This is a genomic window from Mycobacterium sp. pW045 (assembly GCF_041287085.1).
Lineage (GTDB): Bacteria > Actinomycetota > Actinomycetes > Mycobacteriales > Mycobacteriaceae > Mycobacterium > Mycobacterium algericum_A.
The window spans coordinates 115,344-173,014 of record NZ_JBGGKU010000009.1 but is presented as its reverse complement, the minus strand read 5'-3'; the positions used below and the strand labels follow the sequence as shown (position 1 = coordinate 173,014).

Below are 57,671 nucleotides of genomic sequence, written 5' to 3'. Positions count from 1 at the left end.
TGGGCGACGTCGTCACGGGAGATCTGGGGCACGACTGGCAAGACTAGTCGGCGTCACTTTCGGTGCGGCCACTGTGGGACAGTTTTGCGGTGTCTTCCTATCTGCTGCGCGTCGAACTCGACGACCGCCCCGGCAGCCTCGGCTCGCTGGCGGTCGCGCTGGGCTCGGTGGGAGCCGACATCTTGTCGCTGGATGTCATCGAGCGGGGTTCCGGATCGGCGATCGATGACTTGGTGGTCGAGCTGCCCCCCGGAGCGATGCCCGATGTACTGATCACCGCCGCGGAGCGGCTGGAGGGCATCCGGGTGCACAGTGTTCGCCCGTATACCGGGCTGCTGGAGGCGCACCGCGAGCTCGAGCTCATCGACCGCGTCGCGGCGGCCGGTGACCGTCAGGCCAAGCTGCAGAAATTGGCCGACGCAGCACCCCGGGTGCTGCGGGTCAGCTGGTGCGCGGTGTGGCGCGGCGACGGGTCCGCCGCTGGGTTCCGCCGGCTTGTGGGCAGTCCGGGCACTCCCGAGACCGAAGCCGGCGCCGTGCCGTGGTTGCCGCTCGCGCGCGCCGCCGTCTTGGACAACACCGCCGACTGGGTGCCCGCGGTGTGGCGGGAAATGGACACCGCGCTACTGGCCGCCCCGCTGGGGGACCCGCAGACTGCGATCGTGCTGGGCCGCACCGGCGGCCCGCCGTTCCTGCCGGCCGAGGTGGCGCGGTTGGGCTATCTCGCCGGGATCGTCGCCACGCTGTTGCGCTGATGGCGCCGGCCCACTTCGCCCGGCTCCGCCGCGCTCGCGACCGCCGCTGCTGATGGCGCCGGCCCACGTCGCCCGGCTCCGCCGCGCTCGCGACCGCCGCTGCTAATCCGTCGGCTCGTCGTCCGCCGGTCCTTCGGCCAGCAGCTTGACGAAGCCCTCCTCGTCGAGGATCGGCACGCCGAGCTCGACGGCCTTGTCGTACTTCGACCCCGGCGCGTCACCGGCGACGACGTAGGCGGTCTTCTTCGACACCGATCCGGCCGCCCGGCCGCCGCGCGCAATGATGGCCTCCTTGGCCTCGTCGCGGGAGAAGCCGGTCAGCGACCCGGTCACGACGATGCTCAGGCCCTCCAGCGTGCGCTGGATGCTCGCGTCGCGCTCGTCGGCCATCCGCACCCCGGCCGCCCGCCATTTGTCGACGATCGCGCGGTGCCAGTCGACGTCGAACCATTCGGTGACCGCGGTGGCAATGGTGGGCCCGACGCCCTCGACGGCGGCCAGCTGCTCGGTGGACGCCGCGGTGATCGCCTCCAGGCTGCCGAACTCGGTGGCCAGCGCCCGGGCTGCGGTCGGGCCGACGTGGCGGATCGACAATGCCACCAGCACCCGCCACAGCGGTTGGGATTTGGCCTTGTCGAGGTTGGCCAGCAGTTGCCGGCCGTTCTTGGACAGCGCACCGCCCTTGGTGGTGAACAACTCGGTGCGCAGCAAGTCGTCTTCGGTGAGGGTGAACAAGTCGCCTTCGTCGGTGATGACCCCGGCGCCCAGCAGCGCGGTGGCCGCCTCGTAGCCCAGCGCCTCGATGTCGAAGGCGCCGCGGCCGGCGACGTGGAAGACCCGCTCGCGCAGCTGCGCCGGGCAGGACCGGGCGTTGGGGCAGCGGATGTCGACGTCGGCCTCTTTGGCGGGCGCCAGCAGGGTGCCGCACTCCGGGCAGTGGGTCGGCATGACGAACTCACGCTCGGTGCCGTCGCGCAGATCGACGACGGGACCGAGCACCTCGGGGATCACGTCACCGGCCTTGCGGATGATCACGGTGTCGCCGATCAGCACCCCTTTGCGTTTGACCTCCGAGGCGTTGTGCAGCGTGGCCAGCCCCACCGTGGAGCCGGCCACCTTGACCGGGGTCATGTAGGCGAACGGAGTGACCCGGCCGGTGCGCCCGACGCTGACCCGGATGTCGACCAGCGTGGTCTGCGCCTCCTCGGGCGGGTATTTGTAGGCCACTGCCCAGCGCGGCACCCGGGAGGTGGCGCCGAGCCGGCGCTGCAGTGCCCGGTCGTCGACTTTGACGACCACACCGTCGATTTCGTGTTCGACGTCGTGGCGGTGCTCGCCCCAGTAGGTGATGCGTTCGGCCACCGCGGCAATGCCTTCAACGCGGGCGGTGTGCGGTGAGACCGGCAGGCCCCAGGCCTTCATCGCAGTGTAGGCCTCGTGCAGGGTGGCCGGGTTGAATCCCTCGGTGTAGCCCAGGCCGTGGCAGACCATCCGCAGGTTGCGCCGGGCGGTGATCGCCGGGTTCTTCTGCCGCAGCGAGCCGGCCGCACTGTTGCGTGGGTTGGCGAACGGCGCCTTGCCCTCGGCGACCAGCCCGGCGTTGAGGGTTTCGAAGTCCTCCAGCCGGAAGTACACCTCACCGCGCACCTCCAGCACCGCCGGGATCGGGAATTCACTGTCGGCGGTGAGGAATTCGGGGATGTCGGCGATGGTCCGCGCATTCAGCGTCACATCCTCGCCGACCCGGCCGTCACCGCGGGTGGCGCCACTGACCAACCGGCCGTCGCGATACACCAACCCGAGCGCCACCCCGTCGACCTTGAGCTCGCACAGATAGGTGGTGTCGCCGCCGATCTCGCCGGCGACCCGGCCCGCCCACGCGGTCAGCTCATCGGGCGAGAACACGTCTTCCAGCGACAGCATCCGCTCCAGGTGCTCGGCCGGTGTGAAGTCCGTGGTGAACCCCGCCCCGCCCACCAGCTGGGTCGGCGAGTCGGCGACGCGCAGTTCGGGGTAGGCGTCCTCGAGGGCGAGCAGCCGGTTGAACAGCTCGTCGAACTCGCTGTCGGGGATGACCGGCGCGTCCTTGACGTAGTAGCGGAACTGGTGTTCGCGCACCTCTTCAGCCAGGTCGTGCCACTGCCGCCGGATGTCGGGGCTCACGCTGTCGGCCTCTGGACTCACCCTGGCAGGCTATCGGCTGACTACCCTGGCGGCATGCCGCACCCGATTATGTTCCGCGACGACGACCCCGGCCTGGAGGAGCTGCGCGGTATCGCGCTGGGCTTTCCCGAGACCTTCGAGAAGATCTCCCACGGCCGGCCGGTGTTCTGCGCCCCCAAGATGTTCGCGGTCTACGGCGGCAGCACCAAGGCCACCGGGACGATGGTGCGCCACCCGCACGCCGTGTTGGTCAAGGTCGACGAGTCCGAGCGGCGGGCCCTGGAACAGGACTCGCGATTCTTCTATCCGATGTACCTGGGACCGTCCGGCTGGCTGGGACTGGATTTCGATGCCGCCCCGGTCGATTGGGGCGAGGTCGGTGAGCTGGTCGACGCCTCGTTTCGGCTGACCGCGGCACCGCGGTTGATCCGGCTGCTGGACGGCGTCTGACCCCCCGACATCCGCCGCCGTCGCAGGGACGTCATATCGCTTCGGGGTCACCCGCCAGTGCCTCGCCCACCTGCCGGACCAGCCCGACCGCGGTGCGCGCCCACTGCGCGGTGGCGCCCGCCAGCCCGCAGACCGGGCTGATGCCGACCCGTTCGGCCAGCACCGAGCGGCCGAAGCCGATCCGGTCAGTGATCGCGGCGGTCGCGGCGGCGAGTTCTTCGACGGCGGGGCGTCGTGCCGGCTCCACCGCGGGAATCAGCCCCAGCACCACGGTGCGACCGGATTCGATGAACGCGCCGATCCCGTCATAGTCGACCGACGTGGTGGTGCAGTCCAGCGATACCGCAGTAATCTTGCTGGGCTGCAGCACATTCCACGGTAGCTCCGCGGCACAGCTGTGCACGATCAGCTCGCCGTCCACCGCCGCGGCGCAGCCGTCGAGCAGTGCGCTGGCCACCGCTTCATCGATGGCCGGTACCGGGCTCAGCGAGGTGACCCCCGCCAGAGCTCCGGTCACCGCGGCGCTCAGCGCCGGCTCGTCGAGCTGCACGACCACCGGGGTGTCGAGCCGGCGGGACAGCTCGGCCCGATGCACCCGCAGCCCCTCGGCCAGCGATCCGGCCAGATCCCGCAGTGCGCCCGGGTCGGTGATGGCCCGGTGCCCGTTGGCCAGCTCCAGCTGCGCGGCCAGGGTCAGCGGCCCGGACGCCTGCACCTTGACCGGGTGCCCGCTGCCGCGCAGGCCGGCGATCTCCCAGGCCTCTTCGAGGGCGTCGGTGTCCTCGCCGAGCAGGCTGATCGCCCGCCGGGTCACCGCCCCGGGGCGCGCCGCCAGCCGGTAGCCGCGGGGGGCGGTGTCGATGGCGATGTCGACCAGCAGCGCGCCGGAGCGGCCGATCAGGTCGGCGCCCACCCCGCGGGCCGGCAACTCCACCAGATGGGCCAGGCTTGCGCCCAGCTCGCCGACCACCACCTCGGCGGCTTGGCGCGCGGAGGTGCCCGGCCAGGAGCCGATACCGGTGCCGGTGGCGAATGCGCTCATCGAGCAACCGTATTGAAGCGGGTTTGCACCTCGGCGCGGCGGGTTACCTTCGACGGGTGAGGACGTCGGGGCTGCTGCCACTGTGCGTGATAACTGCGGCGGTGGCCGGTTGCACCCGATTCGTCGGCGGGGCGGCGTTGGGACCGGTCCTGCCGCCGGAGTCCGACGGCGCCGTGCACGTCGGGACGATCCTGCTCGACACCGGCCGGATGCGCGGCATCACCGGGACCGACGAGGACCTCACCATCATCCCCACCATGGATTCCACCGCACCGGTGGACATCGACGAGCTCGCCGCGACTGTGTCGCCGCCCTGCCGATTCGTCTTCGACGAGACGGCGGTGTTCGGCAGCGCTTTCACACAGTTCCGCAAGACCACCTATCAGTACCCGCCCAAGGGCGCGTTGATATCCGAGGCCGCGGCTGCCTACCCCGATCCGGAGTCGGCCCGGCAAGCCTTCGACGCGTTGGTGGAGACCGTGGCCGGTTGCGCCGACAGCCCCGCCGGGCCGCACCTGGTCGGCAACCAGTCCGTCGACGAGTGGTCACTGCGCACCGGTGCCGGCAGCTGCGGACGCACCTACCTGCTCAAGTCGACGGTGCTGCTGGAGGTCACCCACTGCGGGTTCTCGGAGTCGGTCGCCGAACTGGTGGTGACGAACATGGCGGCCGGAGTGCCCGGTTAGGGCGGTGGCTCAGTCTCCGGTGCCGGCGATGGTGGCGCTGGCGATCACCTCGTCGCCGGCGGGGTCCGGGCGGTAGCAGGCCAGGGTCTGGCCGCGGGCCACACCGCGCAACGGTTCTCGCAGCCGCACCCGCAGTTCCTCGCCGACCAGTTCGGCGACCGCGCCGACGGTCTCGCCGTGGGCCCGCACCTGCACCTCGCACTCGACGGGCCCGTCCCACGCGCGCCCCGAGGTGAACACCGGTGCCCGGCCGGTCAGCTCCAGCACGTTCAGGTCGGCGAGGGTGCCGACGGTGACGGTGGCGGTGGCGGCGTCGATGCCGGTCACGTAACGGGGCCGGCCGTCGGGGCCGGGACCGGCGATGCCCAGGCCCTTGCGCTGACCGATGGTGAACCCGTGCACGCCGTCGTGTTCGGCCAGCACCTCTCCACCGGCGTCGATGACGGCGCCGGGCCGGACGCCGATATGGCTGCCCAGGAAGGTGCGGGTGTCGCCGGTCGGGATGAAGCAGATGTCGTGGCTGTCCGGTTTGCTCGCCACCGCCAGGCCGCGTTCGGCGGCTTCGGCGCGGATCGCCGGCTTGGGGGTGTCACCGATCGGGAACGCCGCGTGGCTCAGTTGGTCGGCGGTCAGCACCGCCAGCACATAGGACTGGTCCTTGTCGGCGTCGACCGCCCGCCGTAGCCGGCCGTCGGCCAGCCGGGCGTAGTGGCCGGTGGCCACCATGTCGAAGCCGAGCGCCAGGGCGCGGGCGGCCACCGCGGAGAACTTGATCTTCTCGTTGCAGCGCACGCACGGGTTCGGGGTCTCGCCGCGCGCGTAGGACTCGACGAAGTCGTCGATGACCTCCTCTTGGAACTGCTCGGAGAAGTCCCACACATAAAACGGGATGCCCAGCACGTCGGCGACCCGTCGGGCGTCGTCGGAGTCCTCCCGCGAACAGCACCCGCGCGAACCGGTGCGCAGCGTGCCCGGGTTGCGCGACAACGCCAGATGCACGCCGACCACGTCGTGTCCGGCGTCGACCATGCGGGCCGCCGCGACCGACGAGTCCACCCCGCCGCTCATGGCCGCTACGACCTTCACCGGGCCACCTTCATCGCCCCGGTGGCGGCCAGCATGGCGTGGCGTGCCCGCTCCACCGCGCCGGGAAGCACCGCCAGCACCGCATCGACGTCGTCGTCGACGCTGGTGTGCCCCAACGACAGTCGCAACGAACCACGAGCGGTGACCGGGTCGGCGCCCATCGCGGTCAGCACATGCGAGGGGCGTGCCACCCCGGCGGTGCAGGCCGAACCGGTGGAGCATTCGATGCCGTTGGCGTCCAACAACATCAGCAGGGAATCGCCTTCGCAGTCGGCGAATGTGAAGTGCGCATTGCCCGGCAGCCGGTCGGTGCGTGAGCCGTTGACGCAGCTGTCCTCGATCGCGGCGAGCACGCCGTCGATGAGCCGGTCGCGCAGCGCCGCGACCCGGCCCGAGGTGGCCTGCAGTGACCCGACGGCGATCTGCAGCGCGGTGGCCATGCCGACCGCCCCCGCGACGTCGAGGGTGCCGGAGCGGATATCGCGCTCTTGTCCCCCGCCGTGCGTCAGCGGAACACATGTCACATCGCGGCGCACCAGCAGCGCCCCGACGCCGCACGGCCCACCGAACTTGTGGGCGGTCAGGCTCAGCGCCGACAGTCCGCTGGCGGCGAAATCGACCGGCAACTGCCCGACGGCCTGCACCGCGTCGGAGTGCATCGGCACCCCGAACTCCGCGGCGACCGCGGCCAGTTCGGCGATCGGCAAGACGGTGCCCACTTCGTTGTTGGCCCACATCACCGATACCAGCGCCACATCATCGCCACGGCCGGCATCCAATTCCTCGCGCAGCGCCGCCGGCGACACCGAACCGTCGGGCCCGGTGGGCAGCCAGCTGATCTCGGCGCCTTCGTGGTCGGCGAGCCAGCTGACCGAATCGAGCACGGCGTGGTGCTCGATCTCGGTGGTGATGATCCGGCGCCGGCGCGGGTCGGCGTCGCGGCGGGCCCAGTAGATGCCCTTGACCGCCAGGTTGTCGCCGTCAGTGCCACCGGCGGTGAATACCACCTCGGACGGTCGTGCGCCCAGCCGTGCGGCGATCGACTCCCGGGACTCCTCCATCCGGCGTCTGGCGGCGCGACCGGCGGCATGCAGCGACGAGGCGTTTCCGACGGTGCCCATCACGGCCGTCATCGCCTCGATGGCCTCGGGGTGCATCGGGGTGGTGGCAGCGTGATCCAGATAGACCATGACCCGCCAAGGATACCGGGCAGCTCGGGTCGGCCCGGCGGTGCGGCGAGCAGCCGGGTTCAACAGAAGATGCAGGCTGGTCGGCTCGACAGCGCCCGGCACCCCACCGCGGCCTGACAACGCGCGGCCAGTTCGCGCCGATCACTTCCCGGCAGCTGCAGCGACGCGACGTGTACCTGCGCGACGGTGCGTCGTGCGGTGATCAGGCGCCCCATCGAGGCCACCAGGGTGTCGTCGCCGACGAAGGCCGGCAACGTCGAGCGCGACCCATCGGGATGGCGATAGCCGACCCGCAGCGGCTGCACCGGCCGCGACGCGTCGACCGCGGCCTGGAACATCGCCGGGTAGAACCGGCCGTGGGCCCGCCCGCACCAGGTGGTGCCCTCCGGGAAGGCCACCACGGTGCGCCCGGCCCGCAACCGGGCCGCAACCGCCTCGACCACCAACGGCAGCCCGAGCAGGCTGTCCCGATCGATCGGAATGATCCGCATCAGCCGGGCCAGCGCCCCGATCCCGGGCCAGCTGATCAGGTCGGCGCGCGCCACGAACGTTCCCGGCGACACCGCCCCGACGACGAACACGTCCAGCCAGGATGTATGCGTGCTGACCACCAGCATGCCGCGCAGATTGCGCACCGGCCCGCCCGTGGTCACCACCCGCACCCCGAAGCAGCGCAACACCATCCGGCAGCAGCCGCGCTGGAACCGCGCCCGGCCCGGCAGCGGCACCGCCAACAGCGGCAACAGCGGTACCAGCAGCCCCGCCAGGGCCAGTCGCAGCGCCACCACCACGGGAGACACCCGCGCCACGCCGCCGCGCACACACGCCGGCGTACAGCATCCCCGGGGCGCCCAGGGATGCACGACGGCCGGGGTCACGCGTGCGCGGTGCCGTCGGCCACCGACGACACCGCCGACACCGCAGACACCGACCGCAGCCGGTGCAGATAGCGGACATCGGCCTCGTTTCGGCCCAGCAGCGCCGGGAAATCCCCGACACCGAAGTCGGGGTCGTGGGCCGGTTCGCCGCAGATTCGCGCGCCCAGCCGAAGATAGCCGCGCAACAACGGGGGCATGGCCGGCCGGGCCGGCGGCGCGATCTCATCCAGGCTCTTGCCGTCGATCACCACCGGCCGGTACGGCCTCACCCGGTGCGGTGAGGCGTGGCGGCGCCGCACGAAGTCGCGGACACCGCGGATCTGGCTGCCGGGCGCCCCCTCGCCGTGGACTGGCACCGATACGCACCCGGTGACGTAGTCGTACTGGTAGCGGTCGAGGTAGGCCAGGATTCCGGCCCACATCAACAGCACGACGGCGCCGTTGCGATGCCCGGGTCGTACCACGGCCCGGCCCATCTCGACCAGCGACGGCCGCAGCGGGTCCAGCGCGGAGACATCGAATTCGGTTGCGCTGTAAAGCCCTCCGGCGGCGATGGCACCGGTCGGCGGCAGCATCCGATAGCAGCCGACCAGCGCACCGGAGTTGTCGTCGCGCACCAGCAGGTGATCGCAGTAGTCGTCGAACCGGTCGGCATCGAGGCCGGGGCGGCCGTCGGCGGCAGCGGGCAGGGTGAATCCCGGCTCGCCGCTGAACACCTCGTAGCGCAGCCGCTGCGCGGCTTCGATCAGGGCGGGGTCAGTGGAGACCAGCAGCGAGTATCGCGGGGTGTCGGTCGTGGTGGTGGGTTCGGGGGCGATGAGTACAGCACCAGTGCTCACACCGGTCACGGTCGCCTAGTCATGCGGCGCCCAGGCAATCGCCGCATGACATGTCGGTGCACGCTCGGTGACGAATTGTTCCCGGTTGACAGCGGGCAACGTGTCGAGATTGCGCCCATGGTCGTGAAACCGCGCGCTGCCCGACCACCAGTGCAATCTCGACGCCCCTCGGGGAATGCCGGTGAGCTCAGGCGGCGGCACCGCCGCCGTCGGCGTGCAAGGTCGATCCGGTGATGAAGCTGGACCTCGGTGAGGCCAGGAACAGTACGGCTTCGGCGATCTCGGCTGCCTGTGCGGTGCGGCCCAGCGGAAGCGCCTTGCCCAGTTCGTCGTTCACCTCGCCCCATTCGGCGGCCACCCCGGCGGTGGCGGTGGGGCCGGGCGCGACGCTGTTCACCCGGACGCCGCGGGGTCCGAATTCGGCTGCCCAGGTGCGGGTCAGCGATTCCAGCGCAGCCTTGGAGGCGCTGTAACTCGACGCGCCGGGAACGCCCTTGAAGGCGACCATGCTGGTGACGTTCACGATGCTGCCGTGACCACGCCGCAGCATGCCGGGCGCCAGCGCCGCGACCAGAAAGTAGGCGCCGCGCACGTTGGTGTCGAATGTCGACTCGAACGACGACACGTCCTGGTCGACGGTGAGCGAGCCGGGAAAGCTGGCGGCGTTGTTGACCACGATATCGACTTCGCCGCATTGCCGGACAAGGGCTTTCACCGATTCGAGGTCGGACAGGTCCGCGGCTACGAACCGGACACCGGCCCCGATCTCGGCGACGGCCGCGGCGCCGCGGTCGGCGGACCGTCCGGTGATGATCACCGTGGCGCCGTGGCGGGCCAGCAGCCGCGCGGACTCCAGGCCGATGCCGGCGGTCCCGCCGGTCACCAGCGCGGTCTGGCCGGACAGCTCGTTCACTGGCTCGCCAGCCAATCCGTGAGGCGGGTCTGGGCCAGCGTCGCCTCCGCCCCGGTGACCAGGCCGGTGTCGCCGACCTTGGTGCCGAAGTAGACGGCCGCCGGGTCGACGACGATCGGCAGGGATTCGCCACGGTGCGCCAGCACCGCGGCGGCCAGCTCCGCGAAGGTCATCTGCTGTGGGCCGCCCACGTCGATGATCCCGTCGACCGGCGCCGCCTGCGCGGCTTTGGCCACCGCGGCGGCCACCTCGGCCCCGGCGATCGGCTGGATGCGGCCCTCGGGGGCCCGCACCACACCGTCGACGGTCAGTGATGTGGTGATCGCGTCGGCGAACTCGTGGAACTGGGTGGCCCGCACGATGGTGTAGGGCAGCCCGGATTCGGTGATGATCCGTTCCTGGGCGACCTTGGCCCGCATGTAGCCGCTGTCGGGCAACCCGTCGCAGCCCACGATGGACAGCGCCACGTAGTGGCTGACATCGGCCTTTTTGGCCGCGGCCACCTGATTGGTCGTCGAGCGGGTGAAGAAGTCCATGACCGGGTCGTCGTCGAAGTCCGGTGAGTTGACCACGTCGACGAGCACGTCGGCGCCGGAGAGCGCTTCGGCCAGGCCCTGGCCGGTGAGCACGTCGGCGCCGGTGTCGCGGGAGGCGGCCACCGGCTCGTGCCCGGCGGCGGCCAGCAGCGCGACCAGCTTCGAGCCGATCTGTCCGCTGGCGCCCGTCACAGTGATTTTCATGTCGCTAGACCTCCTTGGCCACTTGTGGTCTTTCCACACTGGCACCGCGCCGACCGGGGCCGCACCCTGGAAAGTCCGTAGTCTCACCCTGGCGCGGATCGCCGCCACGGGGCGTCGCGCAGTTCCCGGCGCGACCGGATGCCCAGCTTCGCAAAGACCTTGCGCAAGTGCCATTCCACGGTGTGCGCGCTGATGAACAGCTGCACACCGATCTCGGCGTTCGTCAGGCCCGCCCCGGCCAGCTCCGCGATCTGCTCTTCCTGCGCGGTCAACGCATCACCGGTGGCGACCGGCTGCTTGCGGACCTTCTCCCCGGTCGCCTGCAGCTCGCGATGGCTGCGCGCGGCGAACGCCCGGGCTCCGAAGCCGCTGAACATGCCGTGGGCGAGCCGCAGTTGGGTCCGGGCGTCACCGCGCCGGTTCTCTCGGCGCAGCCACTCCCCGTAGAGCAGATGGGTGCGTGCCAGCTGCACGGCGATCCGGGTTCTCGCCAATCGTTCGATCGCCTCGGTGTAAAGGCTTTCCGCGGCGTCGCCGTCACGCAGCAGCGCCGCCGACCGGGCCCGCACCCCTAACGCCCAGTCGGTTCCGGCGGCCCGGGTGCGGTCGTCGAGTTGCTGCAGCGCGTCGGCGGCCACGGTGTGCCGGTCGGTTCGCATGGCGGCCTCCACCAGTTCGGCCAGGTTCCAGCCGTAGAGCCCCAGATCCTCGTATTCGCCGGCCCGGGCCAGCATCTCGTACGCCGCCTGGTAGCGCCCCAGCGCGTTGTTGAGCACCGCGCCGGCATAGCCGGCCAGCGCGGTCACCCGTCCCTCGCCGCGCGCCGTCCCGTAGCGCACCGCCGCGTCGAGCAGCCCGGTCGCCTCGGCTTCGTCGCCGACCCAGGCGGCCAGCGCCAGTTCGTGATAGCGCACCGGCGTCTGGCCGGCGGCGGCCGACAGCGTGCCGGCGTCGGCGATCAATGCCCGGGCCGAGGCGAATTCACCGGCCTGCACGTGCACACCGGCCAACGTCGTCAACGCCATCGGCAGCACCGCCAGCGCGCCGGTATCGGTGGCGACTCGCACCGCCTCGGTGGCGATCCGGTGCCAGGACTCGTCGTCCCACAATTCATGCAGCACCGCCTCGTGGGCGATCGGAAAGGCTTGCCACGTCCAGTCTTCCGGGGAGATCGCCGCGATCGCGGCACGCAGCGGGGGCGCGGCGGCGGCGCAGCCGTCGCGCACCCGGATGACCAGGCCGTGCAGCAGCAGACCGGCCGCCCGGCCCGGATCCGCCCGCACCCGATCCGCGAGCGACACCGCGGTGGCAAGGCGCGCATCCTGACCGAACAGCCGTCCGGTGTACATCGCCGCGCTGACCGCCTCCAGCAACGCGTCCTGTCCCATATCGGTGTCGTGGCGCTCCAAAGTCGCTGCGGCGTCGAACAATTGCCGTACCGACAGATTCAGGGTGGGGGCATCTCCGCTGCCCCGTCCCCGGGTGAACACCAACATCGCGCGGGTCCGCGCCGCCCTGGCACGCTGCAAGGCGTCCAGCGGCGCCAGCTCGGCGGTGTCGAGCAGGGCGTCGGCCGCGTCGAACTCGGCGGCGGCCCGCATCGCCTCGGCCGCGTCCAGGGCGCGGCCGCCGCGGCGGGCAGCGTCGGGAGTCAGCTCGGTGGCCCGCGCCAGAAACGCTGCCGCCGCAGCGGTCCCGCCGCGAAGCTGGGCCCGCCCGGCGGAATGCTCCAGTTCGGCCGCGACCGATTCGTCCGGGGCCGCCGCGGCGTGGGCGCAGTGCCAGGCACGCCGGTCGGGATCATGCGCCGCGTCGGTGGCGTCGGCCAGCGCGCGATGGGCCTGCCGGCGCTGCGCCGGGTCCGCGGCGCGGTAGACCGCCGAACGCACCAGCGGATGCCGGAACCGAACCCGCTGACCGGTCTCGGCAAGACCGGCCGCCTCGGCCGGCGCCAACGCCTCGGCCGGCAGACCGAGCCGCCGTGCCGCGGCCAACAGCAAGGCCGGGTCCCCCACCGGTTCGGCCGCGGCCAGCAGCAACAACCGCTGGGTGTCCTCGGGCAGCGACCGGACCCGGGCCAGAAAGTGCCGTTCGAGCTGGCCGGCGACCGGCTGGACATCGGGCCGGTGGTAGCCGCCGGCCAACTCGGCGGCGGAGAGTCCCCGGGGCAACTCCAGCAGCGCCAGCGGGTTACCGTGCGTCTCCGCGACAATGCGGTCCCGCACCTGCGTATCGATGCGCCCGGTGACCGCGGATGCCAGCAGTTCGCGGGCGTCGGCGTCGCCGAGCCCCCGCAGCACCAGTTTCGGCAGCCCGGTCAGCCCGTCGACCGGCTCACGCAGCGCGAACACCAGCGCGACCGGTTCGGCGACCAGGCGTCGGGCCACGAAGCCCAGTGTCTGCGCCGTCACCCGGTCCAGCCATTGGGCGTCGTCGACCAGGCACAGTATCGGGCGCTCGCCGGTGGCGGCCGCCAGCAGGCCCAGCACGGCGAGTCCGACCAGGAAGCGGTCCGGGGCGGGACCCGAACTGAGCCCGAAAGCGATCTGCAGCGCCTCGCGTTGCGGCTCGGGAAGCGCACCGGCGCACGGCATCAGCGGGGCACACAGCTGCTGCAGGCCGGCGAAGGCCAGCTCCATGTCGGACTCCACGCCGGCGGTGCCGATCACCTCGAACCCGGTCGCGGCCTCGGCGAGATAGTCCAGCATCGCGGTCTTGCCGATACCGGCCTCGCCCCGCAGCACCAGCACCTGGCTGTCACCGGCGCGGGCCCGGCCCAGTAGGTCCCGAAGCTGCGTCTGCTCGCCGTCCCGGCCGACCAGCCCACCATCCGACGCAACGGCCCCCGACACGCCAGGCGTGCGGGGGCCGTTGCCGCTACTGCTCACGCAGTAGAAATTAACCCTTGCGGGCCTTGATCGCCTCGGTCAACTGCGGGGCGACCTTGAACAGGTCCCCGACGATGCCGTAGTCGGCGATCTCGAAGATCGGCGCTTCCTCGTCCTTGTTGACCACCACGATGGTCTTGGAGGTCTGCATCCCGGCCCGGTGCTGGATCGCGCCGGAGATGCCCAGCGCGATGTATAGCTGCGGCGAGACGGTCTTACCGGTCTGGCCGATCTGGAACTGGCCCGGGTAGTAGCCCGAGTCCACCGCGGCACGCGAGGCGCCCACGGCGGCACCGAGCGAATCGGCCAGCTCTTCGACCACCGAGAAGCTCTCCGCGCTGCCGACGCCACGACCGCCGGCCACCACGATGGGGGCCTCGGTGAGCTCCGGACGGTCACCGGCCACCGCCGGCTCCCGCGAGGTGACCTTGGTGGCGTTCTCCTCGGCGGCAGGCACCTCCACGGTGACCTGCTCGCCCGCTCCGGCGGCCGGCGCCGGCTCCACGGCCCCCGCCCGCACGGTGATCACCGGGGTGTCGCCGGTGGGCTCGGCGTCGACGGTGTAGGCGCCACCGAAGATGGAGTGCACCACCTTGGCGCCTTCGGAGATCTCGACCACGTCGACCAGCAGACCGGATCCGATCCGGGCGGCCAGCCGGCCCGCTACCTCTTTGCCGTCGGCGCTGGCGGCGATCAGCACCGCAGCCGGGGTGGCCGACTCGGTCAGCGCGGCCAGCACGTCGACCGTCGGGGTGACCAGGTAGCCCTCCACCACGTCGGACTCGGCGACGTAGATCTTGGCGGCGCCGGCTTCCTTCAGTCCGTCGACCAGCGGCGCGGCGGCGCCGGGGGCACCCACCACGACCGCGGACGGTTCGCCGAGCACCCGCGCGGCGGTGATCAATTCGGAGCTGACCTTCTTCAGCGCTCCGTCGGCGTGCTCAACGAGCACCAGTACTTCAGCCATGTTTGTCTTCCCTGTCTTCGATGTCGCTAGATCAGCTTCTGGGCAACCAGGTACTCGGCGATCTTGGTGCCGCCGTCGCCCTCGTCGGTCACCTTCTCGCCGGCGGTCTTCGGCGGCTTCGGCGTCGTCGCGGTGACCTTGGAACCGGCGTTGGCGAGACCGACCTCGTCGGCCTCGACCCCGATCTCGGCCAGCGTGTAAACGGTGACTTCCTTCTTCTTGGCGGCCATGATGCCCTTGAAGGACGGGAAGCGCGGCTCGTTGATCTTCTCGTTGACGCTCACCACCGCCGGCAGCGAGGCCTCCAGGGTGAACACGCCGTCGTCGGTCTCGCGCTCGCCGGTGACCTTGCCGTCGGCGACGGTCAGCTTGCGCAGGTGGGTCAGCTGCGGCAGTCCCAGGTACTCGGCGATGATCGCCGGAACGGCGCCGGCGACGCCGTCGGTGGACTCATTGCCGGCGATGACCAGCTCGGTGCCTTCGATCTGACCCAGTGCCCGGGCCAGCGCCCAGGCGGTCTGCAAGACGTCGGAGCCCTTCATGCCGTCGTCGAGGATGTGCACGGCCTTGTCGGCCCCCATCGACAGCGCCTTGCGGATCGCCTCGGTGGCCCGCTCGGGGCCGGCGGTCAGCACGGTCACGGTGCCTTCGGCACCTTCCTTCTCGCGGAGCAGCAGCGCCTCTTCGACGGCCCGCTCGTTGATCTCGTCGAGCACGGCGTCGGCGGCGTCACGGTCCAGCGTGAAGTCACTGTCGCTGAGCTTGCGCTCCGACCAGGTGTCTGGGACCTGTTTGATCAGGACCACGATGTTCGTCATGAGTGTGGTTCGTCCTCCTCGAAGGGGTCCTGCGGCGGCGGGCCACAGGACTTGGGTCACGATTCACGCAGCCGCACGACACGTTACTCACGGGTAACTTAGTGCGGTTCGCCAGTACAGAGTAGCGGGTCGTGATAGGGCCACTGCGGGGTAGCCGGTTCGCGGACCGTGGCGTTCGCGTTAGCCTGCCTGTGCGATGAAATCCACGAAACCCGCCGGGGACCCTGCCGGCACCCCGCCCGGCGACGCCACCTTGATGCTGACCGGCGAACGCACCATCCCCGGGCTCGACATCGAGAACTACTGGTTTCGCCGCCACGAGGTGGTCTATGAACAGCTGGCGCCGCGCTGCAACGGCCGCGAGGTGCTTGAGGCCGGATGCGGCGAGGGGTACGGCGCCGACCTGATCGCCAGCGTGGCGCAGCGGGTGATCGGACTGGACTATGACGACGCCGCGGTGGCGCACGTAACCGCCCGGTACCCGCGGGTGGAAGCGGTGCAGGGCAACCTGGCCGAGTTGCCGTTGCCCGACGCCGCCGTGGACGTCGTGGTCAACTTTCAGGTCATCGAGCACCTGTGGGACCAGGCGCAGTTCATCGCCGAATGCGCGCGGGTGCTGCGGCCCGGCGGGCTGCTGATGATCTCGACCCCTAACCGCATCACCTTCTCCCCCGGCCGCGACACCCCGATCAATCCGTTCCACACCCGCGAGCTCAACGCCGCCGAGCTGACCGAACTGCTGGTCGACGGCGGGTTCGTGATGGACGAAGTTTACGGCGTCTTTCACGGGCCGGTGCTGCGCGCGATGGACGCCCGCCACGGCGGCTCGATCATCGACGCCCAGATCGAACGCGCCCTGACAGCCGCGCCGTGGCCCGAACAGCTGGCCCGCGATGTGGCGGCGGTGCGTACCGCGGACTTCGAACTGGTCCCGGCTGGTAGCGACACCACAGCTCACCACATCGATGACAGCCTGGATCTGGTCGCGATCGCGGTGAGGCCGTGACCGAAAAGCCTTCGGTGCCGGGTTTGTTCACCCTGGTACTGCACACCCACCTACCGTGGCTGGCCCACCATGGCCGCTGGCCCGTCGGCGAAGAGTGGCTCTATCAGTCCTGGTCGGCGGCCTACCTGCCGCTGATGCGGGTGCTGCGGACGCTGGCCGCCGAAGGCCGGCGCAACCTGCTCACCCTGGGGGTGACGCCGGTGGTCGCCGCCCAGCTCGACGACCCGTATTGCCTCGACGGCATGCACCACTGGCTGGCGAACTGGCAGCTGCGCGCCACCCAGGCCACGACGCTGCCGGATCTGCGTGACTTCGGCCGGTACGAGCGTGCCAATGCCGAGCAGGCGCTTGACGAGTTCGCGCTGTTGTGGCGCCACGGCGCCAGCCCCTTGCTGCGCGAGCTGGCCCAGGCCGGCACCGTCGAGATGCTGGGCGGCCCACTGGCCCACCCGTTCCAGCCGCTGCTGGCGCCGCGGTTGCGGGAGTTCGCGCTGCGGGAGGGCTTGGCCGACACCCGGACACGGCTGGCCCACCGCCCCACCGGGATCTGGGCGCCGGAGTGCGCCTATGCCCCCGGTATGGAGGCCGGTTACGCGGCGGCCGGAGTGACGCACTTCATGGTCGACGGGCCGTCGCTGCACGGCGACACCGCGCTGGGCCGGCCGGTCGGTGACTCGGGAGTGATCGCGTTCGGCCGCGACCTGCAGGTCAGCTACCGGGTCTGGTCACCCAAGTCGGGTTATCCGGGCCACGGCGCCTACCGGGATTTCCACACCTATGACCATCGCACCGGGCTGAAGCCGTCACGGGTCACCGGCCGTAACGTCGCACCGGAACACAAGGCGCCTTATGACCCGCAGCGCGCCGACGCCGCCGTCGACACCCACGTCGCCGATTTCGTCAAGGTGGTCCGCACCCGGCTGCAGGACGAGTCGGAACGAATCGGCCGGCCCGCCCATGTGATCGCCGCCTTCGACACCGAGCTGTTCGGCCACTGGTGGCACGAGGGACCGCAGTGGCTGGCCCGGGTGTTGCGTGCGCTGCCGGAGGCCGGGATTCGCGTCGGCACACTGTCGGACGCGATCGACGCCGGGTTCCTCGGGGACTCGGTCGAGCTGCCGCCGAGCTCGTGGGGGTCGGGCAAGGACTGGCAGGTCTGGTCCGGGGAGAAGGTCGCCGACCTGGTGCAGCTCAACAGCGAGGTGGTCGAGACGGCGCTGGGCGCCGTCGACAAGGCCATGGCGGCAGCTGCCACACCGTCGGGGCCGATTCCGCGCGACCGCGTCGCCGACCAGCTGCTGCGGGAGGCGTTGCTGACGGTGTCCAGCGACTGGCCGTTCATGGTGAGCAAGGACTCCGCCGCCGAGTACGCCCGCTACCGCGCGCAGTTGCACGCCCACGCCACCCGCGAGATCGCCGACGCGCTGGCATCGGGGCATCGCGACGTGGCCGAACGGCTGGCCGAGGGCTGGAATCGGGCCGACGGTCTGTTCGGCGCGCTGGATGCCCGTAGGCTGCCACGGTGACCCCCCTCCCGCGCGAGCGTGCGTGTGCCCGGCCCGACACGCCGCGAGACGACCGTTTTTGCGCACGTTCGCGCCCCACTGCTCAGAACGGACCAGCCGCGTGAAGATCCTGATGGTGTCGTGGGAGTACCCGCCGGTCGTGATCGGCGGGCTGGGCCGGCACGTCCACCACCTGTCCACCGCGCTGGCCGCCGCCGGGCACGACGTCGTCGTGCTGGCCAGGCGCCCGTCGGACACCGACCCGAGCACCCATCCCTCGTCGGACGAGATCAGCGAGGGCGTACGGGTCGTCGCGGCGGCCCAGGACCCGCACGAGTTCTCCTTCGGCGACGACATGATGGCCTGGACCCTGGCAATGGGTCACTCGATGGTGCGCGCCGGATTGTCGTTGAAGGTCGACGGCGGCCAGACGTTGTGGCGACCCGATCTGGTGCATGCCCACGACTGGCTGGTGGCCCACCCCGCGATCGCGCTGGCTGAATTCTATGACGTGCCTTTGGTTTCCACGATCCACGCCACGGAGGCCGGTCGCCACTCCGGCTGGGTGTCCGGTCCACTGAGCCGTCAGGTGCACGCGGTGGAATCGTGGCTGGTCCGTGAATCGGACTCGCTGATCACCTGTTCGGCCTCGATGCGCGACGAGATCACCGACCTGTTCGGCCCCGGGCTGGCCGAAACCACCGTGATCCGCAACGGGATCGACGCCGCGCGGTGGCCGTTCGCCCGCCGGGAGCCGCGCACCGGACCGCCGGAACTGCTGTTCGTCGGGCGGCTCGAATACGAGAAGGGGGTCCACGACGCGATCGCGGCGCTGCCGCGGATCCGCCGGGCCCACCCGGGCACCACGCTGACCGTCGCCGGTGACGGCACCCAGCAGGACTGGCTGACCGAGTGCGCCCGGAAACATCGGGTACTGAAGGCAACCCGGTTCGTGGGGCGGTTGGACCACGACGAATTGCTGGCCATGCTGCACCGGGCCGACGCAGCCGTGCTGCCCAGCCACTACGAGCCGTTCGGCCTGGCCGCGCTCGAGGCCGCGGCCGCCGGGACCCCGCTGGTCGCATCGAACGTCGGTGGGCTGGGAGAGGCCGTCATCGACGGCGACACCGGCATGTCGTGCCCGCCGCGCGACGTGCCCGCGCTGGCGGCGGCGGTGTGCGCGGTGCTCGACGACCCGGCCGCGGCCCAGCAGCGCGCCGTGGCCGCCCGCGACCGCCTCAGCGCCGACTTCGACTGGCACACCGTCGCCGACGAGACGGCACAGGTGTACCTGGCCGCCAAGCGCCGCGAGCGCGAGCCGCAGCCGCGCCGACCGATCATCGAGCACGCGCTACCCGACAGGTAACCCCCGCCGTGTGGGACCGCATCTCGGCCGGAGTCACGCACCGCGGTTCGTGGCTGCTGGCGCTGGTCATCCTCACGGCATCGGCCGCGCTGATGGCGGTGGGCGGCCACAGCGCCGACGCCACCGCGTCGCCGGAACTGCTGCCCGGCTCCTCGGAGTCCGCCGCCGTCGCCGCGGCGCAGCACGACTTCCCGCAGGGCGGGCAGGCCGCCGCGATCCTTGTCGTCACCCGCCAAGACGGTTCAGCCCTGACGCCGGACGACCTGGCGGCCGTCGGGCAGGCCCGCGACCGGATGCAGCGGGTCCCGCAGGCGCTGCCCGGCGGGCCCGCCCCGGTGCCGGTCTCCGCCGACGGCCACGCCGCGATCGCCACCGTGCAGCTCAGCAGCTCGCTGTCGGGCTTCGAGCTGCGTGACGCGGTACAGGCGCTGCGGTCGGCGGTCAGCGACGGGCTGCCCGGTCCGCTCACCGCCCACGTCACCGGTGGTCCGGCCTTCGGCGCCGATATCGCCGACGCCTTCTCCGGCGCCAACGTCACACTGCTGGCGGTGACCGCCCTGGTGGTCGCCGTGCTGTTGATCGTCACCTACCGCTCACCGGTGCTGTGGCTGTTGCCGCTGCTGGCCGTCGCGTTCGCCGATCGGGTCGCCACCGTGGCGGGCGGGGTGATCGCCGAGGCGGCCGGGGTGAGCTTCGACGGCTCGACGTCCGGGATCACCAGCGTGCTGGTGTTCGGCGCCGGTACCAACTACGCGCTGTTGCTGATCTCCCGATATCGCGAAGAGCTGCGGCGGGCGCCCGATCACCGTGTTGCGCTGCGCGCCGCGGTGCGTGCCGCCGGCCCGGCGATCGTTGCCAGCAACGCCACCGTGGTACTGGCTCTACTGACCCTGGTCGCGGCGAGTATTCCCAGCACCCGCAGCCTGGGGATCTGCGCGGCCTGCGGGCTGGTGGTGGCGGCGGTGTTCGTGCTGCTCGTGCTTCCCCCGCTGCTGGCGTTGTGCGGGCGCAACGTCTTCTGGCCGTTCATTCCCCGCATCGGCGACGGCCCGGCCGCCACCGGCTGGCGGCGGATCGCCGAGGCGGTGGGCCGCCGGCCGGTCCCGGTCTGCGCGGTAGCGGTGGTGCTGCTGGCGGTCTTGACCACCGGGCTGCTCGGTACCCGGATCGGGCTGTCGCAGACCGAGCAGTTCCGGGTCCGCGCCGACTCGGTGACCGGCTTTGAGACGCTGGCGGAGCATTTCCCCGGCGGGGCGTCGGACCCGACGGTCGTCATCGGTTCCACCGCCCGCACCGCACCGCTGCGGGCGGCCATCACCGGGGTCCCCGGGGTGACGTCGGCGGCTCCCACCGGGTTGTCGCCGGCTGGTCTGACCCGATGGTCGGTGGTGATCGACGCCGCGCCGTCCACCGCCCGGGCATTCGACACCGTTACGGCGCTGCGGGATTCGGTCCGCGCCGCCGACGCCGGGGCGCTGGTCGGCGGCGCCGACGCCCAGGCGCTCGACATCCGTGACGCCGCCGACCGCGACCGTCGGGTGCTGATCCCGGCGATCCTGGCGGTGGTGCTGGTGGTGCTCTACGTGTTGCTGCGCGCCGCGCTCGCCCCACCGGTGCTGGTCGCCGCGACCGTACTCAGCGCGATGGCCGCACTGGGCCTGGGCGGCTGGGCCAGTATTCACCTGTTCGGTTTTCCCGCGCTCGACAACGGCACGCCGCTGTTCGCGTTTTTGTTCCTGGTCGCCCTCGGTGTCGACTACACCATCTTCCTGGTGACCCGCGCCCGGGAGGAGACCGCCGGGCAGGGCACCCGCGCGGGCATGGTGGCCGCGGTCGCCGCCACCGGTGGGGTGATCACCAGCGCGGGAATCGTGCTGGCCGCGGTGTTCTGCGTGCTCGGTGTGCTGCCGCTGATCGTGCTGACCCAACTGGGCATCATCGTGGGCGTCGGCATCCTGCTGGACACCTTCGTGGTCCGCACCCTGGTCATCCCGGCGCTGTTCACCCTGATCGGCGACCGCATCTGGTGGCCGTCGATGCCCGCGGGCGGTCGGAAATGAGAAGCCGCGCCGCGATCCTGCGCGGCTACGGCGAACCGTGGGCGATCGAGGATTTCGAACTCGACGCGCCGCGCGCGGGTGAGGTGCTGGTCAAGATGGCGGCGGCGGGCTTGTGTCATTCCGACGAGCACATCCGTCGGGGCCAGCTGGCCGGGCCGGCGCAGCGCGCGCCGATCGCCCCGACGATCGGCGGCCACGAGGGCTCCGGCGTGGTCGTCGAGGTCGGCGAGGGTGTCGCCGGACTGTCACCCGGCGATCACGTGGTGACGTCGTTCATCGCGGTGTGCGGCCAATGCCGTTGGTGCGCTTCGGGTATGGAGTACATCTGTGACGCCGGCGCGGGGACGATGCTGCCCGGCATGCCCACTGACGGCACCTTCCGGCACCACGGCCGCGACGGCAGCGATCTCGCGCATGTGTCGAAGATCGGCGCGTTCGCCGAGCACACCGTGGTCTCGGCCGCCTCGCTGGTCAAGATCGATCCGCACCTGCCGCTGCTGCCGGCCGCATTGCTGGCCTGCGCGGTGCCGACCGGATACGGCTCGGCGGCGTATCGCGCCGGGGTCCGCGGCGGCGACACCGTGGTGGTCATCGGGGTGGGCGGTATCGGCATGGCCGCCGTACAGGGGGCCCGTATCAACGGCGCCATCCGGATCGTCGCGGTGGATCCGGTGGCGTTCAAGCGGGAGGCGGCGCTGGCCTTCGGCGCCACTCACGCCGCGGCCGACGCCGCCGAGGCATTCGGGGTGGTCGCCGAGCTGACCCGCGGGGTGATGGCCGATGCCGTGGTGGTGTCCCCGTCGGTGATCACCGACGCCGATGTCGAAGACGCCTTGCGCCTGACCCGCAAGTCGGGGACCTGCGTGCTGACCGGAATGTCGGTGCAGGGCAGCCGGGCCGGACTGGATCCGCAGGACCTGGTGTTGATGAACAAGAGCCTGTGCGGCACCGTCTTCGGGTCGTGCAACCCGCGCACCGACATCCCGCTGTTGGCCTCGCTTTACGAGGCGGGCCGATTGCAGCTCGATGAGATGATCACCAAGCGTTACCGGCTCGACGACATCAACGCGGCGTACGCCGACCTGACCGCCGGCACCCTGGTCCGAGGTGTCATCGACTTCGACCTCTAACCCCGCTGCAGGTCGAGCCCCTCCAACGTCCCGGCGGCCCGCCAGGCAGCCAGGATGTCGGCGTATTCGGTGGGGCTGCCGAAGAAGAAGCTGTCCTGGCGCAGCCTGGCGTCGGCTTGGCCCTCGCGGTTGTAGTAGCCGGGGGTGCATGTTTCACGCCGGCCGGCGATGACATCGGAGCGCGCCACCACGGTGTCGACCCAGCCCTGCTCGGCACCGGCGGTGGCCTCCAGCGCGGTGATCCCCTGCCGCAGCGCCCGGGCGATCACCCAGGCCACGTGGCGAGCCTGGGTGTCGATCAGGTAGGGGAAGTTCACGGTGAAGCCGGACTGGGCGATGCTCTCGATGAAGCAGTTCGGAAAGCCATGGATGTGCAGCCCATGGAAGGTGCGTACCCCGTCAGCCCACTTGTCGCTCAGCGTCACGCCGTCCCGGCCGATGACGTCGAACCCGGTACGCCGGCAGTAGTCGGTGCCCACCTCGAACCCGGTGGCGAAAACCAAGCAGTCCAACGGGTATTCGACACCGTCGACCACCGCGCCGGTGCGGGTGATCCGATCCACCCCGCGACCGCGGGTGTCGACCAGGGTGACGTTGTCGCGGTTGAAGGCCTGCAGGTACTCGTCGTGAAAACAGGGCCGTTTGCAGAAGTAGCCGTACCACGGCTTGAGGGCCTCGGCGGTAGCCGGATCGGTCACCAACGCATCGACGCGGCCGCGGATCTCTTCCATCTTGGCGAAGTCGGCGAGTTCGGCGTGCGCGGACCGCTCGACGGGGTCACCGTCCCCGCTGACGATCGGCAACTTCTTGGTGAGGCTGGTCCAGGCATCGTCGACCAGGTCCTCGTCGGCGTCGCCGCCCGCGGTGAGGATCTGGAAGTTCTCCATACGGCGCCGCTGCCACCCGGGCTGCAGCTGCGCCGCCCACCGTGGGTCGGTCGGCCGGTTGGCTCGCACGTCCACCGTCGACGGGGTGCGCTGAAAGACGTAGAGCTGCCCGGCAGCCTCGGCGAGTCGCGGCACGCACTGGATGGCCGTGGCGCCGGTTCCGATGATCCCGACCCGCTTGTCGCCCAGCCGCACCAGCTCCGTGCCGGTGTAGTCGTAGTCCCAGCGGCTGGTGTGGAATGCGCAGCCGGCGAACTCGTCGATGCCGGGAATGCCCGGCAGTTTGGGCTTCTGCAGGTAGCCGTTGGCCATCGAGACAAATCGGGCCCGGATCGCATCACCGCGGTTGGTGGCGATCACCCAGCGCGAAATCTCAGGGTCCCAGCGGATTTCGAGTACCTCGGTCTGCAGACAGGCGTCCCGGTACAAGTCGTAGTGCTCGGCGATGCGCCGGCAGTGCGCGAAGATCTCCGGACCTTTGGCGTATTTCTCGCTGGGGACGTAGCCGAGCTCCTCCAGCAGCGGCATGTAGACATAGGACTCCACGTCGCACGCGATTCCCGGATACCGGTTCCAGTACCAGGTGCCGCCGACGTCGGCGGCCTTGTCGATCAGCCGGATGCGCTGCACGCCGAGCTCGCGCAACCGGGCGCCGGTCAGCAGCCCACCGAAGCCGGCGCCGACGATCGCGACGTCGACCTCGTCGCACAGCCCCTCCCGGGTGAAGCCCGGGTCGGCCCACGGGTCGTCGGCGAACCGGGCGAATCTGCCGGTCACCTCGACGTACTGGCCGATGCCGTCATCGCGCAACCGACGGCGGCGTTCTCGGGAGTACTTGTCCCGCAAGATATCCGGATCGAAGGCCGCGCCTTGGTAATCCTGACCGTCCGTCACGATCGCGGCACCTCCGCCAGCAGGTCCAAGCAATTCGCCCAGCATATAATCAATCAATTGATCACATCAATGGGTGGCGAACAGCGTTCCCCGGATCAACCGCTTCGCGGCGGCCAGCGCCGCGTGGTAGGCCTCCGGCGAGCCGGTCGCCGCCAGCTCGGTCAGGCCGTAGACCAGCGCGTGGATCACCTCGACCGCGGGCTCGTCGGCGGTCCCGATAATGCCGGCGATGATGTCGCGCAGCGCCTCGAGGCCGGCGTGGCCGGCCTGACCCGGGTAGACCGTGACGGCGTGCTGGGCGCGTATCGCCCACTCGAAGGTAGCCAGATCGGGGTGCTCGCGCATCAGGGCGGCGGATTCGTCGAGCAGCGCCTCGATGCGGTCGACGGCCGAGCCCGGCCGGTCAACGGCGTGCCGCAACCGCGGCAGCGCGATCTCGGCGCGCGCGGCGATCGCCGCCGCCACCAACTCGGCCTTGTTCGGAAAGTAGTTGTACAGGTTGGCGCTGGTGACGCCCGCGGCGTGGGCGATCTGGCGGATCGTCGTCCGCGAATAGCCCAGCTCGGCCACGCAGCGCATGGTGGCCACCAGGATCCGTCGGCGGGTCTGCTCGCCCACGGCACCGACCGGTCGACCCAGCTGCGGTGAGGCCATGGCCGATATCCTCCCAGCGGTGACCGCGCGTCGCCCGGTAACCGCTCGGTTGACCACGCCCAGCGCTGCTGACCATAATCCGGTGATCATGACCCTCACGTCGCCGCGGGGTCGGCCGGCCGGGACCACCGGCGACGAAACCCGCCGGCGCATCATCGCCGCGGCGATCCGCTGTGTCGCCGAGGCCGGGTGTTCGGGCGCCACCATCCGCGAGATCGCCACGGCCGCCGAGATGACCAGTGGCAGTCTGTATCACCACTTCCCCAGCAAGGCGGAGCTGCTGCGGGAAACCGTGGTCGCCGCCCGGGAGATCGCACTGCCTCGGTTGCAGGCCGCCGCGCGACGCGGCGGCGACGTCGTGAATCAGCTTGCCGCAGTATTGGATGAGGCCGATCGATTGATGCGCGACCAGCCCCATCTCGCGGCATTCGAACGCGCGACGGGCCAGCTGCCGCCGTTGCGCGAGGTGATCGGCGAGGTAATCGGCGAGGCGCACAACAGCGGCGTGCTGACGGGCGATACCGGCACCGAGGCTGCCGCGGACGCCGTCTACGCGCTGGCCCGCGGATTGACCGAGCAGGCGGCTCGGCTGTCGCCGATGGCTTACCGCACGACGCTACGTTCGGCCAAGGCTCTCATCGGCGGCACGTTGTTCTGAGGGACCGCCGCTTACAGCGACGCCAGAAACCGCACCCGGTCCGCGATGACCCGTTGCGACACATCGGCGTCGGGCACCAGCAGATCGAAGGCATGTGGACACCCGGGATACACGTGCAATTCGACGGGGACGCCCGCGGTGATCAGCCGCTGCGCGAAGGCGACGTCCTCCGCGGCGAAGATGTCCAGCCCGCCGACGTCGAGGTAGGCCCGCGGCAGCCCGGTCAGGTCAGCCGCGCGGGCCGGCGCGGCATACCCGTCGGCGACACGCTCCCCCAGCAGCGCGCCCCAACCGGTGGCGTTGTCGTCGTAGCTCCAGGTGAGAAACGCGCCGTCGGCCGTCCCGCCGGAACCGGTCCGGTCGTCGAGCATCGGGTAGATCAGTAGCTGCGCTGCGATCGCCGGGCCGCCGCGGTCCCGGGCCAGCAGGCACACCCCCGCCGCCAGTCCCGCGCCGGCGCTGTCGCCCATCACCGCCAACCGGGAGGCGTCGACGCCCAACTCGGCGGCGTGGTCGGCCAGCCAGCGCAGCGCCGCGTAACAGTCCTCGACCGGAGTCGGATGCGGAAACTCCGGGGCGACCCGGTAAACCGCCACCAGCATCGGTACCCCCGATGCTGCGACGTAGCCGCGAACCGCCGCGTCGTAGAGCCCGCCGAGGCGCTCCCAGTCCAGGATCATCCCGCCGCCGTGCAGGTACAGCGCCGCACTGCCCGGCTGGTCGAGTCCGGCGCGCCGGTACCAGCGCAAGCCGAGCGTGCCACCCGCGTAATGCAGTGCGAAATCCTGGATCTCGACGCCGGTGATCGGTGGCCGCGACGCCAGCACCTGGTTGAACAGCTGGCCCGCGTTACGGCGCCGGGCCATGACGTCACCGATCGGCGGCGGCGGTGCCCCGTCGGCGCCTTCTCGCATCGCCAGCAAGGCCGCGAGCACCTGGGGGTCGGGTGGGCCGGCCATCAGCGCTCCGTTGCGGTGACCGCGGTCGCCACCGCCTTGGTCTCCAGGTATTCCTCGAAGCCGGCCAGCCCCATCTCGCGGCCGATCCCCGACTGCTTGTAGCCGCCGAACGGCACATCGGCGGAGTACCACATGCCGCCGTTGACGTTTACGGTCCCGGCCCGCAGCTCAGCAGCGACCCGGGCCGCACGGTCGCCGCTGCCGAACACGGTGGCAGACAATCCATAAGGCGAGTCGTTGGCGATCCGGACCGCGTCGGCGTCACCGTCGTGGGCCAGCACCACGAGTACCGGGCCGAAGATCTCCTCGCGAGCCGTCCGGGTGTCGTTGGTCAGTCCAGCGATCACGGTGGGCGCGATGAAAAAGCCGCGGTCCAGCCCGGCGGGGCGCCCGCCGCCGCAGTGAAACGTTCCGCCTTCGGCGATCGCCAGGTCCAGATAGGACTGCACCCGGTCACGCTGCCGGGCCGAGATCAGCGGCCCGCACCGGGTTTTCGAGTCGCGGGGGTCGCCGACCGGAATCCGCGACATCGCAGAAGCCACCGAATCGAGCGCCTCGCCGTAACGGTCGCGCGGCACCAGCAGGCGGGTGGTCAGCGCGCAGCCCTGCCCGGCGTGGGTCGTGACCGTCGATGCCGCCGCGGCGCACGCGGCCGCAAGGTCGGCGTCGTCGAGGACCACGAATGCCGACTTGCCGCCGAGTTCGAGGAAGACCTTCTTGATGGTCGCGGCGGCGGCGGCCATCACCGAGCGACCGGTGGCGGTCGAACCGGTGCAGGAGACCACGTCGACGCGCGGGTGCTGCGCCAGCAGGGCCCCGATGCGGTGGTCGGCCGCGGTGACGATGTTGATCACGCCCGGCGGGAAGTCGGTCTTCTCGGCGATGATCCGACCGACCTCGGCCGCGCACCACGGGGTATCGGGTGCCGGCTTGAGGACGACGGTGTTACCGGCGGCCAGGGCCGGCCCGAGCTTGGCGAAGGTGACCTGATGCGGGAAGTTCCACGGCGTGATCGCCCCCACCACCCCGAACGGCTCGCGCACGACGGTGCGCGCGGTCGCGACTCCCAGCGGCGCGGCAACCCCGAGATCCACAGTCCAGGGATAGTTTTCGGCGGTGGCGGCCGCGAACTCGAGGTCATCCACCGGGCCCTGCAGTTGGCCGTGATAGGTCAGCGCCCTCGGAGCGCCGGCCTCGGCGATGGTGACCTCGCGCAGGGTTTCGATCTCGTCATTGAGCGCGTCGCGCAGTTGCCGAAGGCAGTGCACCCGCAACGCGGTGTCGCGGCACCAGTCCGACGCGTCGAAGGCGGTCCGGGCGGCGGTGACGGCGCGGTCGAGGTCGGCGGGCTCGGCGTCGGCGGCCTGTCCGAGGGTTTCTTCGGTAGCCGGGTTCACGGTGTCGAACGTGCCCCGGCCACCGTGCACCAGCGCGCCGTCGATCAGCAGTCGGGTCGACGGGCCGGTCACCGTCCTAGGCTAACGGCGAGGCCGCAGCGTAATCAATCGACTGATCACTTCGTGCGCTACGGTGACGCCGAGGAGGTGACCGGTCCGTCCCATGCCGCTATTGAGCGCCCTGCGCCTGAACATGACCAATATCCCCGGCGCCGGGCACGCCCAGCGTTACCGGGCGGCACTGGAGATGGCGTCCTACGCCGATGCCCACGGGGTGGCCGCGGTCGGCTGCGAAGAGCATCACCTCGCGGCAACCGGCTGGTTGCCCTCCCCGCTGCTGATGGCCGCCGCCGTCGCCGGCAGCACACAGCGGATCCGGATCAGCGTCGGAGCACTGCTGGTGCCGCTCTACGACCCGGTGCGCCTCGCCGAGGACATCGCAGTGCTCGATCAGCTGTCCACCGGACGCGTCAGTTACGTGACCGGAGTCGGCTATCGTCCAGCCGAATACCATGCCGTCGGAAAGGATTTCCGGCGACGCGGACGGCTGATGGACGAGTGCTTGACGGTGTTGTTACAGGCGTGGGGCGACGATCCGTTCCGGTTCAACGGCCGGTTGATCGATGTGACACCCAAGCCGTACACCCGCCCGCACCCGGTGTTGTTCGTCGGCGGCATGAGCGTCGCGGCGGCCCGGCGCGCGGCCCGGTTCGGATTACCGTTCTCACCGCCGATGCCGATGCCCGAGCTCGACGCGGTCTATCAGGCCGAGTTGACGCGAAACGGCAAGCAGGGGTTTGTCTTCAGCCCCCAGAACGGCAACACCGTCACGCATCTGAGCACCGATCCCGACCGCACGTGGGCCCGCTGCGGTGACTTCTTCCTCAACGAAGCACGCGAATACAGCTCCTGGGCCGTGCCGGACGTGCCGCGCCCCAACGAAAGTCCGGCGGGTACCGTCGCCGAACTGCGCGCGGCCGGCACGGTGGAGGTGTTGACACCCGACGAGCTCATCGCGCAGTGCCGCGACGGACGCACCGGGGTGACCCTGCATCCGCTGATCGGGGGCCTGCCGCTCGAGGAGGGCTGGGAGAGCCTGCGGCTGCTGGTCGAGCGGGTGTTGCCCGAGCTGGAACGCTGATGCCTGACGCCTGACTCCTCAAGCCTGGGACGCAGCCACTCCAAGTCGGTCGGCACCCCAACTGCGCTGGATGTATCCCAGTACCCGATCCAATTCGGTCTGGGTGACGGCGGCCCGCTCGCCGGGTTCCAGCGGATCGAAGTGGAAGATGTAGAGCCGCGACGCGAACTGATCGAATGGCAGCGACGCCTCGCCGAAGCGTTCACCATGTCCGGCGGTGCTCACCACCACGCTGTCGCCCCAGTCCTGTCCACTGTCGTTGTTGGGGTTGTAGAAGTAGACGCGCATGGTGCCCTCGGGGTCCAGGCTCACCCGCAACACGGTGATCGCATGCCATCCCACGAAGCGCGCGGAGCTGTCGGTCACGGCGATGCCGGCCGGCTGCGGGTGGATCAGCGGTTGGTTGCCGTTGTAGAACGGGTGGTAGGCGGCGTAGAAGTGCCGCAGAAACCCGTCCAGGTCAACCAGATTGCCGGTCTCGACATCGACGTTGATGCGAAAGCCCCGCCCCGACCACCAGCCGTGGAACTCGGGGTTGACCCATCGGTGCGGGTCGCCGTCGCGACCGACACAGCGCCGGAACATCTCCGCATAGATGCGGTCCAGGTGCGGCACCACCAGCAACGACACCGGGTCGAGGTCGACGGGCAGCTGCGGGGCCACTCCCTCACCGCTGTCGCTTGAGGAGATCGGTTGTCCCTCGAAGTGCATGACGATCTCGTCATCGCGCGCTGCCCATGCGATGGTCTGCAGCAGATAATCGGGATCGTTGTAGGACCACATCGACAGGGCACGCGCCGCCTGGCAGGTCGGGTTGTCGCCCTGCCCGACCCCCAGCGGCAGCCCGAGCATCGACAACGTCCCGGCCAGCAGCCAGGTGTGCGGATCCTGCGCCGGCCCGAACACCTGGGTGAGCCGCTGCCGGGACTGTTTGGAGATCGGCAGCGCCAGTTGGCGCCACAGCGACGGTGCGACCGGCGGCTGGTAGAGGATGCCGCGTTCCAGCAGCAGTGCCAGCCCGTAGATGCACTGCGCCGTCTCGACGTGCACGGCGCCCAAGATCAGGCTGTGCACCAGGTCGCGGAAGCACAGCAGGCTGTCGCGACCGGTGCTGGACAGGCCCAGCGCCTCGGCGATCAGGTAATCGCTCTTCTCCAGCAGGAAACGCAGCAGCACCGCGTGATAGGGCGACACCAAGCCGGTGTCGTGCATCGACCGCGCGAAACCGGCGGCCTCGTACTGCAGCGTCGGTTCGTCCATGGATTCCAGCCGGCTGTGATACACCTGCACCCCGGGATCCTCGCGGCAGCCGTCGGTGGTGCCGTACAAGCTGGTGATCAGCCGGTCGGTTCCCACCGCACCGCTGCCGAGGTCGATGCCCGGATCGGCGCGCACGATCGCGATCTGGGTGATCATCGCCTTGATCTGGTCGACCTGGATGGGCCGCTGCCGCAGGATCCGCCAGATTTCGTCGACCAACCGGTCGAGCACGCCCTCATAACCGATCTCGTCGACCAGATAACCGAACAGTCCCCGGGTCAGCCCCGCCATCCGGCCCTGCACTTCGCGCTCCGCCTCGGTCGGCGGGGTCAGCAGCAACGACAGGTTCATCGCCACCACCTGCGCGAGATGATGGCGCGCCTGTTCCGCGGTGATCAGCGGATGAACGTAGTCGCCGTTGGCGACCGCCAGCAGACGCAGTTCGTTGACCGCCTCGAGCACCACGGTGTCCGGGTTGGTGCTACGCAAGGAACCGGTGGTCAGCACCGGCAGCAGGGTGCGCGGCGATGCCCAGTCCGTGCCGAGGAACAACCCGGCCTCCTCCAAGGCCGCGCTGCGGGCCCGTACCGCGGCATAACCGCCCGGTTGCAACAGCACCAGCCGAAGCCCGTCCAGGACGCGGCGCAGCCGCTCGGGCTTGCCCACCGTGCCGGCCTCCGCCAGCGCCCTGGTCGCGTCGTCGAGCCTGCTCAGGCGGCTTTGCAGGGTCGCTGCCTCGCCGTTCGTCCGGCCCTCGGGTGAATTCCCAATCACAACGGGTTCCTCACGTGCGTTGCCGCCGCGTCAGACGTAGAAGTCGAGCTCTTCTTGTCGCTTGAGCAACCGCCGCATCTCATACGGATCCTCACCGAAGAAGTAGACCAGACCCCAGTGAGTGCCGAATGCGGTGCGCTTGGTGACAGTCTCTTCGAGCGGTGCCGTGAGTTCGTGCGATTCGAAGTATCGGTGATCCTCGGTCTCCTCGGGGATCGCGAGCGTGCTGACCACGCGGCGGCGTGGATAGACCCCGAAACAGCCCGCATGCCCGTCGGCATCGACGATTTCGCGCGGGAAGAACTGCTCGAGTTCTTCCTCGGTGGTCTTCGGATCGAACGCCAGCACCAGGCCCTGGTAGCCGTTGAACCCGTAGACGCGCTCCAACAGTTCGAAGACCTTGAAGCCCGGCGGCCGGTAGGCGACCTCACCGAAGTACATCTCCCCGTCACTGGTGACGAAGTACTCGGGGTGGACGAAGCCGAAATCGATGTCGAACGTCTTGATCAATTTCTCGATCTGAGCGGTGATCTGGGGACGGTACCGTTCCAATTCCGGCGATGCCGGCACGAACACCGAATAGCCGAGCGTGACATATTCCGAAATGTTGAGAAAGCGGATCTTTCCATTGTGGACCCACGCTTCGACGGCGAACTCCCAGCCGTCGAGATGCGATTCCATCAGCGCCGGGAACTCCTCGTCCGGAATCGAGTCGATGTCGTCGGGGGCGCGAATCACCCGGTGCCCGAGACAGCCGGCCTTGTCGAAGGCCTTGAAATGGATGGGATCATTGGGGTCGCCGTCGAGTTTGAGCAACGTCTGGTTGACCCGCTTGAGGAACCGGATGACGTCGTCGCGGTCGTGGGCCTCCTCGAAGATGCCGACCCGGATGCCGCCCAGTTGAGCACGGCGCTTCATCAGCGATTTGTCCCGCAACAGCATGGCTTGGCCGAGCAGCCGCGGGTTGTCCAGCAGGACGGAGTTGATGGCCCCCGCCCATTCGACGGTCTCCTCGAAGAGCGGGATCGCGACATCGACGCCCCGCTCCTTGAGCGTTTCGGCGATCTCCATCGATCGCTCATTGAGCCGCTCGAAATTCCACGCGATATACGGAATCTCGTGTTGTCGGCAGTATTCTTCGGCCCAGTCCGGTGCCACGACCACGTATCGGCGGTCAAAACGGTCCACCGCGTCGATGGCGTTCAAACTCCAACCGAGTAATGCAATATAGCCCTTGTCCGGATTCCGGCGCTTTTCCGAGGTCCGCTCAGCTGTGATCGTCGCGGAAGTCTGCAAAATCCCTCCATTACTTCGGGTTTGCTGCGTGCGCTTTCGCATCCACGGTACCTGCCGGGCGAGGGTAGGCACCGGTCCCGGCAGCGGACCCCGCGGCCGGCGAAGCCGGCCGCGGGCGAACTCCGACGGCCGCTAAGCCGTGGCGATCCCGCCGGATCGGCCGAGCGTCAGCGCGCCGCCTTCTTGCGTTCGATGTCTGCTAGGGCGGCGGCCAGCTCGGCCCGCTCGGCAGCCGAGGTCTCCCACGCCAGCTTGCGGTTCTTGACCACCTTGGCCGGCGCTCCCACCGCGATCGAGTAGTCGGGGATGACACCCTTGACCACCGCGTGGGCACCGAGCACGCAGCCGCGGCCGATGCTGGTCTCGCGCAGGATGGTGACCTTGGCGGCGATCCAGGTGTCCGGCCCGATCCGCACCGGGCTCTTGACGATGCCCTGGTCCTTGATCGGCACGTTGATGTCGTCCATCTTGTGGTCGAAGTCGCAGACGTAGCACCAGTCGGCCATCAGCACCGAGTCCCCGAGCTCGATGTCGAGATAGGTGTTGATGACGTTGTCGCGGCCCAGCACCACCTTGTCACCGAAGCGCAGCGAGCCTTCGTGGGCGCGGATGGTGTTCTTGTCGCCGATGTGCACCCAGCGGCCGATCTCCATGTAGGACATCTCCGGGGTGGCCTGGATCTCCACCCCCTTGCCGAGGAAGACCATGCCGCGGGTGATGATGTGCGGGTTGGCGAGCTTGAACTTCAGCAACCGCCAGTAGCGCACCAGATACCACGGCGTGTAGGCCCGGTTGGCCAGCACCCAGCGCAGCGAGGCCAGCGTCAGGAACTTGGCCTGGCGCGGATCCCGCAGGCGCGAACCGCGCCAGCGCTTGTGGATCGGAGCACCCCACATGGTCGTCATGGCCGGAAAGCCTACGCGAGGTGGTTCGGCCCACGCGCTACCCTCACCTGGACTCGTTCACCAGGGATTGGGGATTGCCACTGTGTTGCGGCGACGTGGTGCCCTGGCGACCATCCTGGCAGCGGTGATGGCGGCAACGCCGGCGCTGGGCGGTTGCGCCAACACCGACTCGTGGGTGGAGGCTGCTCCGGCAGCGGGCTGGCCCGCCCAGTACGCCGACGCCGCCAACAGCAGCAACACCGCCACCGCGGGGGCCACCGACCTGCAGTTGGACTGGTCCCGCTCGGTCAAGGGCGAGTTGGGCGCCGGGCCCGCGCTGGGTGCTCACGGCTGGCTGGTGCTCAACGCGCAGACCGAGGACGGTTGTTCGCTGATGCAGTGGGAGAACGCCGAGCACGGCAGGCAGCGCTGGTGCACCCGGCTGCATCAGGGCGGTGGGTTCTTCGGTCCGCTCATCGACGGCTTCGACAACGTCTACGTCGGCCAGCCGGGGGCGATGTTGTCGTTTCCGCCGACTCAGTGGATTCGCTGGCGTGCCCCGGTGATCGGGATGCCCTCGACGCCGCGGATTCTCGGTGACGGTCTGTTGCTGGTGGTGACCCACCTGGGTCAGGTGTTGGTGTTCGACGCCCACCGCGGAGCCGTCGTCGGCACCCCGCTGGATCTGGTGGACGGCGTCGACCCGACCGATTTCCGCCGCGGATTGGCCGACTGTGCCGCCGCCCGCCCGGACTGCCCGGTCGCGGCCGCACCCGCCTTCTCGGCGGCGAGCAACACCGTGGTGGTGAGCCTGTGGCAGCCGGGCGCCGACGAGTCCGGACTCGTCGGCATCAAGTACCACCCGGGCGGCACTCCGCTGCTCACCCAGGAGTGGACCAGCGACGCCGTCGCCGCCGGGGTGCTGGCCAGCCCGGTGCTGTCCGCCGACGGAGCCACCGCCTACGTCAACGGACGCGACCAGCGGCTGTGGGCGATCAACGCGGCCGACGGCAAGGCGAGATGGTCGGTGCCGCTGAAGTTCCTGGCCCAGACACCGCCGGCGGTGACCCCCGGCGGGCTGATCGTGGCGGGCGGCGGGCCGGAGACCGAACTGGTCGCCTTCGCCGATCGCGGTGACTACGCCGAGCAGGTGTGGCGCCGTGACGATGTCACGCCGCTGTCGTCGTCGAGCCTGGCCGGAAAAGTCGGGTACACCGTTGCCGCCGGCACCAGCGTCGGCCCGGCCGGTTTGTCACTGCTGGTGTTCGACCCCGACGACGGCCACAGCGTCAACAGCTATCCACTGCCCGAATCGCGCGGCTTCCCGCTCGGGGTGTCGGTGGGCCGCGACCAGCGGGTGGTGGTCACCACCAGTGCCGGTCAGGTCTTCAGCTTCGCCCCGGTGTAGGGACCGCTCAGATCGCCAGCGCCGGTAATGCGGTGCGCGGCACCTTCACCGAGGTGGCGCCGGCGCTCATCGGCAGCAGTTCGCCGGGCGCGAAGTAGAAGATCACCTCGTCGTTGGTGATGGCGAAGTTCTGGTAGTGCGCGGGGTCCAGCCCCGAACCCGAGGAGATCAGGATCGCCGGCACCCCGGTCTGGCGCTCGAGGTCTCGTTGCACCACCGGAAAGATCGTGTCCAGCGGCTTGCTGCCCGGCGCGAACAGCGTGTCGAAGGTGATCGGCTTGCGCGCCGCCAGGTCGTAGTTGAAGGACTGGTACCAGGTGGAGGGCTGTGGGCCGCCGAGATCCTGGAAGATCTTCAGCACGACGCTCTGCGTGCCCTTGGGCGGCTGGCCGGAACGGTGCTGTTCGGAGATGGCGTCCATCTCGTAGGGCATGTCCCGCGAGCCCGGCGACTTGGCCACCGTCAGGAACCCGTCACGGTTTTGCACCAGGTAGTCGGTCAGCGTCTGCTGATCGGGGTAGTCGATCGGAAACTTCATGTCCAGCGTGTAATTGGCGGTCGAGGCGTGGACGTGGCACAGCTGCCCGGACTCCACCGTCCCGCCCAGTTCGGCACAGGACGAGGTCGCCCGCGCCGACGGCATATTCGCCATGCCCAGCCAACCGCCCACCGCCCCGCCCGCTAACAGGGCGGCCACCAGAATGCGCATTGTTCGGTTCGTCTCGCTTTGTGTCGACTTGCCGCGGCAAGCAGGAATGGCCCGAAGTCGACAGCCTACCGGGCCAGTCAGCGGGACGGCTGGCAGACGAACGCAATCGGCCGAGCCGCAGTCCCCGACCCGATCCGGGTGATCACCACCGATAGCCGCAGCCGGCCGCGCAACCGCAGCCGGCGCCGTAGCCCGTCGGGATCGGCCTGCACGTCACGGACGCCGCGCACCAGGATCTCCAGTGCGCCGCAGTCGTGTGCGACCAGCGCCCGACGAAGACGTTTCTCGCTGTAGGACAGTTCTTCGAGCACCTCGAATCCGCGTATCCCGTCCGGCAACCGGTCACCGGACAGGTAGGCGATGTCGGGATCGAGCTGCCACAGCCCGTGGCGGGTTGCGTACTGGCGGACCAGGCCGGCCCGCACCACCGCGCCGTCCGGGTCGATAATCCAGCGGCCCGCCGGCCGCACGTCGCAGTCATCCGGGTCGACGTCGGTGAGCTGCTCGCCGCGATCCAGGATCGTGGCGCGGCGACGAACGCCGGGCGCGGCCAGCCCAGGCGACCACAGGCAGGCCTCGCGTACCGAGTCCCGCCACGAGGTGACCTCGATCTCGCCCTGAAACCCGAGCATCCAGATTTTGTCGAAATCGATTCCGGGAGCAACCTTTACAACCAGGTCTCGCCCTGCGTAGACCTCCAGCAACCGATCCAGGGCGGGCTGATAGTCGGCCGGGTCGAAGCGGCGGCGCCCACCGCCGCGACGGCCCGGGTCGGCCAGCACCACCGCGTCGCGGGTGACCGGCGTCAGGGCGTCGGCGCGGACCAGGGCTATCCCGCCCAGGTTGTGCCGCGCCATCGCCAGCCGCACCGGATCGAGATCACCGCCCAGCACCCGATCGGTCAGCTCGGTCAGCGCTGCCAGTTCGGTGCCGATCGAGCAGGTCACGTCGTGCACGACGGCATCCGGCGCCGCGGTGCTGATCCGGTGCGCCCGGTGCCGCGCCACCGCTGCGGCGCTGGCCTGCTGCAGCGCCTCGTCGCTGAACAGCCACTGCGATGTCGCCGGCAGCTCGGCCAGCTTGGCCGCCGCCCGACGGCGCAGCAGGGTGGTCTCGACCAGGGCGGGTGTCCGGTCGCCGAACCGGGACCGCAGCGCGGCGGTGTCGGCGACGCGGGTGACGTCGGTCAGCGCGAACCCGGAGACCTCGGCAAGGTCGGCGTTGCCGGCCGCCGAGCTCAGGTAACCGACGTCGTCGGCTTCGAAGCAGAAGCCGGCACTCAGGACGGTTTGACCCCGGTGACCATCACGTTGTAGAACCAGCCCTTCGGCACCACCCGGCGCAGCACGTTGGCGTCCACCCAGCTCAGCGCGGTCCAGCTGCGGAACGCGAACCTCGCCCACCCCCAGCCGAGCTTGCCCGGGGGCACGGTCGACTCGAAGGTTCGCACCGGCCAGCCCAGCATGGCGGCGGTGAACTCTTCGCTGGCGGTACTCACCTGCACCGCCCCGGCGTTGGCCGCCATCCGCTCCAAATCCCGCGGTTCGAAGGTGTGCAGGTCCACGATCCATTCCAGGGCCGCCGCCCGCGAGTTCTCGTCGAGCTCTTCCTGCGGCCGGCGCCAGGAGCCCATCCCGGGCAGCTTCATCGCGGCGACCGTGGTCTTCCAGGTCAGGTCGGCCAGCCGGCGCGCGTAGAAGTTGCCGACCGTGGTGGGCTCGCCGGCGAAGACGAACCGACCGCCGGGCTTGAGCACCCGGACCACCTCGCGCAGCGACAGCTCCACGTCGGGAATGTGGTGCAGCACCGCGTGGCCCACCACCAGGTCGAAGGTGTTGTCCTCGTAGGGAATGCCCTCGGCGTCGGCGACTCGGCCGTCGACGTCCAGGCCGAGGTTCTTGCCGTTACGGGTGGCGACCTTGACCATGCCCGGCGACAGGTCGGTCACCGATCCGCGCCGCGCCACGCCGGACTGCATCAGGTTGAGCAGGAAGAACCCGGTGCCACAACCCAATTCCAGGGCCCGGTCATACAGCGGCTCTGGCCCCGACCGTTCGGAGGCGGGCACGATCACGTCGAAGCGGCCGCGCGCATAGTCGATGCAACGCTCGTCGTAAGAGATCGACCACTTGTCGTCGTACTGCTCGGCTTCCCAGTCGTGATACAGCACCTGGGCGAGCTTGCTGTCATGCCGGGCGGCCTCCACCTGTTCTGCGGTGGCGTGCGGGTTCGGCGTCGGGTCCGTGCTCACGATAGGTCAGCCTAAAGCGTGGTTGCCGGGCCGGCGAAGTCGGGCGCAGGCGAGGTCACCGCCACGCCGGGGCCCGCCGCCTGCGGTTCAGCCCGCCAGCGTCGCCAGCGCGTCGCCGATGACGTCACCGGCGTCCGCGGCGCTGCCGCCGGCGGCGTCGCCCATGGCTGCGGTGATGGTGTCGATCACCGCCTGGGGGAAGCCGGTGAACGCCGCGACCACGTCGTTGAACCCGGTCTGCAGTGCGGCGGTGATGTCGGCCGAGTCGCCGCCCTGGATGGCCTCCCACAGGTGCCACAGCGCGATCTGCGGCGCGGTGATCAGGTCGCGGTAGTCGACGAACAGTCCGGTGATCAGATCCGGGGTCGGCGATACTGGGATGCCGTCCCAGCTGACCAGTGTCCAGCCGTCGGTGGGGTTGCCCTCCAGGATGGCCTGGCCGGCGTTGGGGGGCGGGCCGCCGTTTTCGAGCACCGTCTGCAGGATCGGCCAGATGTCGGGGTTCTTGACGTTCATCAGGATCCAGATGGCGATGTCGCCGCCGCTGGAGGACGCCACCGCGGTCGTCGGGCCGTCGCCCGCGATGGTGTTGTCGTACATCGTCTGCATGGCGCCGTTGACTTGGTCCTCGAAGACCACCCCGTTGTAGTTGGTGCCGGGCTCCGAGACCAAGAGGTTGCCGAGGATCCACGAGGCCATCGGCAGGAAGAAGTTGGCTTCGGTGATCAGGTCGCGGGGGTGTCCTTCGAAAAGGCCGGCGGGGATCTCGTTGAGATCCGGCAGCACCTGTACGTCCAATCCCAGGGCCGCGGCCAGCGGGGCCATGGTCTCCTGGGTCCGGACCAGCTCCGAGGCATAGATGCCGGCGATCCCGCCCGGGAACTCCTGCTGGATCGCGGCGGCGACGTCGTCCGCCTGTTGCTCGCCCAGCGCGGTGAGGTGGGCGCCGGGCGGCATCGTGCCGAGAATGTTGTTGAGATCGTCGGTGGATTGCCCGTGCCGCACCAGATCCAGGGTGATGTCCTCGGCGGTCAGCGCGACGTCGATGGCGTGAGCGGAGGCCGGCGGCGCCACCGGCGTAGCTGTGACGATCCCGGCGCCGGCCAATGCGATGCCCACGCTGGCCCACCGATAACCGATTAGTTGCAACATGTTAAGCCTCCCCCGAAGTTAACGATGTGACTGTCCTCACGTTACTCACGTTCCGGTGGGCTCAGCAACGCCAATTCATGGCGAATTTGATAGCTCCGTTCAGGCCGCCCTGATACGAAGCCGGGCGCAGCGGGTTACCGCTGCGCCCGTACTCGTGTGCCTCAGCCCGCCAAGGAAGCCAGGGCGTCGCCCAGCGCGTCGGCTGCGCTGCTGCCGGCGGTGTCGTCCATAGCTCCGGTGATGGTGTCGATCACCGCCTGCGGGAACGCCGTGACCGCGGCTAACACGTCGTTGAAGCCGGTCTGCAGCGCGGCGGTGATGTCGGCGGGGTCGCCACCCAGAATGGCCTCCCAGATGTGCCAGCCGGCCATCTGCGGCGCGACCATCAGGTCACGGAAGTCCACGAACAGCCCGGTGAGCAGTCCCGGGTTCTCCGCCACCTCGGTTCCGTTCCAGCTGACCAGTGTCCAGCCGTCGGTCGGGTTGCCCTCGATCACGACCTGGCCGGTGTTGGGCAGAATGCCTTGCAGCAGCGACTGGAAATAGAGCTCGAAGTCCGGGTTCTTCACGTTCATCATCACCCAGGTGGAGATCGACGCGGCATGCGAGAACGCCACGCTGCTGAAGCCGCCGTCAGCGTCGGTGGCGCCGTTGTTATAGATCTGCTCGACGGCGTCGCCGAACCGGTCCTGGAACGCCATGCCATTGGGGTCGATCGTCGAGCCCAACTGCGGCACCCAGTACTGGCCGAAGATCCACGACAGTGGGCCCACCAGGTACAGCATCGCCATCAGCTGATTGTCCTGCGAGCTGCCCTCGAGAAAGCCGGCATTGAGTTCGTTGAGCCCCGACAGAATCGACACCGGGTGATCCGGCGCACCGGCTGCCGCCAGCCACTCAGCGGCGGTCTCCTGAGGACGCAGGAACCCCGACGCGTAGATCCCGTCGTAGAAGCCCGGGTCAGCCAGGTGCTGCGGGTTGGCGGGGTCGGCGAGGAAGGCGGCCTGCTCGGCGCCTTCGGCCGTGATCGGCGCTCCCGGGGGCAACGTCCCGATGATGCCGGCCACATTGTCTTCGGACTGGCCGTGCCGCACCAGGTCGAGCACCATGTCGACGGCGGTCAGCTCGATGTCGGGCGCGGCGATGGCCGGCAGCGGTCCAGCGATCGGGACGACCGGGGCGGCGGCCACCATGCCGGCGCCGACCAGCGCGACTCCTGCGGTGATCCACGGGCGGGTTTGGCGCATGACCTTCTCCTTCAGCGAGTCCATCACATCCATTACGCTCCGATGCGTAGCGCAATGTTGTTGCTGAAGTTAACCCGTCAATTTACCTATGTCAATGCTTAAGCAGGCCGAAATTTGCGCTCGGTGCCGCTAGGCGCCGAAGGCGTCGGTGAACGTGTCGATCACGGCCTGCGGGAACGCACTGATCGCCGCGACGACCTGATCGAATCCGGTCTCCAGCGCGGCGGCGATCTCAGCCTGATCGCCGCCCTGGATCGCCTCCAGGATGTGCCAGGTGGCGATCTGCGGCGCCGTGGTCAGATCCCGCCAGTCGACGAACAAGCCGGTGAGCAGGTCCGGGGTGGCCGACACCTCGTGGCCATCCCAGCTGACCAGCGTCCAGCCGTCAGTCGGGTTGCCCTCGATGACCACCTGAGCGGCGTTGGCCAACGGACTGAGGGTCTTGATCCCCTCATTGATGACCAGCCAGAGATCCGGGTTCTTGACGTTCATCAGCGTCCAGATCGCAATGGTCCCGGCGTGCGCGAACGCCACGCTCGTCATCGGGCTGTCCGGGTCGGAGATGGTGTTGCTGTAGATGGCCTCGATCGCGTCACTGACGCGGTCGTTGAACACCACGCCGTTGACATCGATCGTCGACCCCAGTTGCGGCATCCAGTACTGGCCCATGATCCACATGACCGGAGCGAAGATGTAGCCGATCTGGGCGAAGACGTCGAGCGACTGGCCTTCCAGAAAGCCGCCGTGAAGTTCGTTGAGCCCGGGCAACGTGGTGATGTCCATGTTCAGCAGGTCGGCCAGCGGCTGTGCGGTGTCCTGGGCACGGAGAAACTCCGAGGCGTAGATGCCTTCGATCCCGTCCGGGAACGCCGCCTGGATCCCGGGTGCGACGTCGGTCGCCTGCTGCTGCCCGAGCGCCGTCAGTGCTGCACCGGGCGGGATGGTGCCCAGCACGTCCTCGGCGTTGTCCACCGACTCACCGTGGCGCACCAGGTCGAGCGTGATGTCCTGGGCGGCGAGCAGTATCTCGGCCGCGCTGGGGATGGCCAGCGGCGCCGCGACCGGATTGACCACCGGAGCCGCCGCCACGGCGCTCGCGCTGACGAGGGCGACGGCGCCGGCGATCCAGGGGCGGGTGACACCTTGCTGCATTGACGTTTCCTATCGGCGACACCGCGGACTGCTCCGCGCAACTTAAACGCTGGCTGATAGTAACATGAAAGCGGACCATTTTCCGCGGCGGCGCACGGCCCACGCTGAAGCCCGAGAAGCCCGGCGAACCGGTCCGGAATTTGAGTACTCACAGCCCGCCACCCTCGCATTGGATGTGACTCAGCTCACATCGAATGCTCGGGGCTAGGACACGCCGGCCCGGCCGTCGATCGCGGATTTGATCGCGGCCAATGCCTGCGACGGGGTGTCGACGAAGCGTCCGGCCCATTTGACCGCCGCGTCATAGACGCCATCGGGGGCCACCATGTCCTCGACCATGCCCAGCGCCAGCGCCTCTTCGGCGTCGAAGAACCGCCCGCTGTACGCCAGTTCCTTGGCGCGGCTCGCGCCGATGGTGTGGGCCAGCCGGTCCAGGCCGGCCACCTCGGGAACGAGGCCGGCCAGAATCTCGGTCGCGCCGAACTTGGCGTTGTCGCCGCTGATCCGCCAGTCCGCGGCCAGCGCCAGCGCCAAGCCGCTGCCCAGCGCGTAGCCGGTGACCGCCGCGACCGTCGGCTTGCCGATGGTCGCCACGGCCTGCACGGCTTCACGGCGGATGCGGCCGAACTGCTCCGCCTCGGCGGCGATCAGGGTGCGCAGCTCGGGCACGTCGTCGCCGGCGCAGAAGATCTCGTGCCCGCCGAACAACACCACCGCGGCGATATCGTCACGGGCCGACACCTCCGCGGTGGCCTCGGTGATCTCCCGGTAGACCTGCCGGGTCAAGGCGTTGGTCGGCGGACGCGACAGCACCAGGGTGGCAACCCCGGGGACATCCGATGCGGTGTGCACGGAAACGAACTCGCTCATCCGGGCCACCGTTTGCCGCGCGCCGCGTTGTATCGCTCCGAGTTGAAGAATTCGATCTGCCAGTTGTCGCCGACACGAGCCAGCCCCGGCTGCGTCACCACGATCTCGCGTTCCAGCGCCAGCACATCCTCGACGCTGCGGCCGGCCAGCGAATCGAGTTGGGTCCAGGTCGGCGGCAGCAGGAAGCTGCGTCCGGCCGCGAAATCTTCGATCGCGGCTTCCGGGGTGAGCCAGCCGGCCCGGTCGGACTCGGTGTTCTCGCCGTCGGCGCGCTGCCCGCGCGGCAGTGCGGCCACGAAGAAGTAGGTGTCGTAGCGCCGGGTGCGCTCGGCCTCCGGTGTCACCCAGTTCGCCCACGGCCGCAACAACTCGGCGTGCAGCACCAGGTTCTCGGTGCGCAGGAAGTCGGCGAACGACAACTCACCGGCGGTCAGCGCGCGGCGGGCGTCGGCGTATACCGACGCATCGGCGACCACGCGCCGCGAGTCGTCGGCGGGCCCGGCGAACAGCACGCCGGACTCCTCGAACGTCTCCCGCACCGCCGCGCAGACGAGCGCCGCCGCCAGATCGATCTCGACGCCGAAGCGCTGCGCCCACCAGGCCGGCTCCGGCCCGAACCAGCCGACCTCGGCACTGCGATCCCGCTCGTCGACCCCGCCGCCGGGAAATACCATCACGCCGGCGGCGAACTCCATCGCGGCGTGGCGGCGCATCAAGAACACCTCCAGGGGTCCGCGCCCGCTGTCCCCGTTGCGCACCAACATCACCGTGGCGGCTGGTCGTGTCGGTAGCGGCGGCGGCTGCGGCGCGCTCATGCCCGCCTCCGATGCGCTGCCCGGCTGCGGGTCCGGCGGGCGAAGTACCGCCCGTCGATGACGTCCAGCGAGATCGACTGACCGAACGCGGCCGACAGATTCTCAGCGGTCAGCACATCGCTGAGCAGACCGGCGGCGACGGTGCGGCCCTCGGCCAGCAGCAGGCAGTGACTGAATCCGATCGGAATCTCCTCGACGTGATGGGTGACCAGCACGATCGCCGGGGCGTCGGGGTCAGCGGCCAGATCGGCCAGCCGCGCCACCAGTTCCTCACGACCGCCCAGGTCGAGGCCCGCCGCCGGTTCGTCGAGCAGCAGCAGCTCCGGATCGGTCATCAGCGCGCGGGCGATCAGCACCCGCTTGCGCTCACCTTCGCTCAAAGTGCCGTAGGTGCGGTCGGTCAGGTGCTCGGCACCGAGACTTTCCAGCAGGTCGATCGCGCGATCGTGGTCGACGGCGTCGTAACGCTCCCGCCACCGCCCCAGCACCGCGTAGCCCGCCGAGATGACCAGGTCGAGGACCGTTTCGTGGTCCGGTATCCGCTGGGCCAGCGCCGCTGAACTCAAGCCCACCCGGGCGCGCAGCTCGGTGGTGTCGACCCGCCCGAGCTGTTCACCGAGCACGAAGGCGACTCCGGAGGACGGATGTTCGGTGGCAGCGGCGATCCGCAGCAGCGACGTCTTGCCGGCCCCGTTCGGCCCGATGATCACCCAGCGTTCGTCGAGTTCGACCGACCAGTCCAGCGGACCCACCATGGTTCGGCCGTCACGGCGCAGCGAAATCCCCTCGAAGTGGATCAACAGGTCTTGATCGGCCGCTGCGCGGGGGCCGGGGCGTCCGGTGTCGGGCACGGCCCTATGGTGCCGTACCCGGCTCCCTCGGCGGCCGACCGGGGTGCCGGTGGGCCCGGGAGCACGCAAAAAGCCGGCTTGGCCGGAAGCGGCGGCGGGATGTTGTAACTTGCATCACAGTAAGCACATACTTGTGCCTCGGCTACCGTTCAGGGGGATCCCATGGTTCGTGGTTCCGGCGCGGTCGCGGTCATCCTCACCGGCGCCTGCCTGCTCAGCTCCCCCGCCCCGCCGGGGACCGCCGCCGAGCTGCAGCCGGTTCGGCTCGCCTCCTCGCTGGGCGGCGGTACGGCGCTGATCCTGGGTCCCAGCGGCATCTCGACTCCGAGCCAGGCCTACGCCGATCTCGTCAACGAGTTGTACCTTTCCCCGCACGGCTTCACCGGCACCACCGAGATCCTGACCACACCCCAGGGGCTGTACCCGTTCCTGGGCCCGTTCGGCGAGACCCTGGACCGGTCACTGGTACAGGGCAACGAGGTCCTCGAAGCGGCGATCCTCGAACAGATCGCCGGTGGCCACGTCGACGCCGACAACCCGGTGGTGGTGTTCGGCTGGTCGCAAAGCGCGGTGATGTCCGCACTGCTGATGCAGAAACTCGCCGACCAGGGCGTGCCGAGCGACTACGTCCACTTCGTGCTGCTCGGCGATGAGACCGTTCCCAACGGCGGCATGCTGGCCCGGTTCGATCTGCCGCTCGGGACGAACCCGACCATCCCCAGCCTGGGCCTGACGTTCAGCGGCGCCCAACCGACGACGCTGTTCCCGGCCGACGTCTACACCCACGAGTACGACGGGTTCGCCTCCTTCCCGCAGTACCCGCTCAACTTCCTGTCGGTGCTCAACGCCGTGATGGGAATCCTCTTCCAGCACAGCACCTACCTGGGGCTCACGCCCGAGCAGATCGCCGACGCGGTGTTGCTGCCGGTCTCGGGCCCGGACGTGCTGACCGACTACTACATGATCCCGGCAGAGACACTTCCGCTGCTGGCCCCGCTACAACTGTTGCCGTTCATCGGCAACCCGCTGGTCGACCTGCTGCAGCCGGCACTGCGGGTGCTGGTGAACCTGGGCTACGGCAACATCGACAACGGCTGGAGTCCCGGCTTCGCCGACGTCCCCACCGGACTGGGTTTCCTGCCGGACGCGCACGTACTGCAACAGGTTCCGCAAGCGCTCGCCGACGGGGTCCAACAGGGGATCACCGACTTCTTCGCCCGGTTGGCCGACCCGGACAACTACGTCTACTCGCTGCCGGCCTGGGCCCAGCAGTTGGTCAACGAGGCGGATTTCATTCCGGGCAGCCAATTCTCGGTGCTGTCCATGGTGCCCACCACCTGGCCGGATCTCTTCGAGACTTTCCCGCCGCACACCGGCATTCCGCCGCTGGACATGCTCAGCGCAGTGTTGTTCACCCTGCCCGAGTACAACTACCAGATCTTCGCCTCCGAACTCGCCGACGGCAACCTGCTCGACGCCATCGGCATTCCGCTGGCCGCCGACCTCGGCCTGCTGCCGCTGATCATCGTCGGTGCGTTGTTCTGAGCCGGCCGGCTACCCCGGCGGGATCTCAACGCGGCGCAGCACGCCGTCGTGGGCGTCGGCCGCCTCGATCTCGGCGCGGGTGACGCCCAACAGGAACAGCACCGTGTCCAGATACGGATAGCTCAACGAGGCATCGGCGACCTCGCGCAACGCCGGTTTGGCGTTGAACGCCACACCCAACCCGGCGGCGGCCAGCATGTCGATGTCGTTGGCGCCGTCGCCGACCGCGACGGTCTGCTCCAGCGGTACGCCGGCCTTCTCGGCGAACTCGCGCAGCGCATCGGCTTTGCCGGCCCGATCCACCACCGGCCCGATCACCCGGCCGGTGAGCGTGCCGTCGACGATCTCCAACTCGTTGGCGGCCACGAAGTCCAGCTTCAGTTCGTCGGCCAGGGGTGCGATCACCTGCTGGAAGCCGCCGGAGACGACCCCACACTTGAAACCGAGCCGGCGCAGCGTGCGCAACGTGGTGCGTGCGCCCGGCGTGAGCTCGATCTGCTCGGACACCTCATGGATGACATCGGCGGGCAGGCCCGCCAGGGTGGCCACCCGGTGATGCAGCGACTCGGCGAAATCGAGTTCGCCGCGCATCGCGGCCTCGGTGATCGCCGCGACCGCGTCGCCGGCGCCGGCGCGGGCGGCCAGCATTTCGATGACCTCGCCCTGGATCAGGGTGGAGTCGACGTCGAAGACGATCAGCCGTTTGGTCCGGCGCGACAGGCTGGCATCTTGGAATGCCACGTCGACCCGCTGCTGCGCGGCGACCTGGCTCAGCGCCGACTGCAACCGGCCCGCGGCTCCGGCCGGCACCGATACTCGCAGTTCCAGGCCCGTCACCGGGTAATCCGAGACGCCCCGGATCATGTCGATATTGGCATCGATCTCGGCGATCTCACGGGCGAGTGCTCCCAGCGCAGCGGGCCCTACCGGCCGTCCCAGCACCACGATCCGGTGCGTGGACGGCACGGCGATGATCGGGGCGTCATCGCCGCGTCGGATCGTGACATCCAGCCCGACGCCGTGGATGGCCGCGGTGACCTCGGTGGCCAACCTCGTTCCGTCAGCCACCTCCGGTGGCGCCGACACCAGCACACCCAGCGTCAGCCGGCCGCGGACCACGACCTGTTCGACATTGAGCAGCTCGACCGGGTACTGCGAGAGCACCTCGAAGAGCGCTGACGTCACGCCCGGCTGATCCACGCCGGTGACGGTGATCAACACCGGCACCTTGGGCGCGCTCACTCGCGGCGGCTGGCCGACCGGACCCGGCGCCGCCTCACCCCCAGCGGGCGCATCAGACCGGTGTGGGCTCGTACAGCTCGTCGCCCGGGTGACGGCCGACGTGCGCCTCGGCACGGAGCCGATCGATCATGTGCGGGTAGTGCAGTTCGAACGCCGGCCGCTCCGAACGGATCCGGGGCAGTTCGGTGAAGTTGTGCCGCGGCGGCGGGCAGCTGGTCGCCCACTCCAGCGAGTTGCCGTAGCCCCACGGGTCGTCGACGGTGACGACCTCGCCGTAACGCCAGCTCTTGAACACGTTCCAGGTGAAGGCGAGCATCGAGGCACCCAGGATGAACGCCCCGACGGTGGAGACGATGTTCAACGGCTGGAACCCGTCGGTGGGCAGGTAGTCGGCGTAGCGGCGCGGCATCCCCATGTTGCCCAGCCAGTGCTGGATCAAGAACGTGGTGTGGAAGCCGATGAAGGTCAGCCAGAAGTGCAGCCTGCCCAGCCGCTCGTCGAGCAGCCGGCCGGTCATCTTCGGGAACCAGAAGTAGATGCCGGCGAACGTGGCGAACACGATGGTGCCGAACAGCACGTAGTGGAAGTGCGCGATCAGGAAGTAGCTGTCGCTGACGTGGAAGTCGATCGGCGGGCTGGCCAGCATCACGCCGGTCAAGCCACCGGCCAGGAAGGTGACCATGAAGCCGAGCGAGAACAGCATCGGTGTCTCGAACGTCATCTGGCCCCGCCACATGGTGCCGATCCAGTTGAAGAACTTCAGCCCGGTCGGGATGGCGATCATCAGGGTCAGCAGCGCGAAGAACGGCAGCAGCACCGCACCGGTGGCGTACATGTGGTGCGCCCACACCGCCGTCGACAACCCGGCGATGCTCATCGTCGCGTACACCAGGGTGACGTAGCCGAAGATCGGCTTGCGGGCGAACACCGGGATCACTTCGCTGACGATGCCGAAGAACGGCAGCGCGATGATGTAGACCTCGGGATGGCCGAAGAACCAGAACAGGTGTTGCCATAGCAGCTCGCCGCCGTTGGCGGAGTCGTAGATGTGCCCGCCCAGGTGCCGGTCGACGGCCAGGCCGAGCAGGGCCGCGGTCAGCAGCGGGAAGACGATCAGCACCATGATCGAGGTGACCAGGATGTTCCAGGTGAAGATCGGCATCCGGAACATCGTCATCCCGGGGGCGCGCATGCAGGCCACGGTGGTGATCATGTTGACGCCACCGAGGATGGTGCCCAGGCCGGCGACGGCCAGGCCCATGATCCACAGGTCGGCTCCGGCGCCCGGTGAGTGCACCGCGTTGCTCAACGGGGTGTAGCCGGTCCAGCCGAAGTCAGCCGCACCGCCCGGGGTGATGAAACCGGCCAGCGCGATCGTCGCGCCGAACACGAACAGCCAGAACGAGAACGCGTTGAGCCGCGGGAACGCCACGTCCGGCGCACCGATCTGCAACGGCAGCACCAGGTTGGCGAAGCCGAACACGATCGGGGTGGCATAGAACAGCAGCATGATCGTGCCGTGCATGGTGAACAGCTGGTTGAACTGCTCGTTGGACAGGAACTGCAGGCCCGGCGCAACCAACTCGGTGCGCATCAGCAGCGCCAGCAGGCCGCCGATGAAGAAGAAGACCATGCAGGCGACGCAGTACATGATGCCGATCAGCTTGTGATCGGTGGTCGTGACCATCTTGTACAGCAGGCTGCCCTTGGGGCCCAGCCGCGGCGGGAACGGCCGACTGGGCTCGAGTTCTGCGCGCGGGGGTGCTTCTGCGGTCAAGATTCCTCCAAACATGGGCATCCCGGGGACTTGGGTCGAATCCTAACCCCGAGCGTCGCCCCGCCGGTATAGGCCTCCTACAAAACGTCGTATTCGTCTCACCGACGGGGCGGCGCCGGTCGGTGTTACCGTCACCGCGTGATGAGGGCGGACCGGCGGGCGGCGGCGGCAGCACTGGCCGTGCTGCTGGTCGCGGCCTCGGCGTGCGCCGGCAAGGGCGCCGAGACGGCCCCGACGTCCACCACCACGACCATGGTCGCCGGTGCCGGCGTGCTCGGCAACGACCGCCGGCCCGATGAGTCGTGCGCGCCGGAGCCGGCCCGCGCAGATCCGGGACCATCGATGCGCTCCGTTCACAACGCGGCCGGTGTGGAACCACCCGGCGTAGAGGTCCCCGAGGAGCCCGAACGCATCGTGGTGCTCTCCGGTGATCAGCTCGATGCGCTGTGCGCCCTGGGACTGCAGTCCCGCGTCGTCGGCGCCGCGCTGCCGGATGACTCGGAGAACCAGCCGTCCTACCTGGGCGCCGTGGTGCACGGCCTGCCGGCGGTGGGCAGCCGCAGCAAGCCCGACATCGACGCGATCGCCGCACTGCACCCGGACCTGATCCTGGGCGCCCAGGGCCTGACGCCCGGCTATTCGGAGCTGGCGTCGATCGCCCCCACCGTGTTCACCGGGGCACCGGGCGCAGCGTGGGAGGACAACCTGCGTGGCGTCGGCGCCGCCACCGCGCGCAGCGGCGCGACCGACGTGGTGCTCGACAAGTTCGGCCGGACCGCCGCTGAAACCGGTGAGGCCGCCGACGCCACCCACTTCCAGGCTTCGGTCGTTGCGCTCACCGACTCCGGTGTCCGGGTGTACGGGGCGGCCAACTTCGCTGCCAGTGTGCTGAAGGCCGTCGGTGTGGACCGGCCGCCCTCTCAGCGGTTCACCGACCGGCCCTACATCGAGATCGCGGCGAGCGACGCCGATCTGGCCGGCCGGGCGGACTTGTCGGCGGCCGACGGCGACATCGTCTACGTCTCGTTCGCCTCGCCGGCGGCCAAGGCACGGGCCGCCGCGGTGTTCGACAGCGTGTCGTGGCGCCGGCTGGCGGCCAACCGCGACAGCCGCGTGTTCGTGGTCAACAACGAGGTGTGGCAGACCGGGCAGGGACCGATCGCCGCGCTCGGCGTGGTCGACGACCTGCGCTGGCTGAACGCACCCATCAATTAGGCGGCCGCTCCCCGATCAGCCGCCGCAGTTCGGCCGATGCCTGTTGGCGGGCCGCGGCGGCGTCCTCGCTCAGCCGGCGCATCTCGGAGTCCAGGCCGCTGATCCGGTCCTGCAGGGCGTCCAGTTCGCGCACCTGCCGGGCCCGCAGTTCCCCTTCGGCGCCCTCGGTTCCGAGCACCTGCAGTTGTTCGGCGATACGGCTCTGCGCGGTGTAGAGCGCCTCGCGCTGCTCTTCGGCCTCATCGCACTGCTCGTCGAGGCGGCGAGCGGTGTTCTGATGCGCCAAGACCTGTCCGAGCGCCTGGACCGTCTCACCGGCCAGCGAGCGGCCCGCCAGCCAGTCCTCCAGCCGGCCCGGTTCCAGGTCCTCGTAGTCGATCTCCGACGAGATCGGCCAGGTCTCCAGCAACGTCGCCTCGGCTGTCTGGTGCCCGCCAACCGTGACGCTGAACCGGCGCCACCACCCATCGCGGCCGGCGTCGGTGGCACCATCCTGCGCGGTCACGGTGTGGTCCGGGGACACCCCCAATTCGAAGATGACGTCGACCGGGTCGTCGTGGTCGTTCTCGGCGCTCAAGGTGTGCCACCGCTCGCAGCGCTGCTCCTCGACAACGGCGTCGGCCGTCAGCCGGATCCGGGTGGTGACGGTCTGGACGGCCGTTTCGCTGCGGCAGCTCACCGCGAGATCTTTGGCGAAGGCAAGCCGCACGTCGGCGCCGCGAGCGGTGAAGTCCAGCATGGCTTCTCCGGCATAGCCGTCCTGCTCGTAGACGACGGCCGGGCCCTCTTCGAGCACCAGGCCGGTGGTGTTGCTGAACGCCAGCACGATGTCGGGGGCGGGCCCGCGGCCCTCGCGCCACACCAACTCTCGGCGCACCGCATCCACGGGCGCCGCCGCCAACGGCACCATCGCCGCCCCGCCCCGTTTCAGCGACAGCGGGGCGGCCAGTCGGTATTCGAAATACTCACCGCGGTCGCCGGTTTCGACCTCGGCCGCGGCCGCGTCGTAGGCGCCCGTGGGCAAGGCCATGCCGTCCGGAATCGCTGAGTCGAGCGGCATGGCGCTGCGCAGCTGCCGCGGCGCCGCCGCTCGCTCACTTTCAGCCACGATCACCCGTTGCACCCGGCGGCCGTGGTAGAGATCGATGTCGAACGAGATCGGCTGGCCGGTGGTCAAAGTCACCGCGACGTCGGTCAGATCCTCATCGACCGGGTTGTGGATGATGCCGGTCGCGATCAGCGTCACCGTGGCACCGTCGCGGATCGCCCGATAGGACACCCGCCACATCGGCGCGGCGACGATGTAGGACACCCGCACGTCGTCGGCGGCGCCACGGATCTGCACCGTGACGTCGCAGTTGGGGCCCGCGGTGGCGGCGCGGGACCGGTCGATGAGGTATTCCAGGTCGTCTCTGGAGGATGCCTCCAGCAGTTCGATGCGACGGGCGTCGGTCAGGTCGACCAGGCTGACCGCACCGGTATCAGCCCGAACCACCAGCAGCCGCCGGGCCGGCTCACCGGCGTGGTCGTCCACGCCGATCACCTCACCCCGGTGCGTCTGTTCGCCGGCGAACACCTCGACGGCGCGGCCGCGCAGCGCGTCGAGCAGGTCGATCAGTGCCGCGCCGGAGTCCAGCAGCAGGTTGCGGTCTGCCAACTCGGTGGCTGGATCGGCCGGGGTGTCGAAGCACACCGCACCCACCGATGCACCGCCCGCGGCGGCGTGGACCGTCAGCGACTTCAGTACGTCCTTCATGTCGTCGCGGCGGAATGTCAGTTCGAAGTCGCCGTCGACCGGCCCGCTGCGACTGACGAAGGCCACCCCGTGTTTGTAGAGGACGAGGCGATCAACCTTGGGGCGAGTAACCATTGGCGCACCGTAACGCGCGGCACCGACATCGCCTTGCACGTTGCAAGCGGCCAATCGGAAATTACACCATCGTCAACATTGCAGCGAACTCTCAGCCTTTCCAGTGAACTGCACAGCGATAAGTCGCTCGCATCCGCTGACGCGCCCGTCTTTTCGGGTTCGAGGCAACGGAAACGTCCTGCATCGCAAGGGTTTCCTTCGGCCGACGGTTCCCGGCGGTGGCCGGTGTGACCGGCTGGCGTCGGGCCACTCCGTTTTCGGCGACGGCAAACCCCGGCGGCAGTAGGCTCATTGCGTGCCGGAAACGTCATACGCCAAGTGTGGCGATCTCAGCCTGGCCTATCAGTTGTTCGGCGATGGGCCGATCGAGCTGGTCATCGTCGGGCCGTTCGTGACCCACGTCGAGCTGGCCTGGACCCTCCCGCAATTCAAGGCGTTCGTGGACCAGCTCGGAACCTTCTGTCGCATTGCCTGGTTCGACAAGGCCGGGGTCGGGTTGTCGGACCCGGTGCCGAAAGTTCGCACGCTGGAGGAGCGAGCGGCCGAGATCGAAGCGGTCATGGACACCGTCGGCTTCGGACAGGCCGTGGTGTGCGGACTGAGCGACGGTGGACCGGTAGCCATCATGTTCGCGGCAACACGGCCGACGCGAACCAGGGCGCTGATCCTGTCCGGCACCGTGGCGTATTGGGGCTTCGAGGACTGGGACGACCTGGATCGAGACCCCGCCGAACTGCGGGCGCGCTTCCTTGACGAGCTGGGCGAGGATTACACACCGTCGATCGAGCAGCTCGCCCGCTTCCAGCAAGCCGGCCGCACGGTGCGGTCCGGCTGGGGCAACGGCGAGACAGCAAGCATCAGTTCGCCATCGGTCCGCTCGCTACGCCAGCTCGCGATGTGCGAACGCATGTGTGCGAGCCCGGGAATGGCGCGGGCCTCCTTCGAGGCGGCGTTTCTGATCGACGTGCGGCCGATCCTGCCGACGCTCACCCCGCCGACCCTGGTGATCCATGCCCGCGAGGACAACGCGGTGCCGGTGCAGGGCGGTCGGTATCTCGCCGCGCACATCCCCGGAGCGCGATACCTGGAAGTCGAAGGCACGGACCATGCACCCTTTCTGTCCGAGCCGGACAAGATCCTGGCGGAGGTCGAAGAGTTCCTCACCGGTAGCCATGCGGCGCCGGCGCAGTCGCATCGCGCCCTGCGCACCGTTTTGTTCACCGACATCGTCGCTTCGACGCAACACGCCGCGGCGACCGGCGACGAACGGTGGCGAGCGGTGCTGCAGCGCTTCGGTGACGTCACCGCCGAACTCACCGAGCGATTCAGCGGCGCGGTGGTGAAAAGCACCGGCGACGGTCACCTCGCCACGTTCGACGGCCCGACGCAGGCAATCCGCTGCGCCGAGGCATTGCAGTCCGACGCCGATGCACTGGGCATCGAGATCCGGATCGGCATCCACACCGGTGAGTGCGAACTGATCGACAACGACATCGCCGGGATGGCCGTGCACATCGCGGCACGAATCGTCGGCCAGGCCGGCCCCGGCGAAATCCTGGTGTCGCGCACGGTGCGCGACCTGGTCGTCGGTTCGGGCACCGGCTTCGAGGACCGCGGTAGCGTCGAGCTCCGCGGCGTTCCCGGCCACTGGCAACTTTTGGCGGTCAATCGCAACGGCCCGCCGGCCGGATCGGCCGAGGCTGAGCTGGCGTCGACGCCGACCCCCGGCCCGCAGGCCTCGATGCGTCGCTCGGACCGTGCCGTCGCCGTGATGGCACGACAGACACCATGGCTCCTTCGCGCGGCCGCTCGCATCGCGCTGACCACCCGCCGCACCTGAATGTGTCAAGAATTACCTACCGGCCCCGGCGCCGCCGTCACGCTGGGCAAACGCGCGTCGCTATGGCATCTGGGCTGCGGAACGGACGACCACCACACGATTTACTTCGCTAGACTATATAAAAACCTCGAGTTGTGAAGAGAGATATCCCCGATGAGCATCGTTTCCGCTTACGCAGCCACGTCGCCGACCGACCCGCTGACCAAGACCACCATCACCCGCCGCGAGCCCGGCCCGCACGACGTCGCGCTCGACATCGCGTTCGCCGGCATCTGCCACTCCGACATCCACACCGTCAAAGCCGAGTGGGGCCGCCCGCACTACCCCCTGGTGCCCGGTCATGAGATCGCCGGCGTGGTCACCGCGGTCGGCGCACAGGTGACCAAGTTCAAGGTCGGTGACCGGGTCGGCGTCGGCTGCTTCGTCGACTCCTGCCGCGAATGCCCCAGCTGTCAAGCCGGCCACGAGCAGTACTGCACCGGCGGCGGCATGGTGGGCACGTATGCCGGTGTCGGCCGCGACGGCCAACCCACCCAGGGCGGCTACAGCGGCGCGATCGTCGTCGACGAGAACTACGTGCTGCGCATCCCCGATGAGATCCCGCTGGACGCCGCCGCCCCGCTGTTGTGCGCCGGAGTCACCACCTACTCACCGCTGCGTCACTGGAAGGTCGGTCCGGGCAACCGGATTGCGGTCGTCGGCCTGGGCGGCCTGGGTCATATGGCCGTCAAGCTGGGGAGGGCGATGGGCGCCGAGGTGACCGTGTTGTCCCAGTCCTTGAAGAAGATGGAGGACGGGCTGCGGTTGGGCGCCGAACACTATTACGCCACCAGCGACCCGGAGACGTTCAAGAAACTGCGCGGCAAGTTCGACATCATCCTCAACACCGTCTCGGCGAGCCTGGACCTGGGCGCCTACCTGGGCCTGCTCACCCTCGACGGCACTCTGGTCGAGTTGGGCATGCCGGAGAAGTCCCTGGCGGTGCCGCCGGGCCCGCTGGTCAGGATGCGGCGCAGTGTGTCCGGGTCGCTGATCGGCGGGATCGCCGAGACCCAGGAGATGCTGGACTTCTGCGCCGAACACGGTGTGCGTCCCGAGATCGAGGTGATCGAGCCGGACTACGTCAACACCGCCTACGAGCGGGTGTTGGCCTCCGATGTGCGCTACCGCTTCGTCATCGACACCGCGTCACTGCGGCAGGTCTGAGCTGGGCGCCTGCTGACTCACTCAGTTGCGCCGAATTCCCAGCACCCGCAGCAGTTCCGGCCGGCGCAGGATGAGCCCGACCCACATCAGCACGCCGACATACACCCCGGATAACACAAAGCCCGCCAGCGGCTTGTCGGCATGCAGGTTCACGGTCACCGCCCCGCCCAGGTAGGCGGTCAGGCCCAGGGCGCCCAGCACGGCGGTGCGCGGAATCAGGAAGACGATCAGGCATACCAGCAGGACCCAGCCAATTACCGCGGTCTTGTCCGGGGCGAAGCCGAGCGCTTCGGTGCCTTCGCGGGCGAACCGCATGCCGGCGATCTTCGGGATGCTGTCGAACGCGAAGAACACACCCAGCAGCGCGGTGATCGCCGCTCCGGCGAACCACACTCGGGAACGCTTGCCGCGGTCGGTCTTCGGTGTCGTCATCTCGGACTCCCAGTACTCGAAGGTGATGGTGAGGGTTCGCGGGCGGGAAGGAAAATCGCGGTGTAGCCGAACAGCAGTACCGCGGTAGCCACCAACAACATCAGCGCGACGGTGTAATTGTTGTGCACCGGATCATATGTCGCACCCATCACCAGCGGCGGGAAGTAGCCACCCAAGCCGCCGATCGCGGCCACGATCCCGGTGACCGAACCGATTGAACCGGCTGGGGCGCGACGCGACACCCACGCGAACACCCCGCCGGTGCCGATACCGAGCGCGACGGCCAGCGGAATGAAGGTCAGGCCCGTCCACAGGTCAGCCGGCGGGCGAAAGACCGCGATGAGCGTCTGCGCGGCAACACCGGCCAATGCGGCCAGCACAACGTACTTGGGCAGGATGTGGTCCGCCAGTATCCCGCCGAGCAGCCGTGCCAGCACCGCCGCCAAGGCAAACGCCGCGGTGCGTTCACCGGCGCCGACCTGCGAGAAGTCATAGATCGTCTTGGTATAGATAGGCAAGTAGTTGCAAAACGCGACGAACCCACCGAACACCAACGCGTAGAGGACCGACATCTGCCAGGTGACCCGCAATTTCGCGGCGGCCTTCAGCTTCGGCAGCGCGCTCGCCGTGTTCGGCACGAATCGCGGGCCGTTGCGCAGCACTGCGGCGCACAGCAGCGCAGTCGCCGCCAGCGCCCCCGCCACGATCGCGTGGGTGGTGAACAGGCCGAACCACTTGACGAATCGCGGGGTGAAGAATGCCGATGCCGCGGTCCCGGCCATACCCATGCCGAACAGCCCGGTGGCGAAGCCGCGACGTTCAGGAGCAAACCAGTTGTTGGCGAAGGGAATTCCGATGGCGAACACCGTCCCGGCGACGCCGAGGAAAAATCCGGCCACCACCATCATCGGGTAAGAACCGATCTGCGCGGCATAGCCGACCACGAGCACCGGGATGATCGAGGCCAGCGAAACCCCGATGAACATGGTGCGGCCCCCGAAGCGGTCGGTCATCAGCCCGGTGACGATCCGGCCCAGTGCCCCGACCAAGATCGGGGTAGCAACCATCAGTGCCTGCTGGTTGGCGCTGAGCGACATCTGGGTGGCGTACTGCGTCGACAGCGGGCCGACCAGATTCCACGCCCAAAAGCAGATCACCGAGACCCAGGTGGCCAGGATCAGTTGCACGCCCGGGCGAGCACTGGCGTCGGATCGGTCACCGCTGCTCACCGGAATATGCAAACACCACCGAGTCCGGTCCGGCCCGTCATTCGCTCAAAAAAGCCGGCACACCGGCCGGCGTTCAGCCGCGCAGAGCGGTGCGGAATCGGTCTCGATAGGCCTTCGGCGAGACGCCGAGGTGATCGACGAACACCCGTCGCAGGGTTTCGGTGCTGCCGAAGCCCGCCAGCCGCGCGGTGTCGGTGACGCTGTGACCGGCGTCCAGGGCGGCCCGGGCGGCGTCGACTCGGACTTTTTCGACATAGTCGGCCGGCGTCATTCCCAGCTCGGATCGAAACAACCGGGTCAGCTGCCGCGTACTGAGGTTGGCCCGCTTGGCAAGCGAGCTGACCCGATGGTCCGCGCCGGGGTCGGCGGCGATCGCGTCGGTAACCGCCCGCAGCGCGGATTGCGGGGCCGGATCGGCCTCGACCAGCGTTGAGAATTGCGACTGACCACCCGCGCGCTTGAGATAGACCACCAGCCACCGGGCCACCGAGCGGACAAGCTCTGCGCCATGGTCGATCTCAACCAGCGCCAGCGCCAGGTCGATACCCGAGGACACCCCCGCCGAGGTGAACACCTCGCCATCACGGACGAAGATCGCGTCCGGCTCGACGGTGACCTCGGGGAAGGCGCGAGCGAACAACCGGACGTCATGCCAGTGGGTGGTGGCGCGGCGGCCGTTCAGCAGACCGGCTTGCGCGAGAACGAAGGACCCGGTGCAGATGGAGGCCAGCCGGCGGGTGCGGCCCGCGACGGACCTGACCGCCTGCACCAGCTCGGGATCGATCGCACGGCGCGGCAGGTTGTCGGCGCCGGCGATCATGACGGTATCGGCGAACTCGATCGACGAGAGGGCGTCTGTGACCCCTAAGCGCGTCCCGATCGAGGAGGTGACGTCACGCCCCTCCACCGAGGCGATCTTGATCCGGTAGTCGGCACCGAAACGGTTGGCCTCTGCGAAGACCTCACCGGCACCGGCGACGTCCAGCATCGTCACGTCATCGAAGACGACGATCACCACTACGCGCGATGGCGCGCCGGCGTCAGCCACGCCTCATTGTGTCGCAATCTGAGGTTTTGACGGCCCGATTCCACCGCGTGGACAACGCACGCCGGCGGCAAGCTGGTTCCTGTCCGGCTAGCAAGGAGACCGCCCGTGACCACTCAACGGATCGAGACCGTAGCTGACGTCGTCGTACCCGACACCGCGCTCGCCCGCGAGGCGACCGAGTTCATTCGCAGTGCCGAGGACGATGTGCTCTTCCACCACTCCCGACGGGTGTATCTGTTCGGCGCGCTGCACGGTCGCCGGCTCGGGCGACAACCAGATCTGGAACTGCTGTATGTGGCGGCGATGTTTCACGACTTCGGCCTCACCGCGCGCTACCGGAATTCGACCCAGCGTTTCGAGATCGACGGCGCCGACGCGGCACGTGAGTTCCTGGTGCAGCGCGGTGTAACGGCGTCCGACGCCGACCGGGTGTGGCTCGGTATTGCGCTACACACGACACCAGAGATCACCGCCCGCCTCGATACCGAAACACACCTGCTCGCAGCGGGTGTCAAGACCGATGTGG

Annotated in this window: 50 protein-coding genes (2 of these 50 cut by a window edge); 16 read left to right on the top strand and 34 right to left on the bottom strand. The window is 69.3% G+C overall.

Annotated elements, in window-relative coordinates; translation table 11 throughout:
- Positions 1-32, bottom strand: the start of a protein-coding gene (gatC, locus tag ACAG20_RS15870) for an Asp-tRNA(Asn)/Glu-tRNA(Gln) amidotransferase subunit GatC (protein WP_370493253.1). The gene continues 268 nt to the left of window position 1, outside the view; 32 of the gene's 300 nt are visible here — the first part of the coding sequence; it begins with the start codon at positions 30-32; its stop codon lies off the left edge, out of view.
- 57 nt (positions 33-89) lie between these two features.
- Here gatC and ACAG20_RS15865 point away from each other — a divergent pair, with 57 nt between their 5' ends.
- Entirely contained in the window at positions 90-755 is a 666-nt protein-coding gene (locus ACAG20_RS15865) for an amino acid-binding protein (protein ID WP_370493252.1), read from the top strand.
- A gap of 102 nt (positions 756-857) precedes the next feature.
- On the opposite strand, the gene ligA is transcribed toward ACAG20_RS15865, so the two are convergent.
- Positions 858-2,939, bottom strand: a complete 2,082-nt coding sequence (gene ligA, locus ACAG20_RS15860; protein ID WP_370493251.1) for an NAD-dependent DNA ligase LigA — start codon at positions 2,937-2,939, stop codon at positions 858-860.
- Between the two features lie 33 nt (positions 2,940-2,972).
- Here ligA and ACAG20_RS15855 point away from each other — a divergent pair, with 33 nt between their 5' ends.
- Complete coding sequence (locus tag ACAG20_RS15855) at positions 2,973-3,368, top strand: MmcQ/YjbR family DNA-binding protein (RefSeq protein WP_370493250.1); 396 nt, start codon at positions 2,973-2,975, stop codon at positions 3,366-3,368.
- 31 nt (positions 3,369-3,399) lie between these two features.
- Here the strand turns inward: ACAG20_RS15855 and ACAG20_RS15850 are convergent, their stop codons facing one another.
- The gene (locus ACAG20_RS15850) at positions 3,400-4,410 is read right to left on the bottom strand and encodes a methionine synthase (RefSeq protein ID WP_370493249.1); all 1,011 of its coding nucleotides are present in this window, start codon (positions 4,408-4,410) and stop codon (positions 3,400-3,402) included.
- 56 nt (positions 4,411-4,466) lie between these two features.
- On the opposite strand from ACAG20_RS15850, the gene ACAG20_RS15845 reads away from it, so the two are divergent.
- Complete coding sequence (locus tag ACAG20_RS15845) at positions 4,467-5,096, top strand: sensor domain-containing protein (protein ID WP_370493248.1); 630 nt, start codon at positions 4,467-4,469, stop codon at positions 5,094-5,096.
- A gap of 9 nt (positions 5,097-5,105) precedes the next feature.
- On the opposite strand, the gene mnmA is transcribed toward ACAG20_RS15845, so the two are convergent.
- The 9 genes from mnmA to ACAG20_RS15800 all read right to left on the bottom strand — a co-directional run bounded on the left by mnmA (position 5,106) and on the right by ACAG20_RS15800 (position 15,415).
- The gene (gene mnmA, locus ACAG20_RS15840) at positions 5,106-6,182 is read right to left on the bottom strand and encodes a tRNA 2-thiouridine(34) synthase MnmA (protein ID WP_370493247.1); all 1,077 of its coding nucleotides are present in this window, start codon (positions 6,180-6,182) and stop codon (positions 5,106-5,108) included.
- Complete coding sequence (locus ACAG20_RS15835; RefSeq protein WP_370493246.1) at positions 6,179-7,372, bottom strand: cysteine desulfurase family protein; 1,194 nt, start codon at positions 7,370-7,372, stop codon at positions 6,179-6,181. The genes mnmA and ACAG20_RS15835 overlap by 4 nt, the downstream gene beginning before the upstream one ends.
- 59 nt (positions 7,373-7,431) lie before the next feature.
- Positions 7,432-8,250, bottom strand: a complete 819-nt coding sequence (locus ACAG20_RS15830; RefSeq protein WP_370493245.1) for a lysophospholipid acyltransferase family protein — start codon at positions 8,248-8,250, stop codon at positions 7,432-7,434.
- A complete protein-coding gene (locus ACAG20_RS15825) occupies positions 8,247-9,089 on the bottom strand; it encodes a GNAT family N-acetyltransferase (RefSeq protein WP_370493244.1) in 843 nt (280 codons plus the stop codon). Before ACAG20_RS15825 ends, ACAG20_RS15830 begins: the two co-directional genes overlap by 4 nt.
- A 187-nt stretch (positions 9,090-9,276) precedes the next feature.
- Positions 9,277-10,002, bottom strand: a complete 726-nt coding sequence (locus ACAG20_RS15820) for an SDR family NAD(P)-dependent oxidoreductase (RefSeq protein WP_370493243.1) — start codon at positions 10,000-10,002, stop codon at positions 9,277-9,279.
- Complete coding sequence (locus tag ACAG20_RS15815) at positions 9,999-10,742, bottom strand: SDR family oxidoreductase (RefSeq protein WP_370493242.1); 744 nt, start codon at positions 10,740-10,742, stop codon at positions 9,999-10,001. Before ACAG20_RS15815 ends, ACAG20_RS15820 begins: the two co-directional genes overlap by 4 nt.
- A gap of 83 nt (positions 10,743-10,825) precedes the next feature.
- Positions 10,826-13,564, bottom strand: a complete 2,739-nt coding sequence (locus tag ACAG20_RS15810; protein ID WP_370493289.1) for an AAA family ATPase — start codon at positions 13,562-13,564, stop codon at positions 10,826-10,828.
- 76 nt (positions 13,565-13,640) lie between these two features.
- Positions 13,641-14,597: an electron transfer flavoprotein subunit alpha/FixB family protein gene (locus ACAG20_RS15805; RefSeq protein WP_112688932.1), complete on the bottom strand. Its 957-nt coding sequence runs from the start codon at positions 14,595-14,597 to the stop codon at positions 13,641-13,643.
- A 26-nt stretch (positions 14,598-14,623) separates the two neighbouring features.
- Positions 14,624-15,415 (bottom strand): electron transfer flavoprotein subunit beta, encoded by a 792-nt coding sequence (locus tag ACAG20_RS15800; RefSeq protein ID WP_370493241.1) that lies wholly within the window; start codon positions 15,413-15,415, stop codon positions 14,624-14,626.
- 196 nt (positions 15,416-15,611) lie between these two features.
- On the opposite strand from ACAG20_RS15800, the gene ACAG20_RS15795 reads away from it, so the two are divergent.
- From ACAG20_RS15795 to ACAG20_RS15775, 5 genes are all read left to right on the top strand, one after another.
- Complete coding sequence (locus tag ACAG20_RS15795; protein WP_370493240.1) at positions 15,612-16,421, top strand: class I SAM-dependent methyltransferase; 810 nt, start codon at positions 15,612-15,614, stop codon at positions 16,419-16,421.
- The gene (locus ACAG20_RS15790) at positions 16,418-17,947 is read left to right on the top strand and encodes a 1,4-alpha-glucan branching protein domain-containing protein (protein ID WP_370493239.1); all 1,530 of its coding nucleotides are present in this window, start codon (positions 16,418-16,420) and stop codon (positions 17,945-17,947) included. The genes ACAG20_RS15795 and ACAG20_RS15790 overlap by 4 nt, the downstream gene beginning before the upstream one ends.
- A gap of 100 nt (positions 17,948-18,047) precedes the next feature.
- A complete protein-coding gene (locus ACAG20_RS15785) occupies positions 18,048-19,292 on the top strand; it encodes a glycosyltransferase family 4 protein (RefSeq protein ID WP_112688940.1) in 1,245 nt (414 codons plus the stop codon).
- Between the two features lie 8 nt (positions 19,293-19,300).
- The gene (locus ACAG20_RS15780; RefSeq protein WP_370493238.1) at positions 19,301-21,352 is read left to right on the top strand and encodes an MMPL family transporter; all 2,052 of its coding nucleotides are present in this window, start codon (positions 19,301-19,303) and stop codon (positions 21,350-21,352) included.
- Entirely contained in the window at positions 21,349-22,482 is a 1,134-nt protein-coding gene (locus ACAG20_RS15775; protein WP_370493237.1) for an NDMA-dependent alcohol dehydrogenase, read from the top strand. Before ACAG20_RS15780 ends, ACAG20_RS15775 begins: the two co-directional genes overlap by 4 nt.
- Here the strand turns inward: ACAG20_RS15775 and ACAG20_RS15770 are convergent.
- Positions 22,479-24,263 carry a flavin-containing monooxygenase gene (locus ACAG20_RS15770; RefSeq protein WP_370493236.1) on the bottom strand — a complete coding sequence of 595 codons (1,785 nt, stop codon included), beginning with the start codon at positions 24,261-24,263 and terminating at the stop codon, positions 22,479-22,481. The genes ACAG20_RS15775 and ACAG20_RS15770 overlap by 4 nt on opposite strands.
- A gap of 66 nt (positions 24,264-24,329) precedes the next feature.
- Positions 24,330-24,917 (bottom strand): TetR/AcrR family transcriptional regulator, encoded by a 588-nt coding sequence (locus ACAG20_RS15765; RefSeq protein WP_370493235.1) that lies wholly within the window; start codon positions 24,915-24,917, stop codon positions 24,330-24,332.
- 88 nt (positions 24,918-25,005) lie between these two features.
- On the opposite strand from ACAG20_RS15765, the gene ACAG20_RS15760 reads away from it, so the two are divergent.
- A complete protein-coding gene (locus tag ACAG20_RS15760) occupies positions 25,006-25,575 on the top strand; it encodes a TetR/AcrR family transcriptional regulator (protein WP_370493234.1) in 570 nt (189 codons plus the stop codon).
- 11 nt (positions 25,576-25,586) lie between these two features.
- On the opposite strand, the gene ACAG20_RS15755 is transcribed toward ACAG20_RS15760, so the two are convergent.
- Positions 25,587-26,534 carry an alpha/beta hydrolase gene (locus ACAG20_RS15755; protein ID WP_370493233.1) on the bottom strand — a complete coding sequence of 316 codons (948 nt, stop codon included), beginning with the start codon at positions 26,532-26,534 and terminating at the stop codon, positions 25,587-25,589.
- The gene (locus ACAG20_RS15750; protein WP_370493232.1) at positions 26,534-28,003 is read right to left on the bottom strand and encodes an aldehyde dehydrogenase; all 1,470 of its coding nucleotides are present in this window, start codon (positions 28,001-28,003) and stop codon (positions 26,534-26,536) included. The genes ACAG20_RS15755 and ACAG20_RS15750 overlap by 1 nt, the downstream gene beginning before the upstream one ends.
- A 91-nt stretch (positions 28,004-28,094) precedes the next feature.
- Between ACAG20_RS15750 and ACAG20_RS15745 the strand changes: the two genes are divergently transcribed.
- Entirely contained in the window at positions 28,095-29,072 is a 978-nt protein-coding gene (locus ACAG20_RS15745; protein WP_370493231.1) for an LLM class flavin-dependent oxidoreductase, read from the top strand.
- Positions 29,073-29,090: 18 nt separating this feature from the next.
- Here the strand turns inward: ACAG20_RS15745 and ACAG20_RS15740 are convergent, their stop codons facing one another.
- The 3 genes from ACAG20_RS15740 to ACAG20_RS15730 form a co-directional block, all read right to left on the bottom strand.
- Positions 29,091-31,106 (bottom strand): hypothetical protein, encoded by a 2,016-nt coding sequence (locus ACAG20_RS15740; protein WP_370493230.1) that lies wholly within the window; start codon positions 31,104-31,106, stop codon positions 29,091-29,093.
- 30 nt (positions 31,107-31,136) lie between these two features.
- A complete protein-coding gene (locus tag ACAG20_RS15735) occupies positions 31,137-32,177 on the bottom strand; it encodes an acetyl-CoA carboxylase biotin carboxylase subunit family protein (protein WP_370493288.1) in 1,041 nt (346 codons plus the stop codon).
- A 392-nt stretch (positions 32,178-32,569) separates the two neighbouring features.
- Positions 32,570-33,307, bottom strand: a complete 738-nt coding sequence (locus ACAG20_RS15730) for an acyltransferase (RefSeq protein WP_013829687.1) — start codon at positions 33,305-33,307, stop codon at positions 32,570-32,572.
- Between the two features lie 127 nt (positions 33,308-33,434).
- On the opposite strand from ACAG20_RS15730, the gene ACAG20_RS15725 reads away from it, so the two are divergent.
- Positions 33,435-34,694, top strand: coding sequence for a PQQ-binding-like beta-propeller repeat protein (locus ACAG20_RS15725; RefSeq protein ID WP_370493287.1), 1,260 nt, complete (start codon positions 33,435-33,437; stop codon positions 34,692-34,694).
- 7 nt (positions 34,695-34,701) lie between these two features.
- Here the strand turns inward: ACAG20_RS15725 and ACAG20_RS15720 are convergent, their stop codons facing one another.
- From ACAG20_RS15720 to ACAG20_RS15680, 9 genes are all read right to left on the bottom strand, one after another.
- Positions 34,702-35,403, bottom strand: a complete 702-nt coding sequence (locus ACAG20_RS15720; RefSeq protein ID WP_370493229.1) for an esterase — start codon at positions 35,401-35,403, stop codon at positions 34,702-34,704.
- Positions 35,404-35,480: 77 nt separating this feature from the next.
- Positions 35,481-36,686, bottom strand: a complete 1,206-nt coding sequence (locus tag ACAG20_RS15715) for a class I SAM-dependent methyltransferase (RefSeq protein ID WP_370493286.1) — start codon at positions 36,684-36,686, stop codon at positions 35,481-35,483.
- Positions 36,683-37,657, bottom strand: a complete 975-nt coding sequence (locus tag ACAG20_RS15710; RefSeq protein ID WP_370493285.1) for a class I SAM-dependent methyltransferase — start codon at positions 37,655-37,657, stop codon at positions 36,683-36,685. The genes ACAG20_RS15715 and ACAG20_RS15710 overlap by 4 nt, the downstream gene beginning before the upstream one ends.
- A gap of 84 nt (positions 37,658-37,741) precedes the next feature.
- On the bottom strand, positions 37,742-38,806 hold the full coding sequence (locus tag ACAG20_RS15705) for a histidine phosphatase family protein (protein ID WP_370493228.1): 1,065 nt from the start codon (positions 38,804-38,806) through the stop codon (positions 37,742-37,744).
- Positions 38,807-38,967: 161 nt separating this feature from the next.
- Entirely contained in the window at positions 38,968-40,053 is a 1,086-nt protein-coding gene (locus tag ACAG20_RS15700; RefSeq protein WP_370493227.1) for a histidine phosphatase family protein, read from the bottom strand.
- Between the two features lie 129 nt (positions 40,054-40,182).
- Positions 40,183-41,205 (bottom strand): histidine phosphatase family protein, encoded by a 1,023-nt coding sequence (locus ACAG20_RS15695; RefSeq protein WP_370493226.1) that lies wholly within the window; start codon positions 41,203-41,205, stop codon positions 40,183-40,185.
- Positions 41,206-41,409: 204 nt separating this feature from the next.
- On the bottom strand, positions 41,410-42,075 hold the full coding sequence (locus tag ACAG20_RS15690; protein WP_370493225.1) for an enoyl-CoA hydratase: 666 nt from the start codon (positions 42,073-42,075) through the stop codon (positions 41,410-41,412).
- Positions 42,072-42,890 (bottom strand): NUDIX hydrolase, encoded by an 819-nt coding sequence (locus tag ACAG20_RS15685; protein ID WP_370493224.1) that lies wholly within the window; start codon positions 42,888-42,890, stop codon positions 42,072-42,074. The genes ACAG20_RS15690 and ACAG20_RS15685 overlap by 4 nt, the downstream gene beginning before the upstream one ends.
- On the bottom strand, positions 42,887-43,741 hold the full coding sequence (locus ACAG20_RS15680) for an ABC transporter ATP-binding protein (protein ID WP_370493223.1): 855 nt from the start codon (positions 43,739-43,741) through the stop codon (positions 42,887-42,889). Before ACAG20_RS15680 ends, ACAG20_RS15685 begins: the two co-directional genes overlap by 4 nt.
- A gap of 162 nt (positions 43,742-43,903) precedes the next feature.
- Here ACAG20_RS15680 and ACAG20_RS15675 point away from each other — a divergent pair, with 162 nt between their 5' ends.
- Positions 43,904-45,286, top strand: coding sequence for a PE-PPE domain-containing protein (locus ACAG20_RS15675; protein WP_370493222.1), 1,383 nt, complete (start codon positions 43,904-43,906; stop codon positions 45,284-45,286).
- A gap of 9 nt (positions 45,287-45,295) precedes the next feature.
- On the opposite strand, the gene serB is transcribed toward ACAG20_RS15675, so the two are convergent.
- Together serB and ctaD are read right to left on the bottom strand one after the other, a co-directional pair.
- On the bottom strand, positions 45,296-46,528 hold the full coding sequence (gene serB / locus ACAG20_RS15670) for a phosphoserine phosphatase SerB (RefSeq protein WP_112684360.1): 1,233 nt from the start codon (positions 46,526-46,528) through the stop codon (positions 45,296-45,298).
- Between the two features lie 52 nt (positions 46,529-46,580).
- Positions 46,581-48,305 carry a cytochrome c oxidase subunit I gene (gene ctaD, locus ACAG20_RS15665; RefSeq protein ID WP_112684388.1) on the bottom strand — a complete coding sequence of 575 codons (1,725 nt, stop codon included), beginning with the start codon at positions 48,303-48,305 and terminating at the stop codon, positions 46,581-46,583.
- 141 nt (positions 48,306-48,446) lie between these two features.
- Between ctaD and ACAG20_RS15660 the strand changes: the two genes are divergently transcribed.
- Positions 48,447-49,520: an iron-siderophore ABC transporter substrate-binding protein gene (locus tag ACAG20_RS15660; protein WP_370493284.1), complete on the top strand. Its 1,074-nt coding sequence runs from the start codon at positions 48,447-48,449 to the stop codon at positions 49,518-49,520.
- Here the strand turns inward: ACAG20_RS15660 and ACAG20_RS15655 are convergent.
- Positions 49,513-51,390: a hypothetical protein gene (locus ACAG20_RS15655; protein ID WP_370493221.1), complete on the bottom strand. Its 1,878-nt coding sequence runs from the start codon at positions 51,388-51,390 to the stop codon at positions 49,513-49,515. The genes ACAG20_RS15660 and ACAG20_RS15655 overlap by 8 nt on opposite strands.
- 295 nt (positions 51,391-51,685) lie before the next feature.
- Here ACAG20_RS15655 and ACAG20_RS15650 point away from each other — a divergent pair, with 295 nt between their 5' ends.
- A complete protein-coding gene (locus ACAG20_RS15650; RefSeq protein ID WP_370493220.1) occupies positions 51,686-53,230 on the top strand; it encodes an alpha/beta fold hydrolase in 1,545 nt (514 codons plus the stop codon).
- 153 nt (positions 53,231-53,383) lie between these two features.
- On the top strand, positions 53,384-54,436 hold the full coding sequence (locus ACAG20_RS15645) for an NAD(P)-dependent alcohol dehydrogenase (RefSeq protein WP_370493219.1): 1,053 nt from the start codon (positions 53,384-53,386) through the stop codon (positions 54,434-54,436).
- A 21-nt stretch (positions 54,437-54,457) separates the two neighbouring features.
- On the opposite strand, the gene ACAG20_RS15640 is transcribed toward ACAG20_RS15645, so the two are convergent.
- The 3 genes from ACAG20_RS15640 to ACAG20_RS15630 form a co-directional block, all read right to left on the bottom strand.
- A complete protein-coding gene (locus ACAG20_RS15640) occupies positions 54,458-54,868 on the bottom strand; it encodes a DoxX family protein (RefSeq protein ID WP_370493218.1) in 411 nt (136 codons plus the stop codon).
- Positions 54,865-56,097, bottom strand: coding sequence for an MFS transporter (locus tag ACAG20_RS15635; protein ID WP_370493217.1), 1,233 nt, complete (start codon positions 56,095-56,097; stop codon positions 54,865-54,867). The genes ACAG20_RS15640 and ACAG20_RS15635 overlap by 4 nt, the downstream gene beginning before the upstream one ends.
- Before the next feature lie 73 nt (positions 56,098-56,170).
- A complete protein-coding gene (locus ACAG20_RS15630; RefSeq protein ID WP_370493216.1) occupies positions 56,171-57,145 on the bottom strand; it encodes a GlxA family transcriptional regulator in 975 nt (324 codons plus the stop codon).
- Between the two features lie 120 nt (positions 57,146-57,265).
- Between ACAG20_RS15630 and ACAG20_RS15625 the strand changes: the two genes are divergently transcribed.
- Positions 57,266-57,671, top strand: the 5' portion of a protein-coding gene (locus ACAG20_RS15625; protein WP_370493283.1) for an HD domain-containing protein. 230 nt of this gene lie beyond the right edge of the window; the window shows 406 of its 636 coding nt (coding positions 1-406); the start codon lies at positions 57,266-57,268; its stop codon lies off the right edge, out of view.

Excerpts from the sequence above, each read along its gene's own strand:
- ACAG20_RS15855 (WP_370493250.1), top strand. The coding sequence starts at position 2,973 with ATGCCGCACCCGATTATGTTCCGCGACGACGACCCCGGCCTGGAGGAG.
- ACAG20_RS15850 (WP_370493249.1), bottom strand. The coding sequence starts at position 4,410 with ATGAGCGCATTCGCCACCGGCACCGGTATCGGCTCCTGGCCGGGCACC.
- ACAG20_RS15835 (WP_370493246.1), bottom strand. The coding sequence starts at position 7,372 with ATGGTCTATCTGGATCACGCTGCCACCACCCCGATGCACCCCGAGGCC.
- ACAG20_RS15815 (WP_370493242.1), bottom strand. The coding sequence starts at position 10,742 with ATGAAAATCACTGTGACGGGCGCCAGCGGACAGATCGGCTCGAAGCTG.
- ACAG20_RS15805 (WP_112688932.1), bottom strand. The coding sequence starts at position 14,597 with ATGGCTGAAGTACTGGTGCTCGTTGAGCACGCCGACGGAGCGCTGAAG.
- ACAG20_RS15800 (WP_370493241.1), bottom strand. The coding sequence starts at position 15,415 with ATGACGAACATCGTGGTCCTGATCAAACAGGTCCCAGACACCTGGTCG.
- ACAG20_RS15795 (WP_370493240.1), top strand. The coding sequence starts at position 15,612 with ATGAAATCCACGAAACCCGCCGGGGACCCTGCCGGCACCCCGCCCGGC.
- ACAG20_RS15775 (WP_370493237.1), top strand. The coding sequence starts at position 21,349 with ATGAGAAGCCGCGCCGCGATCCTGCGCGGCTACGGCGAACCGTGGGCG.
- ACAG20_RS15765 (WP_370493235.1), bottom strand. The coding sequence starts at position 24,917 with ATGGCCTCACCGCAGCTGGGTCGACCGGTCGGTGCCGTGGGCGAGCAG.
- ACAG20_RS15760 (WP_370493234.1), top strand. The coding sequence starts at position 25,006 with ATGACCCTCACGTCGCCGCGGGGTCGGCCGGCCGGGACCACCGGCGAC.
- ACAG20_RS15755 (WP_370493233.1), bottom strand. The coding sequence starts at position 26,534 with ATGGCCGGCCCACCCGACCCCCAGGTGCTCGCGGCCTTGCTGGCGATG.
- ACAG20_RS15745 (WP_370493231.1), top strand. The coding sequence starts at position 28,095 with ATGCCGCTATTGAGCGCCCTGCGCCTGAACATGACCAATATCCCCGGC.
- ACAG20_RS15735 (WP_370493288.1), bottom strand. The coding sequence starts at position 32,177 with ATGGAGATCGCCGAAACGCTCAAGGAGCGGGGCGTCGATGTCGCGATC.
- ACAG20_RS15730 (WP_013829687.1), bottom strand. The coding sequence starts at position 33,307 with ATGACGACCATGTGGGGTGCTCCGATCCACAAGCGCTGGCGCGGTTCG.
- ACAG20_RS15725 (WP_370493287.1), top strand. The coding sequence starts at position 33,435 with ATGGCGGCAACGCCGGCGCTGGGCGGTTGCGCCAACACCGACTCGTGG.
- ACAG20_RS15720 (WP_370493229.1), bottom strand. The coding sequence starts at position 35,403 with ATGCGCATTCTGGTGGCCGCCCTGTTAGCGGGCGGGGCGGTGGGCGGT.
- ACAG20_RS15705 (WP_370493228.1), bottom strand. The coding sequence starts at position 38,806 with ATGTTGCAACTAATCGGTTATCGGTGGGCCAGCGTGGGCATCGCATTG.
- ACAG20_RS15700 (WP_370493227.1), bottom strand. The coding sequence starts at position 40,053 with ATGCGCCAAACCCGCCCGTGGATCACCGCAGGAGTCGCGCTGGTCGGC.
- ACAG20_RS15695 (WP_370493226.1), bottom strand. The coding sequence starts at position 41,205 with ATGCAGCAAGGTGTCACCCGCCCCTGGATCGCCGGCGCCGTCGCCCTC.
- ACAG20_RS15690 (WP_370493225.1), bottom strand. The coding sequence starts at position 42,075 with ATGAGCGAGTTCGTTTCCGTGCACACCGCATCGGATGTCCCCGGGGTT.
- ACAG20_RS15685 (WP_370493224.1), bottom strand. The coding sequence starts at position 42,890 with ATGAGCGCGCCGCAGCCGCCGCCGCTACCGACACGACCAGCCGCCACG.
- ACAG20_RS15675 (WP_370493222.1), top strand. The coding sequence starts at position 43,904 with ATGGTTCGTGGTTCCGGCGCGGTCGCGGTCATCCTCACCGGCGCCTGC.
- ACAG20_RS15660 (WP_370493284.1), top strand. The coding sequence starts at position 48,447 with ATGAGGGCGGACCGGCGGGCGGCGGCGGCAGCACTGGCCGTGCTGCTG.
- ACAG20_RS15655 (WP_370493221.1), bottom strand. The coding sequence starts at position 51,390 with ATGGTTACTCGCCCCAAGGTTGATCGCCTCGTCCTCTACAAACACGGG.
- ACAG20_RS15645 (WP_370493219.1), top strand. The coding sequence starts at position 53,384 with ATGAGCATCGTTTCCGCTTACGCAGCCACGTCGCCGACCGACCCGCTG.
- ACAG20_RS15640 (WP_370493218.1), bottom strand. The coding sequence starts at position 54,868 with ATGACGACACCGAAGACCGACCGCGGCAAGCGTTCCCGAGTGTGGTTC.